At 63.5% G+C, this 57,385-nt stretch carries 51 protein-coding genes and 1 other RNA gene (1 of these 52 cut by a window edge); 28 read left to right on the plus strand and 24 right to left on the minus strand.

The genetic code is table 11. The features are described from left to right. The first annotated feature begins 356 nt into the window (after window positions 1-356). Genes bcsQ through M5B42_RS23955 form a run of 6 tightly spaced genes read left to right on the plus strand, consistent with a single transcriptional unit; the run spans window position 357 to window position 11,185 of the window. Window positions 357-1,427 (plus strand): cellulose biosynthesis protein BcsQ, encoded by a 1,071-nt coding sequence (gene bcsQ, locus M5B42_RS23930; RefSeq protein ID WP_103495535.1) that lies wholly within the window; start codon window positions 357-359, stop codon window positions 1,425-1,427. Continuing rightward, window positions 1,424-3,625 (plus strand): UDP-forming cellulose synthase catalytic subunit, encoded by a 2,202-nt coding sequence (gene bcsA / locus M5B42_RS23935; RefSeq protein WP_248747210.1) that lies wholly within the window; start codon window positions 1,424-1,426, stop codon window positions 3,623-3,625. The genes bcsQ and bcsA overlap by 4 nt, the downstream gene beginning before the upstream one ends. Continuing rightward, window positions 3,622-5,922 (plus strand): cellulose biosynthesis cyclic di-GMP-binding regulatory protein BcsB, encoded by a 2,301-nt coding sequence (bcsB, locus tag M5B42_RS23940; protein WP_248747211.1) that lies wholly within the window; start codon window positions 3,622-3,624, stop codon window positions 5,920-5,922. The genes bcsA and bcsB overlap by 4 nt, the downstream gene beginning before the upstream one ends. 23 nt (window positions 5,923-5,945) lie before the next feature. After that, window positions 5,946-9,842: a cellulose biosynthesis protein BcsC gene (locus tag M5B42_RS23945; RefSeq protein ID WP_248747212.1), complete on the plus strand. Its 3,897-nt coding sequence runs from the start codon at window positions 5,946-5,948 to the stop codon at window positions 9,840-9,842. Window positions 9,843-9,860: 18 nt separating this feature from the next. Next, window positions 9,861-10,520: an SGNH/GDSL hydrolase family protein gene (locus tag M5B42_RS23950; protein WP_248747213.1), complete on the plus strand. Its 660-nt coding sequence runs from the start codon at window positions 9,861-9,863 to the stop codon at window positions 10,518-10,520. Continuing rightward, complete coding sequence (locus tag M5B42_RS23955; RefSeq protein WP_248747214.1) at window positions 10,517-11,185, plus strand: alginate O-acetyltransferase AlgF; 669 nt, start codon at window positions 10,517-10,519, stop codon at window positions 11,183-11,185. Before M5B42_RS23950 ends, M5B42_RS23955 begins: the two co-directional genes overlap by 4 nt. A 4-nt stretch (window positions 11,186-11,189) precedes the next feature. Here M5B42_RS23955 and M5B42_RS23960 read toward each other — a convergent pair whose 3' ends face one another. Continuing rightward, the gene (locus M5B42_RS23960) at window positions 11,190-11,666 is read right to left on the minus strand and encodes an Lrp/AsnC family transcriptional regulator (protein ID WP_248747215.1); all 477 of its coding nucleotides are present in this window, start codon (window positions 11,664-11,666) and stop codon (window positions 11,190-11,192) included. A gap of 139 nt (window positions 11,667-11,805) precedes the next feature. Here M5B42_RS23960 and M5B42_RS23965 point away from each other — a divergent pair, with 139 nt between their 5' ends. From M5B42_RS23965 to M5B42_RS23990, 6 genes are all read left to right on the plus strand, one after another. Next, window positions 11,806-12,144, plus strand: coding sequence for a hypothetical protein (locus M5B42_RS23965; protein WP_177100915.1), 339 nt, complete (start codon window positions 11,806-11,808; stop codon window positions 12,142-12,144). Between the two features lie 143 nt (window positions 12,145-12,287). Further along, window positions 12,288-14,069: a type II/IV secretion system protein gene (locus M5B42_RS23970; RefSeq protein WP_248747216.1), complete on the plus strand. Its 1,782-nt coding sequence runs from the start codon at window positions 12,288-12,290 to the stop codon at window positions 14,067-14,069. 112 nt (window positions 14,070-14,181) lie between these two features. After that, a complete protein-coding gene (locus M5B42_RS23975; protein WP_103496108.1) occupies window positions 14,182-15,102 on the plus strand; it encodes an SPFH domain-containing protein in 921 nt (306 codons plus the stop codon). A 10-nt stretch (window positions 15,103-15,112) separates the two neighbouring features. After that, on the plus strand, window positions 15,113-15,562 hold the full coding sequence (locus tag M5B42_RS23980) for an NfeD family protein (protein WP_177100912.1): 450 nt from the start codon (window positions 15,113-15,115) through the stop codon (window positions 15,560-15,562). A gap of 67 nt (window positions 15,563-15,629) precedes the next feature. Beyond that, on the plus strand, window positions 15,630-15,950 hold the full coding sequence (locus M5B42_RS23985; protein WP_248747217.1) for a DUF2388 domain-containing protein: 321 nt from the start codon (window positions 15,630-15,632) through the stop codon (window positions 15,948-15,950). 238 nt (window positions 15,951-16,188) lie between these two features. Then, window positions 16,189-17,328 carry a DegT/DnrJ/EryC1/StrS aminotransferase family protein gene (locus M5B42_RS23990; protein ID WP_103496105.1) on the plus strand — a complete coding sequence of 380 codons (1,140 nt, stop codon included), beginning with the start codon at window positions 16,189-16,191 and terminating at the stop codon, window positions 17,326-17,328. Window positions 17,329-17,406: 78 nt separating this feature from the next. Here M5B42_RS23990 and gcvH read toward each other — a convergent pair whose 3' ends face one another. The 8 genes from gcvH to M5B42_RS24030 all read right to left on the minus strand — a co-directional run bounded on the left by gcvH (window position 17,407) and on the right by M5B42_RS24030 (window position 26,432). Further along, a complete protein-coding gene (gene gcvH, locus M5B42_RS23995) occupies window positions 17,407-17,790 on the minus strand; it encodes a glycine cleavage system protein GcvH (RefSeq protein WP_103496104.1) in 384 nt (127 codons plus the stop codon). A gap of 59 nt (window positions 17,791-17,849) precedes the next feature. Beyond that, complete coding sequence (gene gcvT / locus M5B42_RS24000) at window positions 17,850-18,932, minus strand: glycine cleavage system aminomethyltransferase GcvT (RefSeq protein ID WP_103496103.1); 1,083 nt, start codon at window positions 18,930-18,932, stop codon at window positions 17,850-17,852. Between the two features lie 155 nt (window positions 18,933-19,087). Continuing rightward, window positions 19,088-20,704: an iron ABC transporter permease gene (locus M5B42_RS24005; RefSeq protein ID WP_248747218.1), complete on the minus strand. Its 1,617-nt coding sequence runs from the start codon at window positions 20,702-20,704 to the stop codon at window positions 19,088-19,090. 138 nt (window positions 20,705-20,842) lie between these two features. Further along, a complete protein-coding gene (locus tag M5B42_RS24010; RefSeq protein ID WP_248747219.1) occupies window positions 20,843-21,844 on the minus strand; it encodes an extracellular solute-binding protein in 1,002 nt (333 codons plus the stop codon). A gap of 108 nt (window positions 21,845-21,952) precedes the next feature. Further along, entirely contained in the window at window positions 21,953-23,170 is a 1,218-nt protein-coding gene (locus tag M5B42_RS24015) for a 2-octaprenyl-3-methyl-6-methoxy-1,4-benzoquinol hydroxylase (RefSeq protein WP_248747267.1), read from the minus strand. Window positions 23,171-23,327: 157 nt separating this feature from the next. Beyond that, complete coding sequence (ubiH, locus tag M5B42_RS24020; RefSeq protein WP_248747220.1) at window positions 23,328-24,515, minus strand: 2-octaprenyl-6-methoxyphenyl hydroxylase; 1,188 nt, start codon at window positions 24,513-24,515, stop codon at window positions 23,328-23,330. Next, a complete protein-coding gene (pepP, locus tag M5B42_RS24025; RefSeq protein ID WP_103496098.1) occupies window positions 24,512-25,846 on the minus strand; it encodes a Xaa-Pro aminopeptidase in 1,335 nt (444 codons plus the stop codon). Before pepP ends, ubiH begins: the two co-directional genes overlap by 4 nt. A 31-nt stretch (window positions 25,847-25,877) precedes the next feature. Continuing rightward, a complete protein-coding gene (locus M5B42_RS24030; RefSeq protein WP_152736733.1) occupies window positions 25,878-26,432 on the minus strand; it encodes a YecA family protein in 555 nt (184 codons plus the stop codon). A gap of 145 nt (window positions 26,433-26,577) precedes the next feature. Between M5B42_RS24030 and M5B42_RS24035 the strand changes: the two genes are divergently transcribed. From M5B42_RS24035 to M5B42_RS24050, 4 genes are all read left to right on the plus strand, one after another. Then, on the plus strand, window positions 26,578-26,787 hold the full coding sequence (locus M5B42_RS24035) for a TIGR02449 family protein (RefSeq protein WP_100942079.1): 210 nt from the start codon (window positions 26,578-26,580) through the stop codon (window positions 26,785-26,787). Continuing rightward, entirely contained in the window at window positions 26,784-27,101 is a 318-nt protein-coding gene (locus tag M5B42_RS24040; RefSeq protein WP_103496097.1) for a cell division protein ZapA, read from the plus strand. The genes M5B42_RS24035 and M5B42_RS24040 overlap by 4 nt, the downstream gene beginning before the upstream one ends. A gap of 31 nt (window positions 27,102-27,132) precedes the next feature. After that, a non-coding RNA gene (gene ssrS, locus M5B42_RS24045) (6S RNA) lies at window positions 27,133-27,311 on the plus strand. Window positions 27,312-27,397: 86 nt separating this feature from the next. Then, window positions 27,398-28,003 (plus strand): 5-formyltetrahydrofolate cyclo-ligase, encoded by a 606-nt coding sequence (locus M5B42_RS24050; protein WP_103496096.1) that lies wholly within the window; start codon window positions 27,398-27,400, stop codon window positions 28,001-28,003. 33 nt (window positions 28,004-28,036) lie between these two features. Here the strand turns inward: M5B42_RS24050 and M5B42_RS24055 are convergent, their stop codons facing one another. Beyond that, window positions 28,037-28,195 (minus strand): hypothetical protein, encoded by a 159-nt coding sequence (locus M5B42_RS24055; RefSeq protein WP_177100903.1) that lies wholly within the window; start codon window positions 28,193-28,195, stop codon window positions 28,037-28,039. A 184-nt stretch (window positions 28,196-28,379) separates the two neighbouring features. Between M5B42_RS24055 and M5B42_RS24060 the strand changes: the two genes are divergently transcribed. The 4 genes from M5B42_RS24060 to M5B42_RS24075 all read left to right on the plus strand — a co-directional run bounded on the left by M5B42_RS24060 (window position 28,380) and on the right by M5B42_RS24075 (window position 33,875). Then, window positions 28,380-28,829: an EVE domain-containing protein gene (locus tag M5B42_RS24060; RefSeq protein WP_248747221.1), complete on the plus strand. Its 450-nt coding sequence runs from the start codon at window positions 28,380-28,382 to the stop codon at window positions 28,827-28,829. Window positions 28,830-29,071: 242 nt separating this feature from the next. After that, window positions 29,072-30,037 carry a biotin/lipoyl-binding protein gene (locus M5B42_RS24065; protein WP_152736730.1) on the plus strand — a complete coding sequence of 322 codons (966 nt, stop codon included), beginning with the start codon at window positions 29,072-29,074 and terminating at the stop codon, window positions 30,035-30,037. Further along, window positions 30,034-32,757 (plus strand): ribosome-associated ATPase/putative transporter RbbA, encoded by a 2,724-nt coding sequence (rbbA, locus tag M5B42_RS24070; protein ID WP_248747222.1) that lies wholly within the window; start codon window positions 30,034-30,036, stop codon window positions 32,755-32,757. Before M5B42_RS24065 ends, rbbA begins: the two co-directional genes overlap by 4 nt. Continuing rightward, window positions 32,757-33,875 (plus strand): ABC transporter permease, encoded by a 1,119-nt coding sequence (locus M5B42_RS24075; protein ID WP_152736728.1) that lies wholly within the window; start codon window positions 32,757-32,759, stop codon window positions 33,873-33,875. Before rbbA ends, M5B42_RS24075 begins: the two co-directional genes overlap by 1 nt. A 2-nt stretch (window positions 33,876-33,877) precedes the next feature. Here the strand turns inward: M5B42_RS24075 and M5B42_RS24080 are convergent, their stop codons facing one another. Beyond that, a complete protein-coding gene (locus M5B42_RS24080; RefSeq protein ID WP_177100897.1) occupies window positions 33,878-34,294 on the minus strand; it encodes a flagellar basal body-associated protein FliL in 417 nt (138 codons plus the stop codon). A 156-nt stretch (window positions 34,295-34,450) separates the two neighbouring features. Between M5B42_RS24080 and M5B42_RS24085 the strand changes: the two genes are divergently transcribed. After that, entirely contained in the window at window positions 34,451-35,428 is a 978-nt protein-coding gene (locus tag M5B42_RS24085; RefSeq protein WP_248747223.1) for an NADPH:quinone oxidoreductase family protein, read from the plus strand. 110 nt (window positions 35,429-35,538) lie between these two features. Beyond that, complete coding sequence (locus M5B42_RS24090) at window positions 35,539-36,132, plus strand: flagellar basal body-associated protein FliL (protein ID WP_248747224.1); 594 nt, start codon at window positions 35,539-35,541, stop codon at window positions 36,130-36,132. Window positions 36,133-36,150: 18 nt separating this feature from the next. Here M5B42_RS24090 and M5B42_RS24095 read toward each other — a convergent pair whose 3' ends face one another. The 3 genes from M5B42_RS24095 to M5B42_RS24105 form a co-directional block, all read right to left on the minus strand. Continuing rightward, entirely contained in the window at window positions 36,151-37,236 is a 1,086-nt protein-coding gene (locus tag M5B42_RS24095) for a CyaA/EF/ExoY family adenylyl cyclase toxin (protein WP_248747225.1), read from the minus strand. A 217-nt stretch (window positions 37,237-37,453) separates the two neighbouring features. Then, window positions 37,454-38,101, minus strand: a complete 648-nt coding sequence (locus M5B42_RS24100; protein WP_103496086.1) for a gamma-glutamylcyclotransferase — start codon at window positions 38,099-38,101, stop codon at window positions 37,454-37,456. A 26-nt stretch (window positions 38,102-38,127) separates the two neighbouring features. Continuing rightward, a complete protein-coding gene (locus M5B42_RS24105) occupies window positions 38,128-40,524 on the minus strand; it encodes a TonB-dependent receptor (RefSeq protein ID WP_248747226.1) in 2,397 nt (798 codons plus the stop codon). Window positions 40,525-40,831: 307 nt separating this feature from the next. Here M5B42_RS24105 and M5B42_RS24110 point away from each other — a divergent pair, with 307 nt between their 5' ends. Then, entirely contained in the window at window positions 40,832-41,314 is a 483-nt protein-coding gene (locus M5B42_RS24110) for a sn-glycerol-3-phosphate transporter (RefSeq protein ID WP_218586062.1), read from the plus strand. A gap of 169 nt (window positions 41,315-41,483) precedes the next feature. On the opposite strand, the gene M5B42_RS24115 is transcribed toward M5B42_RS24110, so the two are convergent. The 5 genes from M5B42_RS24115 to M5B42_RS24135 all read right to left on the minus strand — a co-directional run bounded on the left by M5B42_RS24115 (window position 41,484) and on the right by M5B42_RS24135 (window position 46,731). Continuing rightward, window positions 41,484-42,452, minus strand: coding sequence for a CDP-6-deoxy-delta-3,4-glucoseen reductase (locus M5B42_RS24115; protein WP_248747227.1), 969 nt, complete (start codon window positions 42,450-42,452; stop codon window positions 41,484-41,486). Continuing rightward, a complete protein-coding gene (ubiD, locus tag M5B42_RS24120; protein ID WP_100942094.1) occupies window positions 42,452-43,918 on the minus strand; it encodes a 4-hydroxy-3-polyprenylbenzoate decarboxylase in 1,467 nt (488 codons plus the stop codon). The genes M5B42_RS24115 and ubiD overlap by 1 nt, the downstream gene beginning before the upstream one ends. A gap of 128 nt (window positions 43,919-44,046) precedes the next feature. Continuing rightward, window positions 44,047-45,306 (minus strand): transcription termination factor Rho, encoded by a 1,260-nt coding sequence (gene rho, locus M5B42_RS24125; protein WP_100942095.1) that lies wholly within the window; start codon window positions 45,304-45,306, stop codon window positions 44,047-44,049. A 244-nt stretch (window positions 45,307-45,550) separates the two neighbouring features. Next, the gene (gene trxA / locus M5B42_RS24130) at window positions 45,551-45,880 is read right to left on the minus strand and encodes a thioredoxin TrxA (protein WP_103496082.1); all 330 of its coding nucleotides are present in this window, start codon (window positions 45,878-45,880) and stop codon (window positions 45,551-45,553) included. A 149-nt stretch (window positions 45,881-46,029) separates the two neighbouring features. Continuing rightward, on the minus strand, window positions 46,030-46,731 hold the full coding sequence (locus M5B42_RS24135) for a FadR/GntR family transcriptional regulator (protein WP_177100883.1): 702 nt from the start codon (window positions 46,729-46,731) through the stop codon (window positions 46,030-46,032). A gap of 251 nt (window positions 46,732-46,982) precedes the next feature. Here M5B42_RS24135 and M5B42_RS24140 point away from each other — a divergent pair, with 251 nt between their 5' ends. From M5B42_RS24140 to M5B42_RS24155, 4 genes are read left to right on the plus strand one after another with little or no spacing between them, the layout of a single operon-like run. Beyond that, a complete protein-coding gene (locus tag M5B42_RS24140; protein WP_100942098.1) occupies window positions 46,983-47,768 on the plus strand; it encodes a transporter substrate-binding domain-containing protein in 786 nt (261 codons plus the stop codon). Between the two features lie 24 nt (window positions 47,769-47,792). Further along, a complete protein-coding gene (locus M5B42_RS24145; protein ID WP_100942099.1) occupies window positions 47,793-48,458 on the plus strand; it encodes an amino acid ABC transporter permease in 666 nt (221 codons plus the stop codon). Further along, complete coding sequence (locus tag M5B42_RS24150) at window positions 48,455-49,105, plus strand: amino acid ABC transporter permease (protein WP_248747268.1); 651 nt, start codon at window positions 48,455-48,457, stop codon at window positions 49,103-49,105. The genes M5B42_RS24145 and M5B42_RS24150 overlap by 4 nt, the downstream gene beginning before the upstream one ends. After that, window positions 49,092-49,829, plus strand: coding sequence for an amino acid ABC transporter ATP-binding protein (locus M5B42_RS24155; protein WP_103496077.1), 738 nt, complete (start codon window positions 49,092-49,094; stop codon window positions 49,827-49,829). The genes M5B42_RS24150 and M5B42_RS24155 overlap by 14 nt, the downstream gene beginning before the upstream one ends. Before the next feature lie 4 nt (window positions 49,830-49,833). Here M5B42_RS24155 and M5B42_RS24160 read toward each other — a convergent pair whose 3' ends face one another. From M5B42_RS24160 to M5B42_RS24175, 4 genes are all read right to left on the minus strand, one after another. Beyond that, window positions 49,834-50,385 (minus strand): hypothetical protein, encoded by a 552-nt coding sequence (locus M5B42_RS24160; RefSeq protein WP_247263067.1) that lies wholly within the window; start codon window positions 50,383-50,385, stop codon window positions 49,834-49,836. Continuing rightward, complete coding sequence (locus tag M5B42_RS24165) at window positions 50,382-52,886, minus strand: fimbria/pilus outer membrane usher protein (RefSeq protein WP_248747228.1); 2,505 nt, start codon at window positions 52,884-52,886, stop codon at window positions 50,382-50,384. Before M5B42_RS24165 ends, M5B42_RS24160 begins: the two co-directional genes overlap by 4 nt. A gap of 1 nt (window position 52,887) precedes the next feature. Further along, window positions 52,888-53,592, minus strand: coding sequence for a fimbria/pilus chaperone family protein (locus M5B42_RS24170; protein WP_248747269.1), 705 nt, complete (start codon window positions 53,590-53,592; stop codon window positions 52,888-52,890). A 129-nt stretch (window positions 53,593-53,721) separates the two neighbouring features. Further along, the gene (locus M5B42_RS24175) at window positions 53,722-54,375 is read right to left on the minus strand and encodes a DUF1120 domain-containing protein (protein WP_103496075.1); all 654 of its coding nucleotides are present in this window, start codon (window positions 54,373-54,375) and stop codon (window positions 53,722-53,724) included. 424 nt (window positions 54,376-54,799) lie between these two features. On the opposite strand from M5B42_RS24175, the gene ppx reads away from it, so the two are divergent. Beyond that, window positions 54,800-56,302 (plus strand): exopolyphosphatase, encoded by a 1,503-nt coding sequence (gene ppx, locus M5B42_RS24180; RefSeq protein ID WP_177100877.1) that lies wholly within the window; start codon window positions 54,800-54,802, stop codon window positions 56,300-56,302. On the opposite strand, the gene ppk1 is transcribed toward ppx, so the two are convergent. Further along, a protein-coding gene (gene ppk1 / locus M5B42_RS24185; protein ID WP_152736717.1) for a polyphosphate kinase 1 crosses the window boundary here: on the minus strand, window positions 56,289-57,385 show its end. Its footprint extends 1,126 nt past the window's final position; 1,097 of the gene's 2,223 nt are visible here — the last part of the coding sequence; the start codon falls outside the window, past its right edge; the stop codon is at window positions 56,289-56,291. The genes ppx and ppk1 overlap by 14 nt on opposite strands.

The raw sequence follows: 57,385 nt of genomic DNA on the forward strand, positions 1-57,385 counted from the left end.
AGGCTTGCTGGCGATGCGATCAGATAGCCAACATCGTTGTCGCCTGATAAATCGCTATCGCCAGCAAGCCGGCTCCTACAGGTAAACGTGCCACAACCGTGCGCTGTTCGACATGACACACGCCGAAAATTTCTTGCATCGGTAAATCTGGTCTACATTTGAACCTGATAGATCAATAAAGCACTCTGGATTAACACTAAGTGCCTTCGGTTCTATCGCAAGACGTTCAGGCGACACCTTTAAGAACACCATCGTTTGCCCACCGCCCGGTAGGCATGCAGCACGACGGCATTGTGTGATTAGCCGTATCTGTCCCCTTTCAAGATTTTCTTAGAATGGTACGGATGGGTGCTGTCATGCAGCCTTCAGATGACGACGATGATGTTGCGAACCTGATGGGAAAGTTCGGTGCCAAGGCCGACCGCTATCGGGAAATCGAGGTGGCCCGGGTCTTCACCGAAACGCCAGCGCCCACCCCTGCGGCCCCCCAGCCTCCAGCCCCCACGCCTGCCGAACCGACCTCGCCGCCGCTCGTCCAGGGTGATACCGGCGCGCCTGAAACAACCGCAGCACCGTCCCTGCGCACACTGCTCCAGGATCTCGCCCGGCAACGCCAGGCGCAGGCCACGCAACAACCCCAGCCGGCCCTCGCCGCCCAGGTTCCCGGTCGGATCATTGCGGTAGTCTCGACCCGTGGCGGCGTCGGCCGCAGCACCCTGGCCAGTCTCCTGGCCATCCTGCTCAACAGCACTGACCGGCAGGCCATCGTCCTCGAACTCGACCCACAGAATGCGCAATACCATCACCTGGGCACCCGCCCACCCGCACAAGGTATCTGCCAGGCCAGCCTGGAACAGCGCAGCTGGCACGATCTTGCGCAAACCGGCTACGCCAACACCCGGCTGCTGGCCTTCGGCGAGAACGACCCGCAACAGTTGCAAGCCCTTGAACACCAGCTCGAAGGTGACCCGCACTGGCTGGCCCGCCACCTGAACGAACTGGCCCTAGGCAAGCACGACACACTGATCATCGACACCCCTCCCGGCAGCACGCTCTATCAGCAGCAGGCGCTGCACATGGCCGACCTGGTGATCGCCGTCGTCCGGCCCGACGCGGCCTCCCACGCCGCCCTCGAGCGCCTGATCACGGCGATCAAGCCCCACCTGGGCGGTGACAGGCCGGCAAGCTGCTGGTTCGTGATCAACGGCGTGGACAACGCCCACCCCTTGTCCGTGGACATCGCGCAGATCCTCGAGAGCCAACTGAAAACCCAACTGCTCGGCACGATCACCTGGGACGAGGCCATCGCCGAGGCGCTGGCCTATGAATGCAATCCGTTCGAGCAATCCGCCGAATCCCGCGGCTGCCAGGACCTCCTGGCCATCGCCGACAAGCTCCACGATCAGCTGGAGTCACAGCACCCATGACCTTCGAACGCCGCGTCCAACGCCTGCTCGGCACCGCCCTGCACCACCTCCGCCAATGGTCGCAGCCACTGCGCCTGGGCCTGATCCTGTGCGCCGCGATCCTCTGCGCCGTGGTCCTGGCCGGGGTGATCAGCGCGCCCGCGGACCTGCTCCAGCAAACCCTGTTCGGCCTTGCCTGCGTGATCGCGGTCCTGGTCCTGCGACGCTTCGAAGGTCACCTGCCGATCATTGCCATGATCAGCCTGTCGCTGATCGCCTCGCTGCGCTACATGTACTGGCGCCTGACCGAGACCCTGGAGCTGGAGAACTTCCACGACATGCTGTTCGGCTACACCCTGGTGCTGGCCGAGCTCTATGCGCTGCTGGTGCTGGTGTTCGGCTATGTGCAGACCGCCTGGCCGCTCAAGCGCCGGCCGATCCTGCTCAGCGAAGACCCGGCGCAATGGCCCACTGTCGATGTGTTCATCACCACCGTCAACGAGTCCCTGGAGATCGTCAAGATCACCGTGTTCGCCGCGCTGCGGATGAACTGGCCGACAGACAAGCTCAAGGTTTATGTGCTGGATGACGGTCATCGCGACGAATTCCGGTTGTTCTGCGAGAGCGTCGGCGCCCACTACCTGACCCGCGACAATAACCTGCACGCCAAGGCCGGCAATTTCAACGCGGCGCTCAAGGTCACCCACGGCGAATACATCGCCGCCTTCGACGCCGACCACGTGCCCTCGCGCTCCTTCCTGCAAATCAGCATGGGCTGGTTTCTCAAGGACCCCAAGCTGGCGATGCTGCAAACACCCCACGTGTTCTTTTCCCAGGACCCCTTCGAAAAAAACCTCAAGACCTACCAGGCGGTGCCCAACGAAGCCGAGTTGTTCTATGGCCTGGTGCAGGACGGCAATGACCTATGGAACGCCGCGATGTTCTGCGGCTCCTGCGCCCTGATGCGCCGGGCACCGCTGGAAGCCATCGGCGGGATGGACGAAACCACCCTCACCGAAGACGCCCACACCTCGCTGAAACTCAACCGCGCCAGCTACAACACCGCCTACCTGGCCCTGCCGCAAGCCGCCGGCAGGGCTACCGAAAACCTCTCGCGGCATATCAACCAGCGGGTGCGCTGGGCCCGCGGCATGACGCAGATTTTCCGCACCGACAATCCCATGCTCGGCCGCGGCCTGACCCTCGGCCAGCGCATCTGCTACAGCAACGCCATGCTGCACTTTTTCTATGGTTTCCCGCGCCTGGTGTTTCTCACCGCGCCCCTGGCCTACCTGGTGTTCGGCGCGCAGATCTTCCATGCCGCGCCGCTGATGGTGGCCGCCTACGCGGCGCCGCACCTGCTGCTGGCCAACCTGACCAACTCGCGCATCCAGGGGCGCTTCCGCCATTCGTACTGGAACGAGGTCTACGAAACGGTGCTGGCCTGGTACATCCTGACGCCGGTGCTGATGGGCATACTCAAGCCAAAATCCGGGCATTTCAACGTCACCGACAAGGGCGGCGACCTGCACCCTGGATTCTTCGACTGGAAGATGGCCCGGCCTTACATCGTGCTGCTGGTCCTGAATATCGCTGCCGTGGTGTACGGGGTCTACGACTACCTCGGTGCCGACGTCACCACCGATGAAACGGTGCTGCTCAACCAGGTCTGGGCCCTGTACAACGCCCTGATGTGCGCCGCCGCCATCGCGGTCGCCAGCGAAACCCGCCAGGTACGGGCCGACCCCCGGATCGAGGCGAAATTGCCGGTCGGCCTGCGGCTGGCCGACGGCACCGAGTATCACAGCCACACCCAGGACTTTTCGCAGAGCGGCCTGGGCCTGAAGCTGGCACCAGGTCAATCGATTCCCCTCGGTACACCGCTGCGGGTCTCGCTGTTTCGCCACCAGCAGCACTATCACTTCGACGGCAGCGTGGTCTTCAGCCGCGGCAACACGGTCGGCATCCGCTTCGACCCGATGACCTTGAGCCAGCAAAGCGACCTGGTCCACCTGACCTTCTCCCGCGCCGACACCTGGGCGCGGAACTGGGGCACCAGCACCCCCGACTCGCCACTCAAGGCCTTGCGCGCGATCAGCGTCATCGCCGTGCACGGCGTTTCCGAGTTGCTCAAGGCAACCCTCAGATTACCCGGCCAGGCGCTCGAACGGCGGCGCTCCGGCACCTCTTCCTCAGCACCTGCCCTGGACACGCCATGAGCCCGATATTCTCCGCTGGCAGCGATGGACGCTGCATTCGTTACGCCCTCCTGTTGCTGCTCTGCTGCGGCGTCTATCCGGGCTCCGGCAACGCCGTGACGCAAACAGACAACCGCAGCAGCCCCGCCGCCGGCACTGGCCAGGCCCCGGTGATCGCCGGTGACAAGAACAGCTACAGCCTGACCTTCAAGCAACTGGGACGCCGTGACCCCTTGTACCTGCGCGGTGTCGAGTCGACCGACAGCGTCGACTTCGGGATTCGCGCCGATCAGGTGGTGACCGGTGTCCAGGTGGTCCTGCATTACGGTTATTCGGCGCTGATGCTGCCCGAGCTGTCGCAGATCAACGTGCTGGTCAACGACAGGGTCGCCGTCAGCCTGCCGCTACCCCGGGAGCAGGCCGGCAAGGACCTGGAGCGGGTGGTCGAGATCCCCGCGCGGCTGATCACCGACTTCAACCGGCTGGACCTGCAACTGATCGGGCACTACACGATGCAGTGCGAAGACCCGTTGCACTCGAGCCTGTGGGCCAGGGTCGGCAACGACAGCCAGCTGAATATCCAGTATTCGCCCATCGCCCTGAAAAATGACCTGGCCCTGCTGCCGGTGCCGTTCTTCGACCGCCACGATGCGCGCCCGCTGGTCCTGCCCTTCGTCTTCGACGCCAACCCCAGCCCCGCCAAGCTGGAAGCGGCCGCGGCGATCGCTTCCAAGTTCGGCGCCCTGGCCAGCTACCGCACCGCGACCTTTCCCGCCAGCGTCGGGCAACTGCCGGCCAAGGGCAATGCGATTGTCTTCGTCACCCACCGCGAAACCCTGGCGCTGGGCGAGCTGTCGAGCAATCCGGCCAGCGGCCCCAGCGTGACCATGATGACCAACCCCAACGACCCCTATGGCAAGCTGCTGGTGATCAGCGGACGCAACGACGCTGAACTGAAGATTGCCGCCACGGCCGTCGCCCTGGGCAGCCAGTCGCTGTCCGGTGCCACCGCGCTGATCGACCACCTCGACCCGCTGCCGGTGCGCGTGCCCTATGACGCGCCCAACTGGCTGCCGACCGACCGGCCGGTAAAGCTCGGCGAGCTGGTCGACGCCCGGCAATTGCATGTCTCCGGCTACAGCCCCGAGGACATCAAAATTGCCCTGCGCCTGGCGCCGGACCTGTTCGAATGGCGCGGACGCGGCGCTCCGCTGCTGCTCAAATACCGTTACACGCCCCAGCAGTTCTCGACCAACTCGGCACTGCTGGTGCACCTCAACGACCACCTGGTGCGTTCGATGCAATTGCCGTCGATCCCCAATCTCAACGGCAGCCCGGACCTGCTCGAGTGGCTGAAGAAAGACGACAGCCTGCCCCGCGAAGCCAGCATGTACCTGCCCCTGGACATCGCCACCTACGAGTCGCAGCTGCAAATGCGCTACCTGTACGACTATGTCAAACAAGGCGAATGCCGGGACGTCATCGTCGAAGACATGCGCGGCCAGATCGAAGGCGATTCGACCATCGACCTGAGCGGCCTGGACCACTACACGGCGATGCCCGACCTGGGCAAGTTCCGCGACAGCGGCTTCCCCTTCACCCGCCTGGCCGACCTCTCGGAAACCGCGGTGGTGATGCCCGACACCCAGGAGCCCGCGACCCTCAGCGCCTTCCTCACCGTGCTCGGGCGTTTCGGCGAATCCACCGGTTATCCGGCCACCGGCCTGCAAGTGATCCAGGCCCGTGACGTCGAGGGGGTCAGCGACAAGGACCTGCTGGTGTTCGCCACCGGCAACGACCAGCCCCTGCTCAAGCAATGGGCCGACGCGTTGCCGGCCCGTAGCGAAGGCAGCCGGCACTTCTTCGACCTGAGCGACCTGGCCTTGCGCATTCACGACTGGTTCAGCCCCGACTCGCAAGCGGCGATCCGCAAGACCCGCGCCACCCTGGAATGGTCGGGCCGAGGCACGCCTTATCTGGCGGGCTTCGAGTCGCCGCTCAAAAACGGCCGCAGTGTAGTGGTGGTCGCCAGCAGCGACCCGGCGCGACTGACCGAGGTCACCGCAGCGATGATCGGTGGCGATGACTACAAGGACCTGATCCAGGGCAGCCTGGCCGTGATCCAGGACAAGCAGATCACCACCCTGGCCGCCGACCAGCCGTACTACGTCGGTCACCTGGGCTGGTTCCGGCACTTGCAGCTGCTGCTGTCGCGGCATCTGAGCGGGATGCTGCTCGCGGTCCTGATCGGCTTCGTGCTGCTCTGTGCCTTGATCTTCCTGGGGCTGCGGGCCCAGGCCAAACGGCGGTTGTCGTGAATCCACGGCGCGGGAGAACAGGCATGCGCCACACCCTCACCCTGACATTGCTGTTTGCCCTGGCCAGCCCGGTCCTTCAGGCCCGGGCCGACGATCCACAAGCGCAACTGATCGAGCAAGGGCGCTACTGGCAGTCGCAGAACAACCCCGACCGGGCCATGGACGCCTGGAACAAGTTGCTGCTGATCGCCCCCGATCAACCGGAAGCGCTCTATGGCCTGGGGCTGAGCAACGTCCAACTCAAGCGCCCGGAGGAAGCGAAAAAGTACCTGGCCCGTTTGCAGGCACTGGTGCCGCAGCCCCGCCAGGCCCAGCAACTCGAACAGGACATTGCCCTGGGCAGCGATGAGCAGGCCCGACTGCTGGCCCAGGCGCGGCAACTGGTGGACGCCGACAAATACGACGAAGCGGTGAAAGTCTACCGCCAGTTGCTCAACGGTCGGCAGCCCCAGGGCACCCTGGCCCGCGAGTATTACTACCTGCTGGGTTACACCAAGGGCGGTGAACAGGAGGCCCGCGCCGGTCTTGAACGATTGCTGCGCGAACGCCCGGACGACCGCGCCGTGGCGCTGTTCCTGGCCAAGCACATGGTCCGCAACCTCGACACCCGGGCCGAAGGCATCCGCCGCCTGGCGGTCCTCGCCAAGGACAAGGATGTCGGCGGTGACGCCAACGAAACCTGGCGCTTCGCCCTGACCTGGATCGGCCCGCCGGCGCCGGCGCAAGTCCCGCTGTTCGAGCAGTTCCTCGCCGCGCACCCGAACGACAAGGAAATCCGCGACCTGATGAACAAGGGCAAGACCCTGGCCCGCAGCAGTGCGGCACCCGCCCGCAAAGTGCCCGCCTGGCAACGCGACCCGCAGGACGCCCAAGGCCTGCAGGCGCTTGAGGGCGGTGACCTGGCCGCCGCCGAGCAGGCGTTTCAAACCCGTCTCAAGGAAAAACCCAACGACCCCGACGCCCTCGGCGGCCTGGGTGTCCTGCGGCAAAAGCAGGACCGCCTGAACGAAGCCGAGGACCTGCTGCTGCGGGCCACCCAGCAGCCCGGCGGGCATCCCTGGAAACAGGCGCTGGACAACGTCCGTTACTGGCAGCTGATGGCCGGCGCGAGCGAGGCGCAAAAGGCCGGACGTGAGGACCAGGCGCGGAAAATGATCGAACAGGCCGCCAGCCAGAACCCCGGCCAGCCGGCCAGTCAGGTGGCACTGGCCAACTTGCAGGCCGAGCAAGGCCATCTGGCCCAGGCCGAGGCCAGCTACCGGCGCATCCTCGCCAGCCATCGCGACGACCCTCAAGCCCTCAGCGGGTTGATCGCGGTGCTCTCGCAGCAGGGCAAAGCCGATGAAGCGCTCAAGCTGATCGACTCGATCCCGCCGGCGGACCAGGCCCACCTGGGCTCCGCCGTGTCCATCCGCTCGTTGCGCGCCACCCAGGTCGCGCGGCTCGCCGAACAGCGCGGCGACCTGCGCGCCGCCGAGCAAGCCTATCGCCAGGCCCTGGTGGACGACCCGGGCAATACCTGGACGCGCTTTGCCCTGGCCCGGATCTACCTGGGGCAAGGCCGCACCCAGGCCGCCAAGGACCAGGTCAACGACCTGCTCAAACGCCACCCCGACCAACCCGATGCGCTGTATACCCGGACCCTGCTCTCGGCCCAGCTGGGTGAATGGCAGGACGCCCAGGCCAGCCTCGCACGCATCCCGCCAGCCAGGCGCAGCCGCGAAATGGACGAACTGGGCAAGGAGATCGCCCTGCATGTACAGACCGAAGCCGCCGTCGACAACCTCAGGCGCGGCCAGCGCCAGGAAGCCCAGGCGCTGCTGGCCCGCAGCCAGGCCCTGACCGCCGGCAAGCCGGATCGGGTGGCGATCCTGGCCTCGGCCTATATCGACGCCGGTCAGTCGCAACAGGGCGTGGCCCTGATGCGCGACCTGGTGGAGCGCTCCCCCAGTCCCGACGCCAGACTGCAACTGCTGTACGCCGACATCCTGTTCAAGGCCGACCAGGACAACGATGCCGCGGATATCCTCCGCTCCCTGCAAGGGGCTCGCCTCAACGACAGCGATCACCGCCACTACGCCGAGCTGGTGAAGCTATACCGCATCAAGCAGGCCGACCAGTTGCGCGAGAAAGGCAATCTGGCCGGGGCCTACGACCTGCTCAAGCCGACGCTGAAGCAATACCCCCATGACACCCAGGCGATCTCGGCGCTGGCGCGGATGTATGCCGCCAACGGCAATAACGCCAAAGCCATGGCCCTGTACAAACCCCTGTTGCAGAACGACCCGCACAACGCCGACCTGCAACTGAGCGTGGCCAGCCTGGCCGCCCGGGACCACGACTACGCCCAGGCCGACAAGTCCCTCAAGACCGCCCTGGCGCTCAAGCCGGGCGTGCCGAAGGTGCTGACCAGCGCCGCCGCAACCTACCGCGCCATGGGCAAAAGTGCCGAGGCCGCCGAACTGCTGCGCCAGGCCGTGGCCATCGAGGGCGGTCAACGCCGCGACGGCCAGCCCTTCGACAGCCAGGACGACGACAGCGACAACCCGTTCCGCAATCAAACCGGGCAGCCGCGTCGAGGTACCGCCCGTATAGCCGATCCGCTGGCGCCGGGCAGCGAGGCCGCCGATACGATGCCACCCGACCCGGCCATGGCCCCGCAGCTCTACAGTGCCTCGGACGCCGTGCCCGACAGCGGCCTGGACAGCGACCCGGCACCGAGCGCCAATCCCTTTGCCCCCGGACGCCGTTCAGACGACCCCGCGCGCCTGAACCAGAGCCCGGCGCAGCTCGCGCTGGACGAAATTCTCCAGGAGCGCAGCGGTTATATCGCCCAGGGCCTGAGCGTGCGCAGCAACAACAATGAATCGGGCCTGAGCAAACTGACCGATGTCGAAACGCCGTTCGAAGCCAACCTGCCCGCCGGCGACAATCGCGTGGCGTTGCGGGTGACGCCGGTTTCGCTGCACGCCGGCAGCGTCAAGAGCGACAGCCTCACCCGCTTCGGCAGCGGCCTGGCCAGCGGCTCCCCCGGTTCGCAGCAGGCCAACGGCGTGGGTATGGCCGTGGCAGTGGAGAACCCGGAGCACGGCATCAAGGCCGATATCGGCGTGAGCCCGGTGGGCTTCACCTACAACACCGTGATCGGCGGCGTGAGCCTGGACCAGCCGCTGGTATCCAGCCCCAACATGCACTACAGCATCGCCCTGTCGCGGCGCCCGGTCACCGACAGCGTGACCTCATTCGCCGGCACCGAGGACCGGCGGACCGGCGTGAAGTGGGGTGGCGTGACCGCCAACGGCGGACGTGTCCAGCTCGGCTACGACGACCAGGAAGTCGGGGTCTACGGCTACGGCGCCCTGCACAAGCTGGTCGGCAACAACGTCGAGTCCAACACCCGCGCCGAACTGGGCGGCGGGATCTACTGGTACCTGGACAACCAGCCCGACGACAAGCTGACCGTGGGCCTGAGCACCTCGGCCCTGTCCTACGAGAACAACCAGGGGTTCTTTACCTACGGCCACGGCGGCTACTTCAGCCCGCAGACGTTCTTCTCCATGGCGGTCCCGGTCACCTGGTCCCAGCGTACCGACCGTTTCACCTACAAGCTCAGTGGTGCGTTGGGGGTCCAGCATATCGACCAGAAAGGCGCCGACTACTTTCCCGGCCACAGCGCCGAGCAGGCCGCCAACAACCTCACGTATCCGGGCCAGAACAGCACCGGCATCGGCTACAACCTGAATGCGGCGGGCGAATACCGGCTCGGTTCGAATGTGCTGCTCGGCGGTTCGCTGGGGGTGGATAACGCCCAGGATTACCGCCAGGTGAACGCCGAGCTGTACCTGCGTTACCTGTTCGAGAAGATGACCGGGCCCATGGCCTTGCCGGTCAGCCCCTATCGTTCGCCTTACTCCAACTGACTCCAGGGAGCGTGCACCGTGGCAACCTCATCCGTACTGGCGGGCCTGACCATCCTGATCATCGGCGACAGCCACCTGGCCACTCCGGATTTCCTGCTCAACCCGCTGCACGAGGCCCTCAGCCGACAGGGCGCCCAGGTCCACTCCCTGGGCATTTGCGGGGCCAATGCCGGCGATTGGCTCAAGGCCACGCCCAGCCCCTGCGGCGGCGCCGAACGCCGGGGCACGGCCGAGGCCACGGTGCTGGTCGGTGCATCGACCCGCTCGATCGGCGACTTGCTGGACAGCGACAAACCCAACGTCACCCTGATTGTCATGGGCGACACCATGGCCAGCTACGACAAACCGAGTTTCCCCAAGGCCTGGATCTGGAAACAGACCGACAGCCTGGTCAAGGCCATCGCCGCCCACCACACACCCTGCGTCTGGGTCGGGCCGAACTGGGGTAGCGAGGGCGGTATGTACGGCAAGACCTACGAACGGGTCAAGACGATGTCGGACTTCCTGTCGAAAAACGTCGCGCCATGCAGCTATATCGATTCGTTGCAATTCTCCACCAAGGGCCAGTGGGCGACCATTGACGGCCAGCACCTGACCCGCACCGGCTACCAGACCTGGAGCGAGGACATCGTCAAGGCGTTGTTGCAGGCACCGGCGCTCAAGGCAGCGGGAAAATGAATCGGATACGCGAACTGCTGTTGGGCCTGGCGACGCTGATAAGCTTCGCTGCCGCCCACGGCGATACTGCGCTCTATCCCACCGGGCCGAGCCGGGACTCGGCCTTCATCCGCTTCGTCAACGCCCTGGACAGCCCCCTCGACGTGCTCCCGGAGGGCGAACAGACACCTTCGACACTGGCCCCATCGGTGGTCTCGGTGTTCTCCGCGGTGCCCGCCGACAAGCCGGTCACGGGCGTCTTGAGCAGTGCCGGGGTCAGCGTGCCGGTCAAGTTGAACCTGGCCCCCGGCGAGTTCGTGACCTTCGTGGTGGTCCCCGGCGACAAGGGCTTTGAACTGCTGACCGTGCGCGAACAACCGAAAGACTTCAATGGCCTCCAGGCGTCGCTGGCGCTGATCAACGCCGACCCGGACTGTACCGGCGGCGGTTTGCGTCGTGCAGGTCGGAAGGAGCAGCCGATTTTCCATGACCTGAACCCCGGTCTGCTGGAGCGACGCGACGTCAACCCGGTCAAACTGTCCGTGCAAGGCTTCTGCGACGGCACCCTGGTCACCGCGCCCTTGAGCCTGGGCCCGCTGGAATCGGGAGAGCGCTACACGGTGCTGATCCTGTCCCAGAACGGCAAACCGGTCCTGGTGTTCGTCAAGGACGCCTTCGCCCAATGAATCTTCAGGCCGGGCGCAATACCGGAAAGCTGGTGGTGGACTTGATCTCGGACAGGGCAACGATGGAGTTGACCTCCTGGATCCCCGGCACCATCGACAGCTTCTCGAAGAAAAACCGCTCATAGGCCTCGATGTCCGCCGTGACGATCCGCAACAGGAAATCCACCGCCCCCATCAGCACATAACACTCCAGCACTTCCGGGAAACCGCGAATCGCCTCGGTGAACTCGGTGAAGTTGGAGCGCCCATGGGCGTTGAGTTTGACCTCGGCGAAAATCTGCGTGTTGAGGCCGATTTTCTTGCGATCGAGCAAGGTCACCTGGGCACGGATCACCCCCTCTTCCTTGAGCCGCTGAATCCGCCGCCAGCAGGGTGACTGGGACAACCCCACCTGCTCGGCAATCTGCGCGCTGGAAAGCGAGGCGTCTTCTTGCAGCAAGGCCAGGATCCGGCGGTCGTAGGTGTCCAGCTCGCCCTGCATAAAAAACCCCTCTAATAGGCTATTAGCGAATAGATCATGTCCTGATCAAACCATATCAGCTCATCATAGATAAGAAATACCCGGCTCGGCGTGTAAAAATTCCCCCAGCCTATCCCGTCGCCGCCCCAGGAAATCCACCATGCCTTCTCCCAAAGCCCTCCATGACGCCCCCACCCGTGCCGATGTCTGGGCGGCGGGCAATGCCCACTGCCAGGTGCGCTACCAGGTCCTCGCCGAAGCCGAGCCGGACCTGCTCTGCCGCCTGCTGAACCTGTTTGCCCTGCAGTTCCTGACCCCGCGACAGGTCCAGGCGCAACAGGACGACGGACTGCTGGCGATCGATATCGTGCTGGACGGCCTGAGCTGGCACCGCGCCCAGGTCATCGGTGAAAAAATGCGCAACCTGATCAGCGTCTGTTCCGTGGCCCTGCAACCGACCCAAGGCGCACAGCGGCACAGCGCACAGGCCGCGGGCTGACGGCTTTTTTGAAAAGAATCGCAATCTTTGTCTTGGTATCGACGCCAACGTCAGGCAGCCTCGCGTCTATTCTTGGCAATTGACGATCAGACAGGGACTACGTCTGAATCGCTGGTTGCAGGACCGACCGAATAGGAGCCCGCATGCCCGTCGCCCCCCTTCCCCAGGACCGCTGGCTGGATCTCAACGAGCTGTTGCGCGAACTGGTGACCCAGGGTTTTATCAGCCAGGAGGCGGCCGAACAGGCCTTGGCCACCCGGCGTACCGCGCGCGATACCCAGCAGCATCCGCTGGAGTTCATCGCCAGCCAGCAACTGGCCGACCTGAGTCGTCCCGGCAAACCCCTGGACCTGGAAAACCTCACCCTCTGGCTGGCCCGCCATGCCGGCCAGGCGTATCTGCGCATCGACCCGCTGAAGATCAACGTGGCGGCGGTGACTTCATTGATGTCCTACGCCTTTGCCCAGCGGCACAAGATCCTCGCGGTGTCGGTCGACCGCGACGGCGTGACCATCGCCAGCGCCCAGCCCTATGTGCGGGCCTGGGAAGCCGACCTCAGCCATGTGTTGAAGCTGCCGATTCGCCGGGTGGTGGCCAACCCGGTGGATATCCAGCGCTTCACCGTGGAGTTTTTCCGCCTGGCCAAGTCGGTCAGCGGGGCCAGCCTGGTCGACCAGAAAAACCATAATCCGAGTAACTTCGAGCAGTTGCTCAACCTCGGCGCCAGCGACCAGGAGCCGGACGCCAACGACGCCCATATCGTCAATATCGTCGACTGGCTGTTCCAGTACGCTTTCCAGCAACGGGCCAGCGATATCCATATCGAGCCGCGTCGCGAACAGGGCACGGTGCGCTTTCGCATCGACGGCGTGCTGCACAACGTCTACCAGTTCCCGCCCCAGGTGACCATGGCGATTGTCAGCCGCCTGAAAAGCCTGGGCCGGATGAACGTCGCGGAAAAGCGCAAGCCCCAGGACGGCCGGGTCAAGACCAAGACCCCGGACGGCGGCGAAGTCGAATTGCGCCTGTCGACCCTACCCACCGCCTTTGGCGAAAAGATGGTGATGCGTATCTTCGACCCGGAGGTGCTGCTCAAGGATTTCGACCAACTGGGCTTCGGCGCCGACGACCTGCGCCGCTGGCAGGACATGACCCGCCAGCCCAACGGCATCATCCTGGTCACCGGCCCCACCGGCTCGGGCAAGACCACCACGCTGTACACCACCCTGAAGAAACTGGCGACCTCGGAGGTCAACCTCTGCACCATCGAGGACCCGATCGAGATGATCGAGCCGGCCTTCAACCAGATGCAGGTCCAGCACAATATCGACCTGACCTTCGCCAGCGGTGTGCGCGCGCTGATGCGCCAGGACCCGGACATCATCATGATCGGCGAGATCCGCGACCTGGAAACCGCCGAAATGGCGATCCAGGCCGCGCTCACCGGCCACCTGGTGCTCTCGACCCTGCACACCAACGACGCGCCGAGCGCCATCAGCCGCCTGCTGGAACTGGGGGTGCCGCACTACCTGATCAAGGCCACCGTGCTCGGGGTCATGGCCCAGCGCCTGGTGCGTACCCTGTGCCCGCACTGCAAGGCGCCGACCCAGTTGGAAGAAGACGACTGGCAAAGCCTGACCCGACCCTGGCAGGCGCCAATGCCGAGCGGTGCCCAGCGCGCCGTCGGTTGCCTGGAATGTCGCGACACCGGTTATCACGGGCGCGCCGGGGTCTACGAGATCCTGGTCCTGAACGACGGCCTGAAAGCGCATATCCACGCCGATACCGACCTCCTGGCCCTGCGTCGCCAGGCGTTCAAGGACGGCATGCGCAGCCTGCGCCTGTCCGGCGCGCAAAAGGTCGCGGCGGGGCTGACCACCGTCGAGGAGGTGTTGCGGGTCACGCCGCAGAGCGAGCAGCGCTGATGAAAGTGTCACGACATGCGTCCATTGCCGAGTAAACACTTTTTATCCCGGCAAGCCCCGTTACACTCAAGGTAACAGCCTTCTCGATCAACACTTGCAACAGGGAATCGTCATGCAAATCGGTAGCGTACTCCTGCTCTTCGTCGGCCTGGCCATTGCCCTGGTGTTCATGGGCTTCAAGGTCGTGCCCCAGGGTTATCAATGGACGGTGGAGCGCTTCGGGCGCTACACCAACACCCTCAAGCCGGGCCTCAATATCATCATCCCGGTCATGGACCGCATCGGGCGCAAGATCAACGTCATGGAAAGCGTGCTCGACATCCCGCCCCAGGAAGTCATCACCGCCGACAACGCCACGGTCCAGATCGACGCCGTGTGCTTCTTCCAGGTGGTCAACGCCGCCCAGGCCGCCTACGAGGTAAACAACCTCGAGCACGCCATCCGCAACCTGTTGCAGACCAATATCCGCACCGTGCTCGGCTCCATGGAACTGGACGCCATGCTCGGCCAGCGCGACGCCATCAACGAACGCCTGCTGCGTACCGTCGACGAAGCGACCGCGCCATGGGGGATCAAGGTGACCCGCATCGAGATCAAGGACATCAGCCCGCCCGCCGACCTGATGGCGGCCATGTCCGGGCAGATGAAGGCCGAGCGGGTCAAACGCGCGCAAATCCTCGAGGCCGAAGGCCTGCGCGCCTCGGCGATTCTCACCGCCGAAGGCAAGAAGCAGGCGCAGATCCTCGAAGCCGAGGGCGCCCGGCAGTCGGCCTTCCTGCAATCCGAAGCCCGTGAACGCCAGGCCGAAGCCGAAGCCCGGGCGACCCAGGTGGTATCCGAGGCCATCGCCAAGGGCAACGTGCAGGCGGTGAACTACTTCGTCGCGCAGAAATACATCGACGCCTTGGGCAAGCTGGCCTCGGCCAATAACAGCAAGGTGATCCTGATGCCGCTGGAGGCCAGCCAGGTGATCGGCGCGGTAGGCGGCATCGGCGAGATCGTCAAGGCCACCTTCGACAGCAAGAAACCCTGAGGCAACACCCATGTGGGAATTCCTGCAACACCTGTCGTTCTGGGACTGGCTGGCCCTCGGCACGCTGTTGCTGATTTTCGAGATATTCGGCGCCGGCGGTTACCTGCTGTGGGTGGGGACTGCCGCCGCGGCCGTGGGCGTCCTGACCTACCTGATTCCCGGCCTGCACTGGACCTTGCAGTTGCTGCTGTTCGGCGTGCTGTCGATCCTGACCGCGTGGCTCTGGTGGAAACGCCAACGCAACAACGCCCGGCCCAGCGACCAGCCGGGACTCAATGAGCGTGGTCACGACCTGATCGGCAAGACCTTCGTGGTGCATGTCGCCATTGTCGCCGGGCGCGGCAAGATCAAGGTCGGTGACAGCGTCTGGATGGCCATCGGGCCGGATAGCGAGGTGGGTACCCAGGTTCGGGTGGTTGGTCAGGACGGCAGTACCCTGCGGGTGGAAAGGATTCAGTAAGGCCGATGGAACTACAGTGCGACGGCGAGCATCAAACCTTTCAGATACCCACACCGGAGTCACTCTCATGCGTCTCAAAACAGCAGTTGTCGCATTGGCCTTGTTTACCCTTCCCGTCGGCGCAGCGATGGCCGACGAGTTCTGGCGCAACGTCCTTTCCTCTGGCGCCACCACCGGCTCCACCTACCTGACCTTCAGGAAGGACCACAAGCTGGTGGCCGCCTCCCAGGACGATGCCAGCAGCTTCGTCGCCAGCAATGGCGGCATCCGTGGCCCTTATCTGGAGGCCGCGATGCAAAAACTGCGGGCCGAAAACCCGGACCTGAAGGTCACCGACATGCAACTGGCCAACGCCATCCTGGCGAAGAACACCGTCGCCGAAGACTGATTCAAACACTTCACCCACAAACCAGAACGCCGCTTACCCGCGGCGTTTTGCGTTGCCCGGCAGAAACCGCCGATCGACACCCAGGCACCGGCCCGACGTGCTCGTTCAGCGTCCGGACAGCAAAAAAAGCACCGAATTTTCACCTTAAAACAGTATCATCGCCAGCATTGCAGCCTTGCTGTCTACTCTTCACTGCCGGTAGAGCACTGTCGGCCTTCACATCGGACGTCACGACCCCATGAGCGAACTTCCTTTCCTGCCTTTTTCCAAACCGACCATTGACGAAGCGACCATTGCCGCCGTGGGCGATGTCCTGCGTTCCGGCTGGATCACCAGCGGTCCGAAGGTCGCGGCCTTTGAAGCGCAACTGTCGGAATACTTCGGCGGGCGTCCGGTGCGCACCTTCAACTCCGGCACCTGCACCATGGAAATCGCCTTGCGCATCGCCGGTATCGGCGCGGGCGACGAAGTGATCACCACGCCGATCTCCTGGGTCGCCACCGCCAACGTGATCATCGAAGTCGGCGCGACCCCGGTGTTCGCCGATATCGACCCGGTAACCCGCAATATCGACCTGGACAAGGTCGAGGCCGCCATCACCCCGCGTACCAAGGCGATCATCCCGGTTTACCTGTCCGGCCTGCCGGTGGACATGGATCGCCTGTACGCCATCGCCAAGAAACACAACCTGCGCATCGTCGAAGACGCGGCCCAGGCCCTGGGTTCGGAATGGAACGGCCAGAAGATCGGCGCCCTGGGTGACCTGGTGTCGTTCAGCTTCCAGGCGAACAAGAACATCACTTCGTCCGAAGGCGGCTGCCTGGTGTTGAACAACGCCGAAGAGGCCCGTCTGGCCGAGAAGTACCGCCTGCAGGGCGTGACCCGTACCGGCCATGACGGCCTGGACGTGGACGTGCTGGGCGGCAAATTCAACATGACCGACGTCGCCGCCGCCATCGGCCTGGGCCAGTTTGCCCATATCGATGCCATCACCCCGCACCGCCGCGGGCTGGCCGAGTACTATTTCGAGTGCTTTGGCAGTGATTTCGAAGAGAAATACGGTGCCCAGCTACCGGTGAAGGATTTCACCAACAGCAACTGGCACATGTTCCAGCTGGTACTGCCGGAGCGTCAGGACGGCCAGCCGGCGCGGGCGACCTTTATGGAAGAGATGAAGCAGCGCGGCATCGGCATCGGTTATCACTACCCGGCGATCCACCTGCTGAGCCTGTACCGCGAACGCGGCTTCAAGGAAGGCATGTTCCCGATCGCAGAGCGCGTCGGGCGCCTGATCGTGTCGTTGCCGATGTTCAACGCCATGACCAAGGCCGATGTCGAGCGTTCGGTGGCGGCGGTCAAGGCAGTCCTGAAGCCGTAACACCGTGATCGCGAGCACGCCTGCTCTTGTAGGAGCAAGCTTGCTCGCGATGAACGATAACGCGGTCAACCTGACGAATTACTCGCCGATAGCCTTCTTGTAACCCGCCGCATCCAGCAACTTCTCCAGCTCCGCCACATTGCTCGGCTTGAGCTTGAAGATCCACGCGCCGTGCGGATCGGAGTTCAGCAGCTCAGGCTCGCCGGACAACGCTTCGTTGACCGCAATCACTTCGCCCGACACTGGCGAATAGATATCCGAAGCCGCCTTCACCGACTCCACCACACCGGCAGCCTCGCCGGCGGCGAACACGGTACCGACTTCAGTCAGTTCCACGAACACCACATCCCCCAAGGCTTCCTGAGCATGGTCGCTGATGCCGACGGTGACGCTACCGTCAGCTTCCAGGCGGGCCCACTCGTGGCTTTCGGCAAAACGCAGATCAGCAGGGATATCGCTCATATTCAGTGTCCTCACATTTAAGTATCAGTGGCGGAGCGATTGAGGGCCCGCCGGAAAATTCAGATCAGGGTTTTACCATGACGCACGAACGTCGGCCTTACCACGCGAACCGGGTACCATTTGCCGCGAATTTCAACTTCAGCGCGATCAGCCGTGGCGGCGGGAACACGCGCCAGCGCAATCGACTTGCTTAGCGTAGGAGAGAAACTACCACTGGTGATCTCTCCTTCGCCAATCTCGGCGATCCGAACCACCTGGTGAGCCCGCAGAACGCCGCGCTCTTCCAGCACCAGGCCGACCAGCTTGAGCTTGGCGCCGGCGGTTTTTTCCGCCTCCAGGGCGCCACGCCCGATAAAGTCGCGATCAGCCGGTTCCCAGGCAATGGTCCAGGCCATATTGGCCGCCAGCGGCGAAACGTCCTGGTGAATATCCTGGCCGTACAGGTTCATGCCGGCTTCCAGGCGCAAGGTATCCCGGGCGCCCAGACCGATGGGCGAGATACCCGCGCCCACCAGATCGTTGAAAAAGCCGGGGGCCTGGTCGGCCGGCAGGATGATCTCCAGACCGTCTTCCCCGGTGTAGCCGGTGCGGGCAATAAACCAGTCGCCGTCACTGCGACCTTCGAAGGGCTTGAGTTGCTGGATCAGTTGGCCGCGGGACTGGCTCACCAGTTCGGCGATCTTGTGCCGGGCCTGTGGCCCCTGGATCGCCAGCATCGCCAGCTCCGGGCGCTCGTGCAGTTGCACGTCATAGCCGCCGAGCCGGGCCTGCATCCAGGCCATGTCCTGATCACGGGTCGCGGCATTGACCACCAGGCGGTAACCGCTCTCGGTGCGATAGACGATCATGTCGTCGACCACCCCACCGTGCTCATTGAGCATCGCGCTGTACAAGGCGCGACCGAGGCCGTCGAGACGCTCGACATCGTTGGCCAGCAGATGGCGCAGCCAAGCCTTGGCCTGGCTGCCGGTGATATCGATCACGGTCATGTGCGAGACATCGAACACACCGCAGTCACGTCGCACCTGATGGTGCTCCTCGACCTGCGAGCCGTAATGCAGTGGCATATCCCAACCGCCAAAATCGACCATCTTCGCGCCGAGGGCGAGGTGCAGGTCATAGAGAGGCGTACGCTGTCCCATGGGTTTCTCCTTCCGGGCGTGGCGAAGGCGCGGACGGGTGGGAAACCGGCTTGAGCCCTTTATCGATGGGGCCTTGAGTCCTGTTTCGTACCCGGTCTGTCAGACGGACCGCACCGAATGCCGCGCATTGTAGCCGCAAGGGGGAGCCATGACACCTAGCCGATTCGATGCGCCGAGCGACGAATCAAGCCGATCACCGGCAACAGGCCGACCAGCACCAGGGTCAAGGCCGGCAGCGAGGCCCGCGCCCACTCCCCCTCGCTGGTCATTTCAAAGATCCGCACCGCCAGCGTGCCCCAGCCAAACGGGCGCATCAGCAGGGTCGCGGGCATTTCCTTGAGCACATCGACGAACACCAGCAGCGCCGCGCTCAAGGCGCCGGGCAGCAATAACGGCAGATACACTTTGCAAAAAAGTACTGGCCCACTGACCCCAAGGCTACGCGCCGCTTCGGGCAAGGACGGTCGGATACGGGCCAGGCTGTTTTCCAAGGGACCATGGGCCACGGCGATAAAGCGCACCAGGTAGGCCAGCAGCAGGGCCGACAGGCTGCCCAGCAGCAACGGCTTGCCCGACCCGCCCAACCAGCCCGACAGCGGGATCACCAGCACCCGGTCCAGATAGCTGAAGGCGAGCATGATCGAGACCGCCAGCACCGAGCCCGGCAGCGCGTAGCCGAGGTTGGCCAGGCTGACCCCGGAGCGGATCAGCCGGGTCGGCGCCTGGCGCCGGGCAAAGGCCAGCAGCAAGGCCACGCCGACGGTGATCAGGGCCGCCATGACGCCCAGGTAAAGGGTGTGCAGGATCAAGCCGGTGTAGCGCTCATCGAGATCGAAGCGACCGCGCTGCCAGAACCAGACCAGCAGTTGCAGCAGCGGGATGACAAAGGCGCAGGCAAATACCAGCAGGCACCAGGCGCTGGCCGCCAGTGCCTTGAACCCGTGCAGATGATAGAGCGGCTGGGCCCGCGGGCGTTCATTGCCGCTGCGTACGGCGCCACGGGCGCGACGTTCGCCGTAGAGCACCAGCATCACCGCCAGCAGTAGCAGACTGGCCAACTGCGCGGCGCTGGAGAGGCTGAAGAAGCCGTACCAGGTCTTGTAGATGGCGGTGGTGAAGGTGTCGAAGTTGAACACCGCGACGGCACCGAAATCCGCCAGGGTTTCCATCAGTGCCAGGGCCACGCCGGCACCGATGGCCGGACGCGCCATGGGCAACGCCACCCGCCAGAACGCCTGCCAGGGCGATTGCCCGAGCACCCGGGCGGCTTCCATCAGGCCCTTGCCCTGGGCCATGAAGGCGGTGCGCGCGAGCAGGTAGACGTAGGGGTAGAAAACCAGCACCAGGACCAGGATCACCCCGCCGGTGGAGCGCACCCGGGGCAGGCGCAGGCCGCTGCCGAACCACTCGCGCAACAAGCTCTGCAGCGGGCCGGAGAAATCCAGCAGGCCGACAAAGACAAACGCCAGCACATAGGCCGGGATGGCGAACGGCAGCATCAGCGCCCAGTCCAGCCAGCGCCGGCCAGGGAACTCGCAGAGGCTGGTGAGCCAGGCCAGGCTGACGCCGAGCAAGGTGACACCGAGCCCGACGCCCAGCACCAGGGTCAGGGTGTTGCCCAGCAGACGCGGCAACTGGGTGTCCCAGAGGTGGGACCAGATCTGCAGGTCGATCGACTGCCACGACAACAGCAGCACGCTCAGCGGCAGCAGTACCAGGGCGGCGACAGCAAATACCGGAAGGTACCAGCGGCGTTGGACGGGATGGGCCAAGGAAGTTCTCGGTAAAGGCTACGCAAAGGGACAGACTGGATGCTCTTTGTGGGAGCGGAGCTTGCCCGCGAAGAGGCCCTATAGGCCGCCAAAAGCTTCGCGGGCAAGCTCCGCTCCCACAGGGTTTGTACTACCCAGTCAGTTCCAGCCAGCCCTGTCCATAAGGCGGATCGCCTCGGCCTGGCGCTTGCCGGCAATCTCGACGGGCAAGGTATCGGGCACGAACTTGCCCCAGCTCGCCACTTCCGCCGACGGCGGCACCGCCGGGTTGGCCGGAAACTCCTGGTTCACGTCGGCAAAGATGCGCTGCGCCTCGGGGGTGGTCATCCACTCCACCAGCGCCTTGGCCGCTTCCGGATGGGGCGCGTGCCGGGTCAGGCCGATGCCCGAGAGGTTCACGTGCACGCCGCGGTCGCCCTGGTTCGGCCAGAACAGTTTGACCGCCAGGTTCGGGTTCTGCTTGTGCAGGCGACCGTAGTAGTAGGTGTTGACGATCCCGACGTCGCACTGCCCGGCATTGATCGCCTCCAGCACGGCGATGTCATCGGAAAACACATCGGTGGACAGGTTGCCGACCCAGCCCTTGAGAATCTGCTCGGTCTTCTCGGCACCATGGACCTCGATCAGCGTGGCGGTCAGCGACTGGTTGTAGACCTTCTTCGCCGTGCGCAGGCACAGGCGGCCTTCCCACTGCTTGTCGGCGAGGGCTTCGTAGGTGCCCAAGTCGGAAGGTTTCACCCGTTCGGTGGAATACGCCAGGGTCCGCGCACGCAGGCTCAGGCCGGTCCACGCATGGGCGGACGAACGGTATTGCAGCGGAATATTGGCGTCGATCACCTTGGATGTGAAGGGCTGCAGGATGCCCATCTTTTCCGCCTGCCAGAGGTTGCCGGCATCGACGGTGAGCAGCAGGTCGGCGCTGGCGTTTTCGCCTTCGGCCTTGATCCGCTGCATCAGCGGCGCTTCCTTATCAGTGATGAACTTGATCTTGACCCCGGTCTTGGCGGTGTAGGCGTCAAAGACCGGCTTGATCAGTTCGTCGATGCGCGAGGAGTAGACCACCACTTCGTCGGCGGCGTGGGCAGTGCCGGCCATGAGGGAAAGGGCCAGGGCAGTCAGTAGACGCTTCGGTGCCAACATGGGAGCGGTCTCTCGATTTCGAAATGAGCGCGAAATGATAGTGACTCACATTTCGCTTCTCAAACCTAACCGGGGACGGAGGAGTTACCAGATGTTGCACGAGGCCCGTCAGGCCCTGGCCAGCTCCGGCAGGTCGCCCGTCAGCCCCAGCGCCTGGCGCACGAACAGCGCCTTGGCCTCGGGCATCTGCTCGACGCTTTTCAACCCGGTGTTACGCAGCCAGCGCAGTGCCAGCGAGTCCGCCTGGAACAGCCGCTCGAAACCTTCCATCGCTGCCATCAACCCCAGGTTGTGGGGCATGCGCCGCCGCTCGAAACGGCTGAGCACCCGCACATCCGCCAGCCGCTCGCCACGTTCGCACGCATGCAGCAGTTCTTCAGCCAGCACCGCCGCATCAAGAAAGCCCAGGTTCACACCCTGGCCAGCCAGCGGGTGAATGGTGTGCGCGGCATCGCCGATCAGCGCCAGCCCTTCGGCCACATAACGTTTGGCGTGGCGTTGACGCAGCGGCACACAGAGCCGTGAGTCCGCCGACAGCACGGTCCCCAGCCGACCTTCGAAGGCCCGCTCCAGCTCCCGGCAGAAGGCCTCCTCTTCCAGCAGCATCAGGCGCTGCGCCTGCTCCGGCGTGGTCGACCAGACGATCGAGCACCAGTCCTGCTGCCCATCACGCTCCAGGGGCAAAAATGCCAGCGGACCGTCATCGGTAAAACGCTGCCAGGCGGTCATCTGGTGCGGTTGCGAGCTGCGCACGCTGGTCACGATCGCATGGTGCAGGTAGTCCCACTCGCGGGTGGCACAGCCGGCCAGGCGGCGCACCGCCGAATTGGCCCCGTCGGCGGCGATCACCAAAGGTGCGCGCAGCTTGCGACCATCGGCCAGGGTCAGCAGCCAGTCGTCGCCGGAGCGGCGCATCTGCTCCAGGCGTGCATTGGCCAGCAGGCCCATGTCGCAGTCATGCAAACGCTCGAGCAAGGCATCCTGGACTACCCGGTTCTCGACGATATGCCCGAGCACCTCGGCATGCACGCTGGCCGCCGAGAAGTGAATCTGCCCGGTGCCGCTGCCGTCCCAGACCTGCATGTCGCGGTACGGGCTGGCCCGCCGGGCGCTGATCCCGTCCCATACGCCAAGGCGCTCGAGAATCCGCTGGCTGGCGGCGGACAGCGCGCTGACCCGCGGCTCGAAGGCCGCCTGCGGGTCGAACGGCTTGACGCTCAGGGGGCTGCCGTCGAGCAGGAGAACTTCCAGCCCGCTGTCTTTCAACGCCAGGGCCAGGGCACTTCCGACCATTCCGGCCCCGACAATCAGCACATCTGCGCGCATTTCCATGCTTTAAGCCTTAGTGAAGGTTATGCGGACCTTGTAGGAGCAGGGCTTGCCCGCGAAGAGGGCCTTGAGGCCGCCTAAAGCTTCGCGGGCAAGCCCCGCTCCTACAGGGTTCGAGGTGTGGATACGGGCGCATTCCAGGCCCGGCAACGTCCTAGACATCGGAACGGGTACCCAGGCCCATCGCCTGCCGGGCGAACCAGCGTTTGGCCGGCGGCAGCAGGTCCAGGCCCAACAGGCCGATATTGCGCCCCAGGGCCACCAGCGGCTGGGCATTGCCGAACAGGCGGGTGACCTGATCGGAGAAGCCCACGGTGAGCTGTTGATCCAGGCGCTGGCGCTCCTGATAGGCCTGCAAGGTGCTCAGGTCGCCCAAGGGTGCCGTGCTCGCCAGCAAGGCCTCGGCCAGGGCCTGGGCATCGCGCAGGGACAGGTTGAAGCCCTGCCCGGCAATCGGATGCAAGCTATGGGCGGCGTTGCCCAGCACCACCAGATGCGCACGCACCTGTTCTTCGGCTTCCACCAGGCTCAGCGGGTACAGGTGCCGCGCGCCGACCTGGCGCAAGGTGCCCAGGCGATAGCCGAACACCCCCTGCAACTCGGCGAGGAAACTGCGTTCGTCCAGTGCGGCCAGACGCTGGGCATCCATCCCGAGACGGGTCCAGACCAGCGCACAACGATTCTCCGGCAACGGTAGCAGGGCCATCGGCCCCTCGTCGGTAAAGCGCTCGAAGGCCATGCCGTTATGGGCTTCGCTGGGGGTGATATTGGCGATCAGCGCACTCTGGTGATAAGGCCGCTTGCGCACGCCGATCCCCAACTGCTCGCGCAACCCGGAACGGCCACCGTCGGCCAGGATCGCCAGGTCGCAGTCCAGCTGGGTTTCATCCCCCAGGGTCAGGCGATAGCCATCTTCCAGCGGTTGCAGGTGGGTGACCTCGGCCGGACAGCGCCAACTGATCACGTCCTGGTCCAGGGCCTGCCACAGGCATTGCCCCAGCCAGGCGTTTTCCACCACATAACCCAGGGCCGGCACGCCCTCCTCCATGGCGGACAGCCGCGCAGTGGAGAAACGCCCGCGGTCGGACACATGAATCTGCTTGATCGGCTCGGCGCGCGGGCTGATCGACTGCCACACACCCAGGCGCTGATAGATCTGCCGGGCGCCGAAGGACAGCGCCGAAGAACGCGCGTCGTAGCTGGGTTGATAACTGTCGCCGGGGGCGAACGGTTCGATCAGGGTAATCTTCCAGCCCCGGGCCTTGGCCCCGGCCTGCAAGGCCAACGCCAGGCTGGCACCGACCAGGCCACCGCCGATGATCGCCAGATTGACCCGACTCATGCCGCCTGGATCCGGGCAGCCGCCATCAGCGCCTCGATCTCGGCCACGGTCTTGGGCACGCCGCCGGTGAGAATCTCACAGCCTTGTCTGGTCACCACTACATCGTCCTCAATGCGCACGCCAATGCCTCGCCATTTCTTCGCCACGTTCTGGTTGTCCGGGGAAATATAGATCCCCGGCTCCACGGTCAGCGCCATGCCGACCTCCAGCACGCGCCATTGATCGCCGACCTTGTAGTCGCCGACATCATGCACATCCATCCCCAGCCAATGGCCGGCACGGTGCATGTAGAAAGCCTTGTAGGCTTCGCTGGCGATCAACTCGTCGACATCGCCCTGCAGCAACCCCAGTTCCACCAGCCCGGCGGTAATCACCTGCACCGTCGCCTCGTGGGCCTGGTTCCAATGCTTGTTCGGCGCGATCTCGGCAAAAGCCGCTTCCTGGGACGCCAGCACCAGTTCGTAGATCGCCTTCTGCTCCGGCGAAAATCGCCCGTTGACCGGCCAGGTACGGGTGATATCGCTGGCGTAGCAATCGATCTCGCAACCGGCGTCGATCAACACCAGGTCGCCGTCCTTGAGCACTGCGTCATTCTGCTGATAGTGCAGGATGCAGCTGTTGCGCCCGGTCGCGACAATGGAACCGTAGGCCGGCATCTTCGCCCCGCCCCTGCGGAACTCGTAGTCCAGCTCCGCCTCCAGGCTGAATTCATGCAATCCGGCGCGGCTGGCTTGCATCGCCCGCACATGGGCACGGCAGGAAATCGCCGCGGCCTCGCGCATCACTTTCACTTCCGCCGCCGATTTATACAGGCGCATGTCGTGCAGCAGATGATCCAGGGCAACGAATTCGTTCGGCGGTTGCGCACCGAGGTGGGCCTTGGAACGGATCACGTTGATCCACTCCATCAGGTGCCGGTCGAACTCCGGGTTGCTGCCCATGGCCGAATAGACCCGGTCGCGCCCTTCGATCAGGCCCGGGAGAATGTCGTCGATATCGTTGATCGGGAACGCGTCGTCGGCACCGAAGTCGCGGATCGCGCCCTCCTGGCCGGCGCGCAGGCCGTCCCAGAGCTCGCGCTCGACATTGCGCTCACGACAGAACAGCAGGTACTCGCCGTGGGGCCGGCCGGGGATCAGCACGATCACCGCCTGGGGCTCGGGAAAGCCGCTCAGGTACTGGAAATCGCTGTCCTGGCGATAGACATGCTCGACATCACGATTGCGGATCGCCACGGCGGCGGCCGGCAGGATCGCGATGCTGTTGGGTTCCATCCGCGCCATCAGGGCCTTGCGGCGCCGGGCGTATTCCGCTTTCGGGATATGGATCATGGGCAGATGGAGCTCCCTGTCTGAAGGCTTCTTAGTGCAGAGAAGGCTTGGCAGCCGGTTCAGCCGGTTTGTTGATTTCGGTGAACAGCAGCAGCGGCGCGACCCGCAGGTATTCCATGACTTCCATATAGTCGCTTTCACCGTCGTCGGACTCTTCCAGGGCTTCCTGCACCTGGGCGATGGCCGCCAGGTCCTGGAGCACCTCGGTGGCCTCGGCGCTCAGGGCATTGGCGCGGTAGGTCAGGCCGAAACCGGCGAGGAAACCCTGGCACCACTGGCCCAGCGCAATCGCGCGCTCGGTCAGGGGCGCATCGTCGGTGGGCAGCAGCAGGACAACGGTCATGTCATCGCTGGTAAGCTCGCCCTTGACCATCTCTTGCAGGCCGATCAGGGCGTTGCGCACGTTGTCTTGCGGTTCGCCTTCGAGCAGCTCGGCGGCGTCCACCAGCCAACTGTCAGCTTCGAAGCCGGCACCGGCGCAACTGCGGCCGAGCAACAGGCCGTGAAGTTCGGCGGGCGAGACAGGATGACCGCTGGTGCTCAGCAGGGTGGCAAAGGCGTTATACGGGGAATTCTGAATGGGCATGGGCGGCTAGGCGCCAAGCGGCGCAATGTCTAGAATGAAGGCCTTGTATCCTAGCATTCGCGCACGAGCCAGACCATCGGCCGTCCAAACGTTTGCTCCGCGCTGTGATTACTACCGCTCATCAGTCATATTCAGTGGATACCCGATGGAAGACACCGACCTGCACGCGCTGATGGCCAGACTCGAACTGTTGATTACCCGGGTCGAGCAACTAAAAAGCCAAAATGGACTCTTACTAGCTCAGGAAAAGACCTGGCGCGAGGAGCGCGCAACCCTCATTGAAAAAAACGAAATCGCCCGGCGTAAGGTCGAATCCATGATTTCGCGCCTCAAAGCCCTGGAGCAAGACTCATGAGTTCAAGCAATAACGTGACCGTGCAGATCCTCGATAAAGAATATTCGATCATCTGCCCGCAGGAAGAACGCAGCAACCTGGTCAGTGCCGCTCGCTACCTGGACGGCAAGATGCGCGAGATCCGCAGCAGCGGCAAAGTCGTCGGTGCCGATCGCATCGCCGTGATGGCCGCGCTGAACATTACCCACGACCTGCTGCACCGCCAGGAACGCCCGGATGTGCAGGCCAGCGGCTCGACCCGCGAACAGGTGCGTGATCTGCTCGAACGTGTCGATTTGGCGCTGTCCACTGATCCGGATAACAGCAAAGGCTGATTCCTACAGCGAGTTTCGGGTATACTGATGCCACTCCCTGGAGTGCTTGCCAGTTGGTGATGTCCCTGAGCCGATTCGCAAAACCACGGGAGTTGCACGTTGGGGCCGGTGCGCATGTCCGCTGGACGGAAAGCCTTAAGGCCTCCTGCAACTTCCACCTTGAACTCTCGGGTTCAAGGGCTAAGCCGACAGCGGTACGTCGGGGAGCCTGATTTCAACCCAGTGCCGGCTTTCACTGCCGGCATTGGTGTTAACGAGTTGCCGTCCTGGCCACTCGATTGCCCAAGCCCGATGCCATGACCGAACCTGCGCCGCCTTCCCGCCCGCAACTTCGACGACTGCTGCGCAAGGCCCGCCGCGCGCTTAGCGCCAGCGAGCAACGCCAGGCGGCCCGCGGCCTGTATCGACAATTGGCGCAACACCCGCTGTTTCGCCGCGCCCGCCATATTTCCCTGTACCTGCCCACCGACGGCGAGATCGATCCGCGCCTGCTGCTGCGTGAAGCTCAACGACGCGGCAAACGCACCTATCTGCCGGTGCTGAGCGCCTGGCCGCGCACGCGGATGGTGTTCCAGCGCATTCGTCCGGGGGAGAAGCTGCAACCCAATCGTTTTCGCATCCTTGAGCCAAGGGTCAAGCTGGCCGCGCAACGCAAGGTCTGGACGCTGGACCTGGTGCTGCTGCCACTGGTGGGTTTCGATGTGGAGGGCGGACGACTGGGGATGGGCGGCGGTTTCTATGACCGCAGCCTGGCGTACCTGGCCCGCCGTCAAAGCTGGCGCAAGCCGACGCTGCTGGGGCTGGCCCATGAATGCCAGAAAGTCGCGAAGTTGAATCAGGCCAGCTGGGATGTGCCGTTACAGGGCACGGTCACCGACCGCGCTTGGTATTTCGCGCAATAAAGAATCGGCTGGATCCGGCAAGAACCGCCGGGATCAGCGCTTGAACAGAGTCGACTGCTGAGGCAGCTTCTGGACGATTTCCACCGGCACGTCTTTCTTGCCGGACCAGAGGCCCTGGGCATAGCCCGTAGTGACCACGCCCAAACCGAACAAAATCACCAAAATCCATAGTAAATCCGGTTTGCGTTTCATCGATTGCCCCCCTAGGCAAATGATCCACGATGACAGCAACGGTTTTCGTTATAGGCCGTGCAGCAGCGTCAAGCTTAAAATCCCGGCATTTTGCGATAACGTGAAGCACTACGCAAACACTGGCGTCAACCGACCGTCGGTTAGTGCCCGAAATTGCCCGACAAATTGCCCAAGGAGCAAAACCATGGCCTATTGGCTGATGAAATCCGAGCCCGACGAACTGTCCATCGAAGGCCTGGCCAAGCTCGGCGAGACACGCTGGGATGGCGTGCGCAATTACCAGGCGCGCAATTTCCTGCGGGCGATGGCCGCCGGTGATGAGTTTTTCTTCTATCACTCCAGCTGCCCGGAGCCGGGGATTGCCGGGATTGGTCGGATCGTCGCGGCGGCCTATCCGGACCCGACGGCGCTGGACACGGAGAGTCCGTATCACGACCCCAAGGCCAGTGCCGAGAAGAATCCCTGGAGCGCGTTGCAGGTGGCCCATGTGGAGACCTTTGGCAAGGTGCTGGGGCTCGGCTATCTGAAGCAGCAGGCCGAGCTGGCGGAGATGCCGCTGGTGCAGAAAGGCAGCCGATTATCGGTGATGCCGGTCACAGCTGAACAGTGGGCAGCGGTTCTGGCTTTGCGCTGAAGCTACCGGCCTCTTCGCGGGCAAGCCCTGCTCCTACAGTATTGTGTCGTACACAAGTGGGCTGAACGACGCAGGACTGTAGGAGCAGGGCTTGCCCGCGAAGAGGCCCGCACTGACAACACATCATCCGACCATGCATCCCCCACCCGATTCAGGTTAGGCTTGCCGCTCATTTGACCAATATCAACGCGTTTCGCCGCGTATCCGGTCAAAATTGGACGCTACTGACGCAGGATGCCGTAATGTCGATGAATCAACACAGTTCCCGTCTTTTCGCCGGTGCCCTGCTCGTGCTGCTGGCCGCCGCTGGTGGCTTCGGCTACTGGAAGTCCCTTCACGACCGCCTGCCCGAAGGCCTCGGCATGGGCAACGGCCGCCTTGAAGCCACCGAAGTGCAGATCGCCAGCAAAACCCCGGGCCGGCTGGCCGAAGTGCTGGTCAACGAAGGCGACAAGGTCACCCGGGGCCAACTGCTCGCCCGCCTCGACACCCGCACCCTCGAAGCCCAGCGCAACCAGGCCGAAGCCGAAGTGCTGCGCGCCCGCGAGAACCTCGCCGCCAACCAGGCCAACGTGCAACTGCGCCAAAGCGAACTGTTGCTGGCCGGCCAGGAGCTCAAGCGCTTTCGCGAACTGTCCCAGCGTGGTTTCGCCAGCGGCCAGGTGATCGACCAGCAACAGGCCCGCTACGACACCAGCACCGCCGCGCTGACCGCCGCCAAGGCCCAGGTCTCGGCCACCAACGCCGCCATCGGCGCGGCCCAGGCCCAGGTCGCCCAGTTGACCAGCGAAATCGATGACAGCAGCCTGCGTGCGCCCCTCGACGGCATTATCCAGCTGCGCCTGGCCGAACCCGGAGAAGTCCTCGGCGCCGGCGGCCGGGTGCTGCTGCTGATCGACCCCAACGACCAGTACATGAACCTCTACCTGCCCGCCTCCGTGGTCGGCCGCCTGACCCAGGGCGACGACGCGCGGATCCTGCTCGACGCCCTGCCCGAACATCCCCTGCCGGCGAAAGTCGCCTTCGTCGCCGCCAAGTCGCAGTTCACCCCCAAGGAAGTGGAAACCCGCGACGAACGGCAGAAACTGGTGTTCCGGGTCAAACTGCGCCTGACCGAACCCGCCGCCGTGCCCCAGGCCAAGCCCGGCATGCCCGGCGCCGGTTACGTGCGCACAAGTCCCGTGGACTGGCCGGCCAACCTGAAATGAGCGACCTGGCGCTGCAAGCCAGTGGCATCCAGCATCGCTACGGCGATCAGCAGGCCCTGATCGACATCGCCTTCAGCCTGCCCGCCGGTACCCGCTGCGGCCTGATCGGCCCGGACGGCGCCGGGAAATCGAGCCTGCTGGGACTGATCGCCGGGGTCAAGAAACTCCAGCAAGGCCAGTTGCAGGTGCTCGGCGGGGCCATCGACGAGCGCCGCCACCGCAGCAGCCTGTACCCGCGCATCGCCTTCATGCCCCAGGGCCTGGGAGGCAACCTTTACCCCGACTTGTCGATCAGCGAAAACATCCGTTTCTTCGCCACGCTGTTCGGGCTGGGCAAGGCCGAGTGCGATCTGCGCATGCACAGCCTGCTGCGCGCCACCGACCTTGAGCACTTCAGCGAGCGGCCGGCCGGCAAACTCTCCGGCGGCATGAAGCAGAAGCTCGGCCTGTGCTGTGCGCTGATCCACGACCCCGACCTGCTGATCCTCGACGAGCCCACCACCGGCGTCGACCCGCTGTCGCGGCGGCGTTTCTGGGAACTGGTGGATGAATTCCGCCGCCAGCGCCCGCAGTTGACGCTGCTGGTGGCCACCGCCTATATGGAGGAGGCCGAACAGTTCGAGCACTGCCTGATGCTCGACCGTGGCCGCCTGATCGCCGCCGGCCTGAGCCAGGAACTGGCCGCCAGCACCGCGAGCGGCAAGCTCGACGACGCATTCACCCATTTCCAGGGCGACAGCGGCCACGACAACCAGCCCCTGGTGATCCCGCCCCGGGACGCCGGCCAGACCGATATCGCCATCGAAGCCCACGAACTGACCTTGCGCTTCGGCGACTTCACGGCGGTGAACAAGGTCAGCTTCGCCATCGGTCGCGGCGAGATCTTCGGTTTTCTCGGTTCCAACGGCTGCGGCAAGACCACCACGATGAAGGTCCTCACCGGCCTGATGCCCGCCAGCGAAGGCAGTGCCACGCTGCTCGGCAAACCGGTGGACGCCGCGGACCTGGCGACCCGCAAGCGGGTCGGCTTCATGTCCCAGAGTTTCTCGCTGTACGGCGAACTCAGTACGCGGCAGAACCTTGAATTGCACGCGCGCCTGTTCGACCTGCCCAAGGCCGACAGCGCGACCCGGATCGAGGAACTGATCCGGCGCTTCAACCTTGGCGAGATCGCCGACCAGCCGTCCGGCGCCCTGCCCCTGGGCCTGCGCCAACGCCTGTCGCTGGCGGTGGCGGTACTGCATCGCCCGGAAGTGCTGATCCTCGACGAACCCACCTCCGGGGTCGATCCGGCGGCACGGGACGATTTCTGGCGCCTGCTGATCGAGCTGTCCCGGGAACAGGGGGTGACAATCTTTCTCTCCACCCACTTCATGAACGAAGCCCAGCGCTGCGACCGCATTTCCTTGATGCATGCCGGCCAGGTGCTCGCCTGCGATACCCCGGACGCCCTGCAACGGCAGTTTCACGGCGACACCCTGGAGGCCGCCTTTGTCCGCTGCCTGGAGCAGGCGCAGGGCAGTTCGCCGGAACCGCAGGCCGCCAGCGGTGACACAGCGCTGCCGTCGTCCGGCCTGGCACCGAACAAGACCGGTTTCAGTCCGGCACGCTTGCTGGCCGTGGCCAGCCGCGAAGGCAAGGAACTGCTGCGCGACAAGGTGCGACTGGCCTTCGCCCTGCTGGGATCGCTGTTCATGATGGTGATCTTCGGCTACGGGATTTCCCTGGACGTGGAAAATCTTGCCTTCGCCGTCTATGACCAGGACCAGACGCCACAAAGCCGGGCCTACCTGGAAGCCTTCCGCGGCTCGCGTTACTTCGAAGAGAAAACCCCGATCCGCGATGCCGCGCAACTGCACCAGCGCCTGCAACGCTCGGAGATCAAGCTGGCGCTGGAGATCCCCCCGGGCTTCGGCCGCGACCTGTATGCCGGGCGCCAGCCCACGGTCGCCGCCTGGCTGGACGGCGGCATGCCGTTCCGCGCCGAAACCAGCCGCAACTATGTCGAGGCCGTGCACCAGGCCAACCTTGAGCAACTGGCGGCGCAAAGCAGCCCGGCCTACGACGCCCGCCCCGCCGCCCGACTGGAAACCCGCTTTCGCTACAATCAGGACGTGGTCAGCGTGAATGCCATCGGCCCCGGCGTCATGGCGCTGATCCTGGCCTTTATCCCGGCGATGCTCACCGCCCTGGGCATTGTTCGGGAGAAGGAGCTCGGTTCGATCACCAACTTCTATGCCACGCCCCTGACCCGCCTGGAGTTCCTGCTGGGCAAGCAGGCGCCGTATCTGGTGGTCAGCCTGATCAACCTGGCCCTGCTGGTGGCGATGAACCGCTGGCTGTTCGGCGTGCCCTTCAAGGGCAGCGGCCTGACCCTGGCCCTGGGCGGCATGCTCTATGTGCTGGCAACCACCGGCATGGGCCTGCTGATCTCGGCCTTCACCCGCACCCAGATCGCCGCGATCCTCGGCACCATGATCATCACCAGCCTGCCGACCATCCAGTTTTCCGGATTGATCGTGCCGCGCTCGTCGCTGGAAGGCGGCGCCGCGTTGATGGGCATGCTGTTCCCCGCCGGGCACTTTCTCGATATCGCCGTCGGCACCTTCACCAAGGCCCTGGACCTGCGCGAACTATGGCCGCAGTGCCTGGCGTTGTTCGGGTTCTTCGTCGCCTTTACCGGCCTGAGCCTGCTCATGCTCAAGAAGCAGGAGGCCTGATGCACAAGCTCGCCCATATCCTGCGCCTCGGCATCAAGGAACTGACCAGCCTGCGCCATGACAGCGTCCTGCTGCTGTTCCTGTTCTATGCCTTCAGCGTGGCGATCTACATGCCCGCGGCCGGCTCGGTGATCGGCGTGCACAACGCCAGTGTCGCCCTGGTGGACGAGGACCGCAGCGCGCTGTCGCGCAAACTGGGCGATGCCCTGCAGCCGCCGGAATTCCAGCGCCCGGCGCCGTTGGCCTACGACCGCCTGGACGCGGCCCTGGACAGCGGCCAGTACACCTTCGTGATCAATGTCCCGGCCAACTTCCAGAGCGACCTGCTGGCCGGCCGCTCACCCACCGTGCAGGTCAACGTCGACGCCACCGCCATGAGCCAGGCATTCATGGGTGCCGGCTATATCGGGCGGATCTTCCAGCGCGAACTCCTCGAGTACGGCGGCCAGGCCGACGCCGCGAGCCAGACGCCGGTGCTACTGACCAGTCGGGCGTTGTTCAACGCCAATCTGGAGGGCGGCTGGTTCCTGGCGGTGATCCAGATCGTCAATAACATCACCATCCTGGCGATCATCCTCACCGGCACCGCACTGCTGCGAGAACGCGAGCACGGCACCCTGGATCACCTGCTGGTGCTGCCACTCACGGCCCTGGAAATCATGCTGGCGAAAATCTGGAGCAACCTGCTGGTGGTGGTGATCTGCACCTGGGTATCGCTGGAAGTGATCGTCAAGGGCGCGCTGGGCGTGCCGTTGGCCGGCTCGTTGGGCCTGTTCCTGGGGGTGACGGCGCTGTATCTGTTCGCCAGCACGGCCCTGGGGATTTTCCTCGCGACCCTGGCCCGCTCGACTCCGCAGTTCGGCCTGCTGGCGATCCCGGTGATCATCCCCATGCTCCTGCTGTCCGGCGGCAGCACGCCGCTGGACAGCATGCCGACCTGGCTGCAATGGGTGATGCAGGGCTCGCCGTCGACGCACTTCGTCAGCCTGGCGTCGGCGATCCTGTTCCGCGATGCCGGGGTCAGCGTGGTCTGGCCCGACCTGCTGGCGCTGGCGGGCATCGGCCTGGTGTTCTTCAGCGTGGCCCTGGCGCGGTTCCGCAGGAGCCTGGCGTCCTAGGCTTACTGAACGATCAGGTTATTGAACAGCAGGTCCTCGACCACCGGCTTGCCGGTTTCGTCGTTCATCACCTGCTGAACCTGCTTCAGAGCTTCCTGGCGCATCTTTTCCTTGGCGTCGACGTTGCTCATCGAATCCACGGTCTGCTGGGCGAACAGCGCCACCAGTTGGTTACGGATCAACGGCTCGTTGGCCTTGACCGCCTTGGCCGCTTCCTCGCCGGTCACGCGCAAGGCCACATCGGCCTTGTAGACCTTGAGTTTCGGACTGCCATCAAGACCATAGTTACCGACAAACGGCGGCGTCAGGCTGATATAGCTGACTTTCGGACCCGCGCCTTCCCCTTCCTTGGCTTCTTCCGCCGCCACTGCCGCCAACGGCAGGGACAAGGCCAACATCAACATGATCAACGCTTTCACAATTCGCTCCTTATCCGGTTTGCGGCCTAGCATAGCGACCCGCACCGCCCTGCCCAAGCAAAAGCTTATGGCGGACTATCAGGGTGGGGCATGCTCGTTGACCCTTCGACTCACACACCTACACTTATCGGCCATCACTCCCAAAGGAATAGCCCGATGAAAGCCGTGCTCTGCAAAGCCTTCGGCCCCGCCGAAACGCTGGTGCTGGAAGAGGTCGCCAGCCCGGTGCCCGCGAAGAACGAGATCCTGCTGCAGGTACACGCCGCCGGGGTGAACTTCCCGGATACGCTGATCATCGAGGGCAAATACCAGTTCAAGCCGCCCTTCCCGTTTTCCCCGGGTGGTGAAGCGGCCGGCGTGGTCGTCGCGGTGGGCGAGAAGATCAGCCACCTCAAGGTCGGCGACCGGGTGATGGCCCTGACCGGCTGGGGCAGTTTTGCCGAAGAGGTGAAAGTGCCCGGCTATAACGTGCTGCCGATCCCCCCCGCCATGGACTTCACCACCGCCGCCGCCTTCAGCATGACCTACGGCACCTCCATGCACGCCCTCAAGCAGCGTGCGCAGTTGCAGCCGGGGGAAACCCTGCTGGTACTCGGCGCCTCCGGAGGCGTGGGCCTGGCCGCCGTGGAAATCGGCAAGGCCATGGGTGCCCGGGTGATCGCCGCCGCCAGCAGCGCGGAGAAGCTGGCGGTGGCCAAGGCCCTCGGCGCCGATGAGCTGATCAACTATGGCCAGGACAATCTCAAGGATGAAATCAAGCGCCTGACCGACGGAAACGGCGTCGACGTGATCTACGACCCGGTCGGCGGCGACCTGTTCGACCAGGCCATCCGTTCCATCGCCTGGAACGGCCGCCTGCTGGTGGTGGGTTTTGCCAGCGGGCGAATCCCGGAGCTGCCGGTGAACCTGGCACTGCTCAAGGGTGCGGCGGTGATCGGGGTGTTCTGGGGCTCGTTCGCCCAGCGCCAGCCCCAGGACAACGCCGCCAACTTCCAGCAACTGTTCAACTGGTTTGCCGAAGGCAAATTGAAGCCGCTGGTATCGCAGACCTATCCCCTGGCCCAGACCGCCCAGGCCATCAATGACCTGGGCCAGCGCAAGGCCGTCGGCAAAGTGGTGGTGCAGGTGCGCTGAGCACCTGACGACAGTTTCACCCGGCACGCTGCCTGAATACCGCTATATTTTGCCCATGGCCCGGGCGCGCTCATGACGAGCGCGCCCCTGCATCCCATCGAGGCAAATCCATGCTCAAACTGCTACAGACCCTGCTCCCCGGAGTACTCGCTTTCTCGGCGCTGATACTCGCCACACCGGCCATGGCCCACAAGGAAGTCGGCTTGAACGATGTCACGGTGCTGATCGTCCGCCACGCGGAAAAACCCGACCAGGGTCGCGGGCTCAGCCCCGCGGGCGAACATCGGGCCCAGGCCTACGCCAGCTACTTCGATCCCTTGTCGCTGGACGGCACACAACTGACCCCGCAACGCCTGATTGCCACCAGCGACAGCAAGGAAAGCGACCGGCCACGCCTGACCCTCACCCCGCTGTCGCAGCGCTTGAACCTGCCCATCGAACAACCCTATGCCGACGACGAGGTCGACAAGCTGGTCAAATCCCTGGGCAAGGACAACAGCGTTCCGGTGGTACTGATCGCCTGGCACCACGGGCATATCGACAACCTGATCGAGGCCTTCGGTGGCGATGCGAAAAAGCTGACCGGGCAAAAGCATTGGCCGGAGGATGTATATGACTGGCTGATCGTGCTGCGCTTTGACCACAAAGGGCAGTTGATCGAGTCCCGCAGCGAAAAGGTCGATGAACCGGCGTTTCCCGGCTGATACCGACGGGAAGCGACGCTAAACCTCGTAGTGTCCTTCCCGGCTGACTGAGAGCCCCAATTGACGATGCCAGCCCGGATTCAGGCCGAGGACATAGTCAAAGCTCAACACACTGAGCAAGTGCTTCACATCGTGCACATTCCGGGCGCAATAGGCCTCTTCATGGGGGATAAAGAACAGGCAGGGAAAATCAATGTCCGAAACCAGCGGACGCCCCGCTTCGTCGCTGTGGTGCACCACATCTCCGCCCTGATAGCCTTCCGTACGAACCGCAGTGTTCAGCGCGGTCCGGAGTAGATTGATACGTGGCGTGATGTTGCCCAGGTGGGGATCCTCATGCTGGATAAAAGACTTCAGCCCCTGACGCAGGCGATCACTGCCCGGCACCCGACGTCGGTCCGCCCCTGAGCGGGAATAGCTGCTGCGCCGGGGGAAAACCGCCCACAGGTCATAATCACAGGTGGTCGCGGCCCGATAAGTCTGGCGCACCTCCACCGGGCAATAGGGGTCGACAATGGCCATGACCGGGAGCAGGTTTGTCCGATCCTGTGCCTGGTTGAGTCCCGTCAGGCTATTGGACAGGCGGCTTTCCTGCGGTCCATAAAACACGCCCCAGAGTCCCTCGCCCTTGGTGCCCGCCACACCCGTTGTATATTTCAATATGAAACTCATGGAAACACCCGTTGGACCAGACGCCATATAACGCATTTCCTGGTTATTCCCACCCACCAGCGTCATGCACTTCAGCTGAGTTTCCAGTGCCTTGCGCCGCTCATTGGTTATATACAACGGCGTCTCGTCGCCCCCTGAACTGACTGCTCCTTGCAAGGCTTTACGCTGACTGGCGATATCCGGGTTTTTGGTAAATCTTGGATCCGCCAGGACAAACCCGGCCATCGGCCCCCAGGTGCAACTTTTGGCTTTATTGTGAAAGCCCTTGGTGGCATAACTTTCCAACAACAACCCCGTGGCGCAAGGCCCCACGGCCCGCACGGCAATGACACACTCGTGAGTGTCAGCCACACGCTGAAAGGCTCGGCCATGTTGTATTGGCATGCCGGTACTGACAATGGCAGATAGCCCACGCACTATATTCAGTTTCATATGGAGCTTTACCCGAGTGCAAAAGATCACTCGTTATAGCACTGCCCCAGCTCATTCATGAACGCGGATAATGAAACAATTCTTGAATATAAAAACGGCCCCACAAAGAATCTCTCTCTTTGATAACGTCTTCCACATCGATATCAAATAGCGCTTTTGAAGATTATAAAAATAGGGCGGTATATTTCACTGAATGGTTTTAAACATCGCCGTGATATTAATGCGAGGCCGAACGGCAGCGCTTGAGTCGCGCTTCCAGATTGCGATCCGGCATGGCGTGGCTGCGCAGGGCGCTGGCGGTCTGCTCGACGTAGTCGCGGGTGGTGCCATAACGCCCACAGGCGCTTTCGAGCACCTGGTTCAGCACATGGTCCGGCAGGTTGCCGGCATAGCTGGGCAAGTGCCGCTCGAGCACGAAACCCAGCGCCTGAACCGTCTGCCCCGTGGCCAGGCGGCAATTGAGCCAGTGCGGCCGATAGGACGGCACCGGCATCTCCCGCTGCCACAAGGCATAGAGCGACGCCTCCAGCTGATCGTCCGGCAACCGATAGGCAAAACCGCTGCAGGAACCGCCACGATCGAGGCCGAACACCAGCCCCGGAAACTCCGGCGTGCCCCGATGTTCATGGGACCACAGGTACAAGCCCCGGTGATAACCATGAACCCGACCGCGCACCCGCTCCACGGCGGAGCACTCGGGACGCCAGATCAACGAGCCGTAGGCGAACAGCCAGACCGGTCCGCCCTTGTGCCGGGCCATGGTGGCCTGCATGGAGCAGAGCAGTTGCTCGTGGGTCAGTTGCGCCCCCAGCTCCAGGCGCGGCGGATAGGCCAAACTCGACAACGCGGGATCGATAGCGGTCATGACGAATTGCGCGGGGTTCCTGATCATTACCAGTTGTAAGTCACTTTACCGTAATAAAACGCACCGCTGTAACCGTACGGCGAAAAAGTGCTGTAGGCCAGGTTGCCACCGTTACTGGCGTAGGCATTGAGTTTCTCCGGGTATTTGTCGGTGACGTTGTCGCCGCCCAGGGTAAAGGTCCAGTTCTTCAGCTTGTAGTCCGCCGCCAGGTCCAGCAGCCAGGCCGCCTTGAAGGTCTGGTCATAGGTCGGATCGGCCTGGTAGCTGGTGAAGGAACCATAACGCACCAGGGTCGTGTGCAGCGTCCAGTTGCCGTAGTTGAAGTCGTTACCCAGGGTCAGTTTCTGCTCCGGCGTGCTGTCACCCAGCAGACCGAGCTCTTCACGGCGGTCGACCCGCAACAGATTGACCCCCAACTGATTGAGAATCGCCGGGTTGGCCTTCACGTCGGTGACCTTGGTGTGATTGAAGTTGTAGCCCAGGGTGCTGTTCCAGCGCACCCCGTTGTCCATCTGGTAGCGATAGTTGGCCACCAGGTCGATGCCGTCGGTGCGGGTACTGGTTGCATTGGTGAAGTAGCGGGCGCTGGTGTAGTTGATATTGCCCACACCGTTGGCCTGCAGATAGGCGATCGCCGCGTTGTTCAGCGACAGGTTGGACGACAGGCTGATGCGGTCGCTGATATCGATCCGGTAGATATCGGCGGTCAGCGTCAGGTTGTCCGTCGGCTGCAGCACCAGGCCGAGGCTGTAGTTGCGGGATTTCTCCGGTTTCAGATCATCGGAGCCGAGCAACCGCGCCACTTTGCCGTTGGCCGGGAACACCCCGGTCTCCTGCACGGTCGAGCCGATCAGTTGCGAGGAGGTAAAGGCGAAGTTCTGCTGGGCCAGGGACGGTGCGCGGAAGCCGTTGGAGACGCTGCCGCGCAAGGCCACCTGCGGGGTGAAATCGTAGCGCGCCGACAACGAGCCGCTGACGTTGGCACCGAAGTCGCTGTAGTCCTCGCGACGTACCGCCGCCGAGGCACTGAGTTTTTCCGTGAAGTTGGTTTCCAGGTCCAGGTACTGGGCGAAGTTATGCCGCGAATAGCTGCCGGCATCCGATTCGCGGAAGCCGCCAAGGCCGGAACTGCCGGTCTGGTAATAGGACTCAGGCTGGCCGGCGCTGATCTGGTAACCCTGGCGCAGGTATTCGCCGCCGAACGCCACGGACACCGGATACGGCAGCCAGCCGAGGCTGAATTCCCGCGACAGGTCCAGGCTCAGTTGGCGCTGGTCGTTGCTCAGGGTGCCGTTTTCAAATTTGCGCGGGGTGTTCAGGCCCAGGGAGGTGTTGATCGTCTCGGTGCTCAGGTCGTACTGGTTCTTGCCGTAGTTGGCGGACAGGTCGTAGTGCCAGTTATCCGTCAGCAGGCCACGCAGGCCGACCACCAGGGAAGTGTCCTCGAGGTCGCCGCGAATCAGCGGCAGGTAACCGTTGGGGTAGATCGCCGGAAGGTTGTTCGAGGCATTGCTGGCGCGATAGAAGCCGGCGGTTTCGCCCCTGCGCTTGCTATAGCCACCGAAGCTGTAGAGTTCGGCGGCGTCGTTGAAGCTGTAAGCCGAGTTGAAGGCCAGCTTGCCTTCGTCGCTGGCCGGCTCCCCCTGGCGGAACACTTGCTGGCCATAGGTGGTGGAACCGACGCTGGCGGGACGGTAGTCGTTACCGGCACGGTTGGTGTAATCGTTGTCGGCACCTTCGCCGGACAGGTTGAAGTAGCCGTTGTCACCGATGGCGAACCCGCTGTTGCCGGAGATCTGCCGCTGGATACCGTCGCCCTTCTTGTATTCACCGAATTTGCTGGAGATCGAACCGCCGTGGTCGGCGTTCTTGAGGATGATGTTGATCACCCCGGCAATCGCGTCCGAGCCGTAGCGGGCGGACGCGCCATCGCGCAGCACTTCGATATGGTCGATCGACGACAGCGGGATCGCATTCAGGTCGGTCGGAGCCGAACCCCGGCCCACCGCGCCACCCAGGTTGACGAAGGCGCTGGTGTGGCGCCGCTTGCCATTGACCAGCACCAGCACCTGGTCCGGTGACAGCCCGCGCAATTGCGCCGGGCGCACCAGCTCGGCGCCGTCCACCAGGCTCGGCCGCGGGAAGTTGATGGACGGAATCAACTTCGCCAGCACCGTGCCCAGCTCATCCGAGCCGGTGCCGCGCAGGCTGTCGCCGCTGATCACATCGATGGGCGACAGCGACTGGCTGGCCGTGCGCTCCTGGGAGCGCGTGCCGGTGACGATAACGGTGTCGAGCTTTGGCGCTTCGGCGCTTTCCGACTCGGCGGCAGCCGTCGAACTGAAGGTAAAAGCGCTGGCGGCGGTCAGCAAATGTGCCGACAAAATCGCCGTGTACAAACGTTGTTGCGTGTTGCTCCCCATACCGCTCCCCTTTGAATCCAAGGTCGAGGCGTCTTGCCCCGAGTTCGCACGATCGGTCCGTGTGGCGAACGGTGTCGGTCATTGTGGTGTTGATTGGCAGATACAAAGCCGGTGGTCCGATGGGCATATAGCCTAATGTTATGTAACAAATAAATTAAATATCAAAATCATATAACGATAAGCTAAACATCGCGTACGGGAAAACCCCTACAGATATTTCAGAGGCCACGATCTGATAATCCGATTTGGACTTACGTATAACGGCCGCCTACTTCAATCGCTACGGTTTCACCAGGGGCCAATGACCATGAACCCATCACTCCTTATCCAAGCCCTGTGCCTGTTTCTGCTGGCGCCCAGCGCCTGGGCGTCGAACGATTCGGACGCGGCTGGCAAGGGCTTCTGGTACCTGCAAACCAGCGTCGTTACCCGTCACTTCTCACCGGACCCGGACCACAATAATCACCAGGACCTGATCGGCCTGGAGCGCAATGACGCCTCGGGGTTTCTCTATGGGGCGGCGACGTTTCGCAACTCGTTCAGCCAGCGCTCGTATTACGCCTATGCGGGTAAACGATTCGAGAGCGCCGACTATCCGGTGTACCTGAAAGTCACAGGTGGCTTACTTCAGGGATACAAAGGCGAATATCGCGACAAGATCCCGCTGAATCACCTGGGCGTTGCGCCGGTGATCATTCCTTCCGTCGGCGCGCATTACGGGCCGGTGGCGGCGGAGGTGGTGTTGCTGGGTTTTAATGCGGCGATGCTTACCGCCGGGGTGCGTTTCTGAGGGATTTGCAGCGGTCTTGAAGCCCTCTTCGCAGCGATACGGCGTCCCGACAAGCGCTGCTCCTACAGTTCTGTGTCGTACACAAAATCTGCAATCGACGCCGTACTGTAGGAGCAGGGCTTGCCCGCGAAGGCGATGGAACAGGCGCAGAAGAATCAAACGCCAGGCACTAAGGCCTGGGCGCGTAGGCAAACACATCGGCACGCATCTGATGTGCATCCATCCCGGCGTTCACCAGTGCATCCAACGTCGCATAGATCATCGCCGGCGAGCCGCTGGCATAGACACTCACCCCAGACAGGTCGGCAATGTCTTCGCGGACCGCCTCGTGCAGCATCCCGCAACGCCCTTCCCAGCCACACAGATCACTGACCACCTTGTGCAGGAACAGGTTCGGCAGTTGCTTCCACTCCTCCCAATGCTCCAACGTGTAGAAGTCCTCGGGCCGGCGCACGCCCCAGTACAAGTGCACCGGGTACTGGAAGCCACTGGAACGGCAATGCTCGATCAGGCTGCTCATCTGCGCCATGCCAGTACCCGCCGCGATCAGCACCAGCGGCCCCTCGGGCAGTTGGGCCAGGTGGGTATCGCCAAACGGCAGTTCGACCCGCGCCATGCCATTGCGCTGCAACTGCTCGATCAAACCCTGGGCACTGGCTTCGCGCACCAGCACATGCAGCTCAAGATCGCGCCCGGCATGGGGCGCCGAGGCCAGGGAAAACGCCGATTTCTCACCGTTGTCGCGCTCGATCATCAGGTACTGGCCGGCGTGATAACGCGGCGGCTTGCCCGCCGGCGCGCGCAGGCGCACGCGCCAGACATCACCACCAATCTCGGCGCATTCGATCAACTGACAGGCCAACTTGCGCACCGGCAGTTCTCCTTGCGCGAGCACGCCATCCCAGAGCACCACACAGTCTTCCAGGGGTTCGGCAATACAAGTGTAGAACTCGCCGTGGTCACGCACGTCACCGGCCTGCGCGACCCGCCCTTCCACCAGCAGCGCGGCGCACACATGGCAGTTGCCGTTGCGACAGCTCTGCGGGCAGTCATAGCCTAGGCGCCGGGCACCGTCGAGAATCCGCTCGCCGGGCCGTATCTCAAGCACGGCGCCGGACGGCTGCAAGGTCACACGCATCAATCTATTCCTAACTGATTCCAAATGGCATCGACCCGTCGGGTCACGGCCTCATCCTTGACGATCACCCGGCCCCACTCACGCGTGGTCTCGCCGGGCCATTTGTGCGTGGCATCGAGCCCCATCTTCGAACCCAGGCCGGACACCGGCGAGGCGAAGTCGAGGTAGTCGATCGGCGTGTTATCGATCATCACCGTGTCGCGCTTGGGGTCCATGCGCGTGGTGATGGCCCAGATCACGTCGTTCCAGTCGCGGGCGTTGATATCGTCGTCGGTGACGATAACGAACTTGGTATACATGAACTGTCGCAAAAACGACCAGACACCCAACATGACGCGCTTGGCGTGGCCCGGATACGACTTCTTCATGGTGACGATGGCCATGCGGTACGAGCAACCTTCCGGCGGCAGGTAGAAGTCGGTGATTTCCGGAAACTGCTTCTGCAGGATCGGCACGAACACTTCGTTCAGCGCCACGCCGAGAATCGCCGGCTCATCCGGTGGCCGGCCAGTGTAGGTGCTGTGGTAGATCGGCTTGATCCGGTGGGTGATGCGTTCCACGGTAAACACCGGGAAGCTGTCGACTTCATTGTAGTAACCAGTGTGATCGCCGTAAGGGCCTTCCGGGGCCATTTCCCCCGGATGGATCACACCTTCCAGGACGATTTCCGCCGACGCCGGCACTTGCAGGTCATTGCCACGGCACTTGATCAGCTCGGTGCGGTTACCCCGCAGCAGGCCGGCGAAGGCGTATTCGGAGAGGCTGTCCGGCACCGGGGTCACGGCGCCGAGAATGGTCGCCGGGTCCGCGCCCAGGGCCACCGACACCGGGAACGGCTGGCCCGGATGCTTCTCGCACCACTCGCGATAATCCAGCGCACCGCCACGGTGGCTAAGCCAACGCATAATCACCTTGTTGCGGCCGATCACCTGCTGGCGATAGATGCCGAGGTTCTGGCGGTCCTTGTTCGGCCCCTTGGTGACCGTCAGGCCCCAGGTGATCAGCGGCGCAACGTCGCCCGGCCAGCAATGCTGGACCGGCAACTTGCCGAGGTCGACGTCATCGCCCTCGATGATGATTTCCTGGCAGGGCGCATCCTTGACCACCTTCGGCGCCATGGCGATGATCTTGCGGAAGATCGGCAGCTTGGACCAGGCGTCCTTGAGCCCCTTGGGCGGCTCCGGCTCCTTTAGGAAAGCCAGCAGCTTGCCGATTTCCCGCAGTTCGCTGACCGCTTCGGCGCCCATGCCCAGGGCCACGCGCTCGGGCGTGCCGAACAGGTTGCCGAGTACCGGGATATCAAAACCGGTGGGGTTCTCGAACAGCAACGCCGGCCCCTTGGCCCGCAGGGTGCGGTCGCAGACCTCGGTCATTTCCAGGACAGGGGAAACCGGAACCTGGATGCGCTTGAGTTCGCCGCGCTGTTCCAGGCCGCTGATAAAGTCGCGCAAGTCGCGATACTGCATGCGTGAGCCTCGTAGATCCGTGGCGTTCGGGGTGGGCAGTTTACCCGGTTCGCCCCGATACCGCGCAATCGAACAACACCCGGACAGCAAAAAGCCGGGTTTCCCCGGCTTTTGCGGCCCTGCTCGACTTACTTGCGTTTCATCGACAGGAAGAACTCATCGTTGGTCTTGGTCTGTTTCAGCTTGTCGATCAAGAACTCGATGGCAGCGACTTCATCCATGGGATGCAGCAGCTTGCGCAGGATCCACATGCGCTGCAACTCGTCGTCGGCGGTCAGCAACTCTTCGCGGCGGGTGCCGGAACGGTTGATGTTGATCGCCGGGAAGACGCGCTTTTCAGCGATCTTGCGGTCCAGGGGCAGTTCCATGTTACCGGTACCCTTGAACTCTTCGTAGATCACTTCGTCCATCTTCGAGCCGGTTTCAACCAGCGCGGTGGCGATGATGGTCAGCGAACCGCCTTCCTCGATGTTACGCGCGGCACCGAAGAAACGCTTTGGCTTCTCCAGGGCGTGGGCGTCGACACCACCGGTCAGGACCTTGCCGGAGCTCGGGATCACGGTGTTGTAGGCACGGGCCAGACGGGTGATGGAGTCGAGCAGGATGACCACGTCTTTCTTGTGCTCGACCAGGCGCTTGGCCTTCTCGATGACCATTTCGGCCACTTGCACGTGACGGGTTGGCGGCTCGTCGAACGTCGAGGCGACCACTTCGCCGCGCACGGTGCGCTGCATTTCGGTCACTTCTTCCGGACGCTCGTCGATCAGCAGGACGATCAGGTGCACTTCCGGGTTGTTGCGGGTGATGTTCGCCGCAATGTTCTGCAGCATGATCGTCTTGCCGGCTTTCGGCGGTGCCACGATCAGGCCGCGCTGGCCTTTGCCGATCGGCGCACAGAGGTCGATCACGCGACCGGTGAGGTCTTCGGTGGAACCGTTACCGGCTTCCATCTTCATGCGCACGGTCGGGAACAGCGGCGTCAGGTTCTCGAAGAGAATCTTGTTCTTCGCGTTTTCCGGACGATCGAAGTTGATCGTGTCGACCTTGAGCAGAGCGAAATAACGCTCACCTTCCTTCGGCGGACGGATCTTGCCGACGATGGTGTCACCGGTGCGCAAGTTGAAGCGGCGGATCTGGCTCGGCGAGACGTAGATGTCGTCCGGGCCGGCCAGGTAGGAGGCATCCGAAGAGCGGAGGAAGCCGAAGCCGTCCTGGAGGATCTCCAGCACGCCATCACCGGAGATTTCCTCGCCGCTTTTCGCGTGCTTTTTCAGCAGGGAGAAAATCACATCCTGCTTGCGCGAACGGGCCATATTTTCTATGCCCATCTGTTCGGCCAATTCGAGCAGTTCGGTAATCGGCTTTTGCTTGAGTTCAGTCAGATTCATATAGGAATGACGTAATCATTTATGGAGGGGGGAGAAATTAAGCTTTTGGCTTAATGAGGCCGCGCCGCAGAGAAGGCGACAGGATCGCGTACTTGTTCGAAAAGGAGAGCGTCGGCGACGGCTTGCAGGGGGCAGTGGAGAAACCAGTGCGGGGCCGAATGTAACACCTGCAATTGTGAACGTCTAGCCCCTGACAACGAAAAAAGCCCCGCTATTTGCGGGGCCTTTTTTGCCGATGCCGACCTTACAGGTGAGCGTCGAGGAACGCAGTCAGTTGCGACTTGGACAGTGCGCCGACCTTGGTCGCGGCAATCTCGCCGTTCTTGAACAGCATCAGGGTCGGGATACCACGCACGCCGTGCTTGGCCGGGGTTTCCTGGTTTTCATCGATGTTCAGCTTGGCGATAGTCAGCTTGCCTTTGTAGGTCTCGGCAACTTCGTCCAGCACAGGGGCGATCATCTTGCAGGGACCGCACCATTCAGCCCAGTAGTCGACCAGTACAGCGCCCTCGGCCTTGAGTACATCAGCGTCGAAGCTAGCGTCGCTAACGTGTTTGATCAGATCGCTGCTCATGGAAGTCTCCGGATTTGTAAGCCAAAAAAAACGTTGCCCATCATAGCCGTCCTTCCTACGTACAGGAAGCCGCAGTTGATTGAGTCTAACTATGACAAATGATCAGTTTGGGTATAGCCAATACGGCCCCCGCACACAAATACCAACGGTCAGCCGGGCGTGACGAAGGCAATACCGGTGCGCAGGGCGGCATTGCGCACATGTTCCTGCATCGCCTTTTGTGCCGGCCCCGAGGCGCGACGCGCCAGGGCGCGGAGGATCTTGCGGTGCTCCTGCCAGGTTTCCATGGCCCGCTCCGCACGGATGAACGGCAACTTCTGGCTTTCCAGGAACAGCTCGGCGCTGGCACTGAGGATACCGGCCATGGCCTGGTTACCGCTGGCCAGCAGGATGCGTCGGTGAAAATCGAAATCCAGCCGCGCGGCCGCCTCGAAATCCCCGGCCTTGAGCTCCAGCCGCAAGGCCTCGACGTTGTCCTGCAAGGCATCCAGCTCATCGGCGGTCAAGGTCACCGCCGCCAGGCCGGCGGCAAAACCCTCCAGGGCATAGCGCAACTGGAAGATATCCTCCGCCGAGGCCTGGGCCGCGAACGGCCAGGCCAGGCCACCGGCCGCAGGCGCCAACTCCACCGGCGCCTGCACGAAGACGCCCTTGCCCGGTTGCACGCTGATCACTCCCAGGGCACTCAGGGACGACAATGCCTCGCGCAGCGACGCCCGGCTCACCCCCAGGCGCAGCGCCAGGTCGCGCTGCGAAGGCAGCACGTCCCCCGGGCCGAAACCCTCGTCGGCAATCAGTTTGCGAATAGCTTGCAGCGCCACTTCCGGGACGGCGCGGGAGATCGAATTCATCGTTTTTTTCAGCTGTCAGTCCGGGAAAGCGCTAGTTGTAAAGCTATTGGCAAGATCCGGCAAGTCACGCCCAGCGCTGGTTCAACGCCGCGAACCCATGCTCGATAAGGGTGCGAAAGCCCCGCAACTGTTCAGACCAGTAAGACCATGAAAAACCCTGCCACAGCAGCGGGGGCACGGCTTGGGGCAAGTGTGGCATGGGCTGTGCACTGCCCCGGACAGAGATCGCCTTCTGGATTCGGAGAGTTGCCATGACCAAACGCCGTAGCGCCCTGCTCACTGCCTTGCTGGCCAGCCTGATGCTGAGCCAGGCCCCCGCCCACGCCAATGGCCTGGACGACATTATCGCCCGTGGCACCCTCAAGGTCGCCGTGCCCCAGGACTTCCCGCCGTTCGGCTCGGTGGGCCCGGACATGAAACCCCGTGGCCTGGACATCGACACCGCGAAGCTGCTGGCCGAACAACTCAAGGTCAAGCTGGAACTGACCCCGGTCAACAGCACCAATCGCATTCCGTTCCTCACCACCGGCAAGGTCGACCTGGTGATTTCCAGCCTCGGCAAGAACCCGGAGCGGGAGAAGGTCATCGACTTTTCCCGGGCCTATGCGCCCTTCTATCTCGCGGTGTTCGGTCCGCCGGACGCGCCGATCAACGGCCTGGCCGATCTCAAGGGCAAGACCATCAGTGTCACCCGTGGCGCCATCGAGGACATCGAGCTGACCGCCGTGGCCCCCGAAGGCGTGACCATCAAACGCTTCGAGGACAACAACACCACTATCGCCGCGTACCTGGCCAAGCAGGTCGACCTGATCGCCAGCGGCAACGTGGTGATGGTCGCCATCGCCGAACGCAACCCGAAACGCATTCCGGCGCTGAAGGTCAAGCTCAAGGACTCGCCGGTCTACGTCGGCGTGAACAAAAATGAACCGGCGCTGCTGGAAAAAGTGAACCAGATCCTCGCCACGGCCAAGGCCGACGGCAGCCTGGAGAAGAACGCCCAGCTGTGGCTCAAGCAACCGCTTCCGGCCGATCTCTGATCGCGCTTGCCTGAGGTCCGCCCCATGGCTTATCAGTTCGACTTCCTGCCGGTGCTGCACAACGCCGACCTGCTGTTGCGCGGCGCCTTGTTCACCCTGGAGCTGACCGCCATCGGCACCTTGCTCGGGGTCAGCCTGGGCATTGTCGGGGCGGTGGTCAGGGCCTGGCAGATCCGCCCCTTCGCGGCGATCTTCGGCGTCTACGTCGAGTTGATCCGCAACACGCCGTTCCTGGTGCAGCTGTTTTTCATTTTCTTCGGCCTGCCATCCCTCGGCCTGCAGATTTCCGAGTGGCAGGCGGCGGTACTGGCGATGGTGATCAACCTCGGCGCCTATTCCACGGAGATTATCCGTGCCGGTATCCAGGCGATCCCCCGCGGACAACTGGAAGCCGCCGCGGCGCTGGCCATGACCCGCTTCGAAGCCTTTCGCCATGTGGTCCTGCTGCCGGCGCTGGGCAAGGTCTGGCCGGCCCTGAGCAGCCAGATCATCATTGTCATGCTCGGCTCGGCGGTCTGCTCGCAGATCGCCACCGAGGAGCTGAGCTTCGCCGCCAACTTCATCCAGTCACGCAACTTCCGCGCCTTCGAAACCTACACCCTGACCACCCTGATCTACCTGGTCATGGCATTGCTGATCCGCCAGTTGCTGAACTGGCTGGGACGCCGCTACATCGCGAGGAACCGCTGATGGATTTCACCTTCTGGGACATCCTCAACAACCTGCTGGCGGGCCTGCAATGGACCGTCGCCCTGTCGCTGACGGCCTTTGTCGGCGGCGGACTGATCGGGCTGCTGGTGATGGTCCTGCGCATCAGCGACAACGGCTTTGCCCGGGGTTTCTCCCGGGCCTATATCGAACTGTTCCAGGGCACCCCGCTGCTGATGCAACTGTTCATGGTGTTTTTCGGCGTGGCCTTGCTCGGGGTGGACATCTCGCCCTGGCTGGCGGCGGCCATCGCCCTGACGCTGTTCACCAGCGCCTACCTGGCGGAGATCTGGCGCGGCTGCGTCGAGTCGATTCCGGGCGGCCAGTGGGAGGCCTCGGCGAGCCTGGCGCTCACCCCGTATGAACAACTGCGCCATGTGATCCTGCCGCAGGCGTTGCGCATTGCCGTGGCGCCGACCGTGGGTTTTTCGGTGCAGGTGATCAAGGGCACCGCCGTGACCTCGATCATCGGTTTCACCGAACTGACCAAGACCGGCGGCATGCTCGCCAACGCCACCTTCGAACCCTTCACGATCTATGGCCTGGTAGCCCTCGGATATTTCGCCCTGTGCTACCCCCTGTCCCTCAGTGCGCGCTACCTGGAAAGGAGACTGCATGCCGCTTCTTAGAGTTTCTGCCCTGCATAAGTATTACGGCGATCACCACGTGCTCAAAGGCATCGATCTCAGCGTCGAGGAAGGCCAGGTGGTGGCGATCATCGGTCGCAGCGGCTCGGGCAAAAGTACCCTGCTGCGCACCCTCAACGGCCTGGAGTCGATCAACGACGGGGTGATCGAGGTCGACGGTCACTACCTGGACGCCGCCCGCGCCGACTTGCGCAGCCTGCGGCAAACGGTCGGCATGGTGTTCCAGCAGTTCAACCTGTTCCCGCACCTGAGCGTCGGCGAAAACGTCATGCTCGCCCCCCAGGTGGTGCAGAAAATGCCCAAGGCCAAGGCCGCCGAGCTGGCGCGGCAGATGCTCGAACGGGTCGGCCTGGGGGAAAAGTTCGACGCCTTCCCGGATCGTCTCTCCGGCGGCCAGCAGCAACGCGTGGCGATTGCCCGGGCCCTGGCGATGTCGCCCAAGGTCTTGCTGTGCGACGAGATCACCTCGGCCCTGGACCCGGAACTGGTCAATGAAGTGCTCAGCGTGGTCCGCCAGTTGGCGAAGGAGGGCATGACCCTGATCATGGTCACCCACGAAATGCGCTTCGCCCGGGAAGTCGGCGACAAGCTGGTGTTCATGCACCAGGGCAAGGTGCATGAAGTGGGCGATCCCAAGGAGCTGTTCGCCCGTCCGCAAACGCCGGAGCTGGCGAATTTTATCGGCAGCGTGGAACAGCCGGCCTGAGTGGTTATTCGCCCGGCAGCAGTTCGAAACGCCCGCGACCTTCGACCGACGTCTCGTCGCGCACCCGGGTCGCGCTGACCGGCAGGTGCGTGTCGATCTCCACCTGCGCCGAGAAAAACCGCCCCTTGGCCGGCAGGTCCCGGGCCAGCACCACCAGGCTCTGGCCCGGCGCCATCAGGTGGCTGGCAGAGGCCTCGGCCGGACGCTGCGCCGAGGCCAGGCTCACCGGCTTGCCGTCGAGCCTGGCATTGCTCAGGCCGACCGTGAAACGCCCCTGGCGATCAAAACGAAAGGCCTGTGGCCCCGCCGCCGGCCCATCGAACCGCAACACCATCGAGGTCGGCCAGGGACAGGCAATATTCAGGCTCAGCCGCCGGGTCCCGAGGAACAGGTCAGGCTGGCCGGGCGCCATTGCCAAAGCTCCCGGGCGCAGTGCACCCAGTTCGATCTGCGACTGGCTCAGCGACAGCGTGCAGTCATTGGCCCCGGCGGGGGCTGAAAACAGGACAAGCGCGACGCAACAACGCCGTAAAACCACGCGGACACGAGAGTTCATAGAGGTCTTCCATAGGGTTGACTTGCCCGGCAAACCGCCGTGGCCGTTTCATAAAGCCGATCGCTGTCCGCGGATTCGGGTATTTCGACCGGCAGCGTGCAGGCCGTGTGATCCGCCCGCCTGATCGTGAGCCGCTGGCCGGCCTCGACATCGCTCAGAAAAATCATGCCGCCGCCGACCACCGTGGTCAGGAAGGCCTTGTCTTCACTGAACACCGAGGCGCCCTGGGGCAACGGCTCGGCGTTTTCATCAGTGACCTTGAGCAGCAGCCGTCGAACCTTCACCACCGCGAAATCCACCCGATTGAATGAGCCGCGCCCGGCTTCAAGGCTTTTTGTTCCGTTGCGCAGGTCGATCCGCCGTGGCAACGAGCGGGTGTCGACTTCCAACTGGCTGCTGCGGTAGGCCGGCAGACCGGCGACCACCGCCTGGCCGCTGAAGTCGGTCCAGACCGGCCCCTGGGGCGTGGTGATCCGGGCGCCGGAAAGATCGCCCACCGAGACCACGCCAAAGGTCTCCTGGATCGCGTAGGGCGAGAACGTCAGGCCGCCCTCGTGCAGCGCAAGGCCTCCGGACAAATGTCCGCTGTAGCTACTGCTGGAGTCGCTGCGTGTCACCCCCAGGCCGACCTGGGTGTAACGCGGCATCAGGCTCAGGTTGCCCCGGGTGATCTGCCGGTCGCCCTTGAGGTCCTGTTCCAGCCCCAGGTCATAGCTGAGGGTATCGTTGACCCGCTCGCGGTAGTCGCCGCCGATATCGAGGCGCTCGCCACGGCGATTGAGGTAGCTGCTGATGCGCCGGTCGCCGCCCAGCGGGACACTGACCCCCAACCGCAGCCCCAGGCCCGAGTCGACGGCATGGCGGTCGCCGCCCGAACCGACGTCGGAATCCACGCTGAGGCTCAGGCTGGCGTAGCGGTAGCTCTTGCTCCAGGTGCCGTGCAGACGCCGGGACAAGCTCCCGTCGAACATCACACTGCGCGAGTAACCGAGGCTGAAACCACCTAGTTGCGGGGCCGACCAGCCCAGCGCGGCGGTGTACTGGTGCTTGAAGCGTGAGCCGGGATCGTCCGCCAGCCCCACCTCGCCGATTTGCAGCAGATCGCGATAGCCGGCACTGCGTAGGGTGGCACTGAGGTCCAGGTCGACACCCGCCCCCAACGGACTGTTCAACGACAGGCTGTTCTGGCTCCCCGCCAGCGAACGCCGGGTGTCATGGGACAGGCTGTTGCGCAGGCCGACACCGACCTGCTGCCAGAGGCGGCTGTCGAGCGCCCAGCCGCTGGCACGGTAGTCATCGCTGCCCAGCAGCCCGGCGCTGAATGACGTGGCCTCGCCCAGTCCCCAGGTGCCGCTGCCGGTGGCGAGCAAGGGCGGCTCTTCGCCGCGACCGGTGGCGCCGCGCAGTCGCCCCAGGGACAGGTAGTAACCGGGCTGGACCGCCGTGGCGCCCGGAAAGGATGCGGCCGGCACGACAAAGCGGCGCTCGCTGCCGGATTGGCCGATCACCCTGACCTCCAGGTCACTGGTGCCATTGAGCAACGGCAAGCCGCCCAGGCTGAACGGGCCTTGCGGCACCAGGCTGGTATGGATCAAAGCCCCGGACTGGCGAACCTCGACCCGCGACGCGTCGAAGGCCACCCCCTCGACCAGGACACCGCGCCCGGCCTGGCCTCGTTGCGCGCCATCGGGCATGAATTGCACACCGGAAAGCCGGACCCCGGCAAACACCGGCCCGGCACTGTTGATCTGGCCAGCCTGGAAGGTCGTCTGCCACGGTCGGAAGTCCCGCTGCGCATAGGCATACAGATGCTCGGTCTGCTCTTGCCCGTCATTGGAGACGTGCAACTGACGGCTACGGACAATCCAGTCGCCGGCATTGAACCCGGCCTCGGTGGTCGCCGAGAAGAAACGCCCGCCGCCCTGGCGCGAGCGCGTATCGAAACCCAGCACCTCGTAGTTGAGCAGTCCGGCCGTGCCGCCACGGGCGTAGACCCCGCTGTCGAGCTCCGGTCCGCGCAGGGCCTGGGTCGGCACCAGCAGGAAAACCTCCTCGCTGTTGGGTCGCAGGATGACCTGGGTCTGCGGGTACTCACGCACAAAGGCGTGACAGGCGTCCTCATCGGCATCCGCGCCAACGTCGGGCCTCTTCAAGCCGGCCTTGTCCAGCAACCCGGAGGTGAAACACAACTCGCCGTCCCGGTCGAAACGCAGCTCCGCCAGCCCCAGGCGCTTGCCGTTGAGTTCCAGCGTCACCCGCTGCGCTCCTTCACGAAAGCGCGGCGCCGAGCGGAAATAGTCGGCCACCTGTGGATCGAGACCGCGCTCGGAAAGCACCGACAGGTCAAACTCCGCGTCAGCCGTATCGTCCTTTTTCTCGGCGGCGACCGGCTCGCCCAGTCCCAGCAAGACCGCGACGCCCAGCCCGCTCACCAGGCCCCGGCCCGGCGCCAGTACCTTCGCCAGCCTCGAGACAGGGGCAGGCTTGCCTAGGGATCCCACGTCACAGCGCCTCGAGCAGAATGGGCGCTTCGTGACGGGCCACGGCAAAACCATAGACAGTCGCCGGCTGCAGCGTGACCGAGGTGGCCGTGGGCTGAGTCGTGTCTATTTCCACCGCCAGCGTCTCCCCCGGAAGGACATAATCGCGACTCAGCATCACGCTGACCTTGTGCGGGTTGAGTTCCAGTTCCGGCGACAGGCGCACCACATAGGGACTGTCATTGCGCACCACCAGCCGGGACTTCTCCAGGTGCCAGGTCAGTTCCTTCCAGGGCGCCGGATGCCGGGCCAGTCCCTTGGGATGCAGGATCAGTGGCAGGTTCTGGCGCAGAGTGACGCCGACGGTAGCGCCGGGCCCGATCTTGCGCTGGGGAATACCTTCGAAGGTGACGCGTTTCAGGCGCTGGGTCTTGAGTGGCTCGCCGTTGGCGCTGAGAAACCGCACCAATTGGGTCTCGCCGGCGTCGACCCGGGTCACGGGGGGCGTGATCACCACCAGCGACTCAAGATCCTCGGGAATCGATTCGACAGCCGAATGCAGCAAGGCCGGACCGCTGTCGGTGTTCTTGATCTGGATACTGGCTTCCCCCTCCTCTTCATAGAGGATCACCACCGTGGTTTCCGGCTGCATGCCATCGGCACGGGCGGCGCTCCAGAACACGCCCAGGAAAAAGAACAGCACACCGATAGACAATGAACTGAACATCGGCATAAGAGGCACAACTTTCAAGCAATACGCTCCTTGCGAATCTATTTTTATTATTCAACAGACATAGAAAGAGAGTGCCGGCACAGAGTCCTGTGCCGGCAGCCTGATTACTGACATCAACGAAAGTTAGAGATAACGCAGTTCCAACGTGGCCAAGCCATCCAGATACAGCTCCTGGGTGACATCCAATTCGGAAGTCTTATTGATCACCGGCTGAACTTCCAGGGTACCGCTGACCCGCTGTACCGACGCCGGATGAGTAGCGAAGAAGCCGCTCCAGGACATGATGTTCTGATACTGGCCCAAGGCACCGTTGCCACGGCTCCAGTTCAAACCGTTATTGGTCGAGACAATGGTGTTGACCAGCGGGAAATCCGCCACGGAATCCTTCACGCTCAGGGCATAGCCGCCGACCCGTTGACCGACCGCCGTGGTCCCCAGGCCGTAGTTGTAGGCATCGTTATAGCCCGGGCCGAGGGCCGCCTGCAGGATGCCCGGGACCTTGCTGCTGGAGCGGTTGTCGAGCGTCTTCACCCCCACCCGGGTGCCGCCGTCGCAATTGACCGTAAAAGGCACGCCCCTGGGCTGCAGGCGCGTATAGGCATTGGCGCTCAGTTCAGCGGCACGGATTTTCCCGAAATCGACCACACCACCATTGTGCAGGCTCAGTGTGCAACTGGCCGGGACGATGGTCCCCTTCACCAACAAGTCCGCCGCGTTGGCATTGACCCCCAGTACAGCCAACAGAGCACCGAGCGTCCATCCAGATACCAACTTCATTTTCCTACTCCCTATTATCAAGTGTAAGCAGATGCTTGTTATTCAGAACTGCAGAATTCAATCCAGGTTCACACCCGAAAAAGAGTCAGCGCTTAGGCCTCCCGACTGCAGTCCGATAAATAATTAACACCCCGGCATAATCGCCGGCCGCTAGTTTCCACGCTGGCACCTGACAAGAAAACCGGAAGCGGCCACGCTCTTGGTACGACGGATAGACAAACACCGCCAACTTTAATAAATATCGCTGTCGTCACAAGTCATGACCCAAGTCATCAATATGAAATATTTATGTAGGAAAATTGAAGTAATGATTTTCCAACCCCCTCGCTGCAAGCCCCAGGCCTGATGCTCACAGGCGTCCTACGTTGGCGTCCGGGCCTGATCGTGGCACGATGGCGAGGTTATCGACCGAGATCCTTCAACCATGCCGCATTCCCAAGCCAAGAATCTGTCCCTGATCGCCGCCATCGACCTGGGCTCCAACAGCTTCCATATGGTCGTGGCCAAGGCCCAGAACGGAGAGATCCGGATCCTGGAGCGCCTCGGCGAGAAGGTTCAGCTGGCGGCCGGTATCGACGAGGACCGTCAGCTCACCGAAGAATCCATGCAGCGCGGGCTCGACTGCCTGAAGCGCTTTGCCCAGTTGATCAACGGCATGCCCCTGGGCGCCGTGCGCATCGTCGGTACCAACGCCCTGCGCGAAGCCCGCAACCGCGGCGAATTCATCCGCCGCGCCGAGGAAATCCTCGGTCACCCGGTGGAAGTCATTTCCGGCCGTGAAGAGGCCCGCCTGATTTACCTCGGTGTGTCCCACACCCTCGCCGACACCCCGGGCAAGCGCCTGGTGGCCGATATCGGCGGCGGCAGTACCGAATTCATCATCGGCCAGCGCTTCGAGCCGCTGCTGCGCGAAAGCCTGCAAATGGGTTGCGTCAGCTACACCCAGCGCTATTTCCGCGACGGCAAGATCACCCCGGCCCGCTACGCCCAGGCCTACACGGCGGCGCGCCTGGAAATCATGAGCATCGAGCACGCCCTGCACCGCCTGACCTGGGATGAGGCCATCGGCTCCTCCGGGACCATCCGCGCCATCGGCCTGGCCCTCAAGGCCGGCGGCCAGGGCAGCGGCGAAGTGAATGCCGAAGGGCTGGCCTGGCTCAAGCGCAAGCTGTTCAAGCTCGGCGATGCCGAGAAAATCGATTTCGAAGGGATCAAGCCCGACCGCCGGGCGATCTTCCCGGCCGGCCTGTCGATTCTCGAAGCGATCTTCGACGCCCTCGACCTGCAACGCATGGACCACTGCGACGGCGCCCTGCGCGAAGGCGTGCTCTACGACCTGCTGGGTCGCCATCACCACGAAGACGTGCGCGAACGCACCCTCAGCTCGCTGATGGAGCGTTACCACGTCGACCTGGAACAGGCGGCACGGGTCGAGCGCAAGGCGCTGCACGCCTTCGACCAGGTGGCGGATGCCTGGGAACTGGCTGACGGGGTCTGGCGCGAACTGCTGGGCTGGGCCGCCAAGGTCCATGAAGTGGGCCTGGACATCGCCCACTACCAGTACCACAAGCACGGCGCCTACCTGATCGAGCACTCGGACCTGGCCGGCTTCTCCCGGGAAGACCAGCAAATGCTCGCCCTGCTGGTGCGCGGGCACCGACGCAATATTCCCAAGGACAAGTTTGCCGAGTTCGGCGATGAAGGCATCAAGCTGATTCGCCTGTGCGTGCTGCTGCGCTTCGCGATCCTGTTCCATCACATCCGTGGCACCCAGGAAATGCCGCAGGTCACCTTGCGTGCCGACGGCGATAGCCTGGATGTGGTGTTTCCCAAGGACTGGCTGGAGCAGAACCAGCTGACTCAGGCCGACTTCGCGCTGGAAGCGGAGTGGCTGACCCGAGTCAACATTACCCTCAACGTACGCTGAGGAGCGGGTTGCTCAGGCGATCGAGCAAGGTCGCCTGGGCGCTACGGGCGTTCTGGTTGCCGGTCGGCGTGTTACGGATATACCGACCGTCCGACTGCAGGCTCCAGCTGTGGGTGTTATCGGTGAGATAACTTTCCAGCTCTTTCTTGACCCGCAGGATCAACTTCTTGCCCTCGACCGGGAAGCAGGTCTCGACACGCTTGTCGAGGTTGCGCTCCATCCAGTCGGCGCTGGAGAGGAACATCTGCTCCTCGCCGCCGTTGAGGAAGTAGAAGACCCGGGTGTGTTCGAGGAAGCGACCGATGATCGAGCGCACCTGGATGTTGTGCGAGACCCCGGCGATGCCCGGACGCAGGCAGCACATGCCGCGCACCACCAGATCGATACGCACGCCGCACTGGCTGGCCTTGTACAACGCGCGGATGATCTTCGGATCGGTCAGCGAGTTGAACTTGGCGATGATGTGCGCCGGCTTGCCCTCGACGGCGAACTGGGTTTCCCGGGCAATCATGTCGAGCATGCCCTTCTTCAGGGTGAACGGCGCGTGCAGCAACTTCTTCATGCGCAACGTCTTGCCCATGCCGATCAACTGGCTGAACAGTTTGCCGACGTCTTCGCACAGGGCGTCGTCGGAGGTCAGCAAGCTGTAGTCGGTATACAGGCGGGCGTTGCCGGCGTGGTAGTTACCCGTGCCCAGGTGCGCGTAGCGGACGATCTCGCCGGCCTCGCGACGCAGGATCAACATCATCTTGGCGTGGGTCTTGAAGCCGACCACGCCGTAGATCACCACCGCACCGGCCGCTTGCAGGCGGCTGGCCAGTTGCAGGTTGGACTCTTCGTCGAAGCGCGCCCGCAGCTCGATCACCGCGGTGACTTCCTTGCCGTTGCGCGCCGCGTCCACCAGGGCGTCGACGATTTCCGAGTTGGCGCCGCTGCGGTACAGGGTCTGGCGCACGGCCAGGACGTGCGGGTCCTTGGCCGCCTGGCGCAGCAGGTCGACCACCGGGGTGAAGGATTCGAACGGGTGCAGCAGCAGGATGTCCTGCTTGCTGATCACGCTGAAAATATTCTCGCTGTTCTGCA

The sequence above is a fragment of the Pseudomonas sp. MWU12-2037 genome, from assembly GCF_023242345.1.
Classification (GTDB): domain Bacteria; phylum Pseudomonadota; class Gammaproteobacteria; order Pseudomonadales; family Pseudomonadaceae; genus Aquipseudomonas; species Aquipseudomonas gingeri_D.

Coding starts and splice junctions, on each gene's coding strand:
- M5B42_RS23960 (WP_248747215.1), bottom strand. CDS start 11,666: ATGCAGGGCGAGCTGGACACCTACGACCGCCGGATCCTGGCCTTGCTG.
- M5B42_RS24090 (WP_248747224.1), top strand. CDS start 35,539: ATGCTCAAACTGCTACAGACCCTGCTCCCCGGAGTACTCGCTTTCTCG.
- M5B42_RS24160 (WP_247263067.1), bottom strand. CDS start 50,385: ATGAACTCTCGTGTCCGCGTGGTTTTACGGCGTTGTTGCGTCGCGCTT.
- M5B42_RS24115 (WP_248747227.1), bottom strand. CDS start 42,452: ATGCGTGTGACCTTGCAGCCGTCCGGCGCCGTGCTTGAGATACGGCCC.
- M5B42_RS24135 (WP_177100883.1), bottom strand. CDS start 46,731: ATGAATTCGATCTCCCGCGCCGTCCCGGAAGTGGCGCTGCAAGCTATT.
- pepP (WP_103496098.1), bottom strand. CDS start 25,846: ATGATCCATATCCCGAAAGCGGAATACGCCCGGCGCCGCAAGGCCCTG.
- M5B42_RS24075 (WP_152736728.1), top strand. CDS start 32,757: ATGCACAAGCTCGCCCATATCCTGCGCCTCGGCATCAAGGAACTGACC.
- M5B42_RS23965 (WP_177100915.1), top strand. CDS start 11,806: ATGCCTTCTCCCAAAGCCCTCCATGACGCCCCCACCCGTGCCGATGTC.
- M5B42_RS24145 (WP_100942099.1), top strand. CDS start 47,793: ATGGCTTATCAGTTCGACTTCCTGCCGGTGCTGCACAACGCCGACCTG.
- M5B42_RS24140 (WP_100942098.1), top strand. CDS start 46,983: ATGACCAAACGCCGTAGCGCCCTGCTCACTGCCTTGCTGGCCAGCCTG.
- rbbA (WP_248747222.1), top strand. CDS start 30,034: ATGAGCGACCTGGCGCTGCAAGCCAGTGGCATCCAGCATCGCTACGGC.
- trxA (WP_103496082.1), bottom strand. CDS start 45,880: ATGAGCAGCGATCTGATCAAACACGTTAGCGACGCTAGCTTCGACGCT.
- gcvH (WP_103496104.1), bottom strand. CDS start 17,790: ATGAGCGATATCCCTGCTGATCTGCGTTTTGCCGAAAGCCACGAGTGG.
- M5B42_RS24110 (WP_218586062.1), top strand. CDS start 40,832: ATGAACCCATCACTCCTTATCCAAGCCCTGTGCCTGTTTCTGCTGGCG.
- M5B42_RS24065 (WP_152736730.1), top strand. CDS start 29,072: ATGTCGATGAATCAACACAGTTCCCGTCTTTTCGCCGGTGCCCTGCTC.
- M5B42_RS24055 (WP_177100903.1), bottom strand. CDS start 28,195: ATGAAACGCAAACCGGATTTACTATGGATTTTGGTGATTTTGTTCGGT.
- M5B42_RS24010 (WP_248747219.1), bottom strand. CDS start 21,844: ATGTTGGCACCGAAGCGTCTACTGACTGCCCTGGCCCTTTCCCTCATG.
- M5B42_RS23990 (WP_103496105.1), top strand. CDS start 16,189: ATGAGCGAACTTCCTTTCCTGCCTTTTTCCAAACCGACCATTGACGAA.
- M5B42_RS24100 (WP_103496086.1), bottom strand. CDS start 38,101: ATGACCGCTATCGATCCCGCGTTGTCGAGTTTGGCCTATCCGCCGCGC.
- M5B42_RS23945 (WP_248747212.1), top strand. CDS start 5,946: ATGCGCCACACCCTCACCCTGACATTGCTGTTTGCCCTGGCCAGCCCG.
- M5B42_RS24030 (WP_152736733.1), bottom strand. CDS start 26,432: ATGCCCATTCAGAATTCCCCGTATAACGCCTTTGCCACCCTGCTGAGC.
- gcvT (WP_103496103.1), bottom strand. CDS start 18,932: ATGGGACAGCGTACGCCTCTCTATGACCTGCACCTCGCCCTCGGCGCG.
- ppx (WP_177100877.1), top strand. CDS start 54,800: ATGCCGCATTCCCAAGCCAAGAATCTGTCCCTGATCGCCGCCATCGAC.
- rho (WP_100942095.1), bottom strand. CDS start 45,306: ATGAATCTGACTGAACTCAAGCAAAAGCCGATTACCGAACTGCTCGAA.
- bcsQ (WP_103495535.1), top strand. CDS start 357: ATGCAGCCTTCAGATGACGACGATGATGTTGCGAACCTGATGGGAAAG.
- M5B42_RS24040 (WP_103496097.1), top strand. CDS start 26,784: ATGAGTTCAAGCAATAACGTGACCGTGCAGATCCTCGATAAAGAATAT.
- ubiH (WP_248747220.1), bottom strand. CDS start 24,515: ATGAGTCGGGTCAATCTGGCGATCATCGGCGGTGGCCTGGTCGGTGCC.
- M5B42_RS23975 (WP_103496108.1), top strand. CDS start 14,182: ATGCAAATCGGTAGCGTACTCCTGCTCTTCGTCGGCCTGGCCATTGCC.
- bcsB (WP_248747211.1), top strand. CDS start 3,622: ATGAGCCCGATATTCTCCGCTGGCAGCGATGGACGCTGCATTCGTTAC.
- M5B42_RS24170 (WP_248747269.1), bottom strand. CDS start 53,592: ATGTTCAGTTCATTGTCTATCGGTGTGCTGTTCTTTTTCCTGGGCGTG.
- M5B42_RS23980 (WP_177100912.1), top strand. CDS start 15,113: ATGTGGGAATTCCTGCAACACCTGTCGTTCTGGGACTGGCTGGCCCTC.
- M5B42_RS23955 (WP_248747214.1), top strand. CDS start 10,517: ATGAATCGGATACGCGAACTGCTGTTGGGCCTGGCGACGCTGATAAGC.
- M5B42_RS24095 (WP_248747225.1), bottom strand. CDS start 37,236: ATGAAACTGAATATAGTGCGTGGGCTATCTGCCATTGTCAGTACCGGC.
- ubiD (WP_100942094.1), bottom strand. CDS start 43,918: ATGCAGTATCGCGACTTGCGCGACTTTATCAGCGGCCTGGAACAGCGC.
- M5B42_RS24015 (WP_248747267.1), bottom strand. CDS start 23,170: ATGCGCGCAGATGTGCTGATTGTCGGGGCCGGAATGGTCGGAAGTGCC.
- M5B42_RS24175 (WP_103496075.1), bottom strand. CDS start 54,375: ATGAAGTTGGTATCTGGATGGACGCTCGGTGCTCTGTTGGCTGTACTG.
- bcsA (WP_248747210.1), top strand. CDS start 1,424: ATGACCTTCGAACGCCGCGTCCAACGCCTGCTCGGCACCGCCCTGCAC.
- M5B42_RS24060 (WP_248747221.1), top strand. CDS start 28,380: ATGGCCTATTGGCTGATGAAATCCGAGCCCGACGAACTGTCCATCGAA.
- M5B42_RS24050 (WP_103496096.1), top strand. CDS start 27,398: ATGACCGAACCTGCGCCGCCTTCCCGCCCGCAACTTCGACGACTGCTG.
- M5B42_RS24155 (WP_103496077.1), top strand. CDS start 49,092: ATGCCGCTTCTTAGAGTTTCTGCCCTGCATAAGTATTACGGCGATCAC.
- M5B42_RS24105 (WP_248747226.1), bottom strand. CDS start 40,524: ATGGGGAGCAACACGCAACAACGTTTGTACACGGCGATTTTGTCGGCA.
- M5B42_RS24085 (WP_248747223.1), top strand. CDS start 34,451: ATGAAAGCCGTGCTCTGCAAAGCCTTCGGCCCCGCCGAAACGCTGGTG.
- M5B42_RS23985 (WP_248747217.1), top strand. CDS start 15,630: ATGCGTCTCAAAACAGCAGTTGTCGCATTGGCCTTGTTTACCCTTCCC.
- M5B42_RS23970 (WP_248747216.1), top strand. CDS start 12,288: ATGCCCGTCGCCCCCCTTCCCCAGGACCGCTGGCTGGATCTCAACGAG.
- M5B42_RS24035 (WP_100942079.1), top strand. CDS start 26,578: ATGGAAGACACCGACCTGCACGCGCTGATGGCCAGACTCGAACTGTTG.